The 57671-nt window shown below is 54.6% G+C and carries 49 protein-coding genes and 1 riboswitch (1 of these 50 running past the window's edge); of the genes, 21 read left to right on the top strand and 28 right to left on the bottom strand.

Annotated features, from left to right (window positions below; all coding sequences use genetic code 11):
- Nucleotides 1-2264, bottom strand: partial view of an AarF/UbiB family protein gene (locus tag ACMTNU_RS09650; protein ID WP_413935032.1) — the 5' portion only. The gene continues 70 nt to the left of window position 1, outside the view; 2264 of the gene's 2334 nt are visible here — the first part of the coding sequence; it begins with the start codon at nt 2262-2264; its stop codon lies beyond the left edge, outside the window.
- Between the two features lie 253 nt (nt 2265-2517).
- On the opposite strand from ACMTNU_RS09650, the gene ACMTNU_RS09645 reads away from it, so the two are divergent.
- The 3 genes from ACMTNU_RS09645 to ACMTNU_RS09635 all read left to right on the top strand — a co-directional run bounded on the left by ACMTNU_RS09645 (nt 2518) and on the right by ACMTNU_RS09635 (nt 5254).
- Nucleotides 2518-3159 (top strand): Crp/Fnr family transcriptional regulator, encoded by a 642-nt coding sequence (locus tag ACMTNU_RS09645; RefSeq protein WP_413935031.1) that lies wholly within the window; start codon nt 2518-2520, stop codon nt 3157-3159.
- A gap of 401 nt (nt 3160-3560) precedes the next feature.
- On the top strand, nt 3561-3953 hold the full coding sequence (locus tag ACMTNU_RS09640; RefSeq protein WP_413935030.1) for a hypothetical protein: 393 nt from the start codon (nt 3561-3563) through the stop codon (nt 3951-3953).
- Nucleotides 3954-4174: 221 nt separating this feature from the next.
- Complete coding sequence (locus ACMTNU_RS09635) at nt 4175-5254, top strand: type IV pilus twitching motility protein PilT (protein WP_413935029.1); 1080 nt, start codon at nt 4175-4177, stop codon at nt 5252-5254.
- 183 nt (nt 5255-5437) lie between these two features.
- On the opposite strand, the gene ACMTNU_RS09630 is transcribed toward ACMTNU_RS09635, so the two are convergent.
- The 5 genes from ACMTNU_RS09630 to ACMTNU_RS09610 form a co-directional block, all read right to left on the bottom strand.
- On the bottom strand, nt 5438-6136 hold the full coding sequence (locus ACMTNU_RS09630; protein ID WP_413935028.1) for a hypothetical protein: 699 nt from the start codon (nt 6134-6136) through the stop codon (nt 5438-5440).
- Between the two features lie 92 nt (nt 6137-6228).
- Nucleotides 6229-6582, bottom strand: coding sequence for a hypothetical protein (locus ACMTNU_RS09625; protein WP_413935027.1), 354 nt, complete (start codon nt 6580-6582; stop codon nt 6229-6231).
- 7 nt (nt 6583-6589) lie between these two features.
- Entirely contained in the window at nt 6590-7249 is a 660-nt protein-coding gene (locus ACMTNU_RS09620) for a class I SAM-dependent methyltransferase (RefSeq protein WP_413935026.1), read from the bottom strand.
- 100 nt (nt 7250-7349) lie between these two features.
- On the bottom strand, nt 7350-7832 hold the full coding sequence (locus tag ACMTNU_RS09615) for an MOSC domain-containing protein (protein ID WP_413935025.1): 483 nt from the start codon (nt 7830-7832) through the stop codon (nt 7350-7352).
- 2 nt (nt 7833-7834) lie between these two features.
- Nucleotides 7835-8716, bottom strand: coding sequence for a 50S ribosomal protein L11 methyltransferase (locus ACMTNU_RS09610; protein ID WP_413935024.1), 882 nt, complete (start codon nt 8714-8716; stop codon nt 7835-7837).
- A 110-nt stretch (nt 8717-8826) separates the two neighbouring features.
- Here ACMTNU_RS09610 and ACMTNU_RS09605 point away from each other — a divergent pair, with 110 nt between their 5' ends.
- The 6 genes from ACMTNU_RS09605 to ACMTNU_RS09580 all read left to right on the top strand — a co-directional run bounded on the left by ACMTNU_RS09605 (nt 8827) and on the right by ACMTNU_RS09580 (nt 18854).
- Nucleotides 8827-10674, top strand: a complete 1848-nt coding sequence (locus tag ACMTNU_RS09605; RefSeq protein ID WP_413935023.1) for a MutS family DNA mismatch repair protein — start codon at nt 8827-8829, stop codon at nt 10672-10674.
- A gap of 9 nt (nt 10675-10683) precedes the next feature.
- Entirely contained in the window at nt 10684-14127 is a 3444-nt protein-coding gene (locus tag ACMTNU_RS09600) for an acyl-[ACP]--phospholipid O-acyltransferase (RefSeq protein ID WP_413935022.1), read from the top strand.
- Between the two features lie 63 nt (nt 14128-14190).
- A complete protein-coding gene (locus ACMTNU_RS09595; protein ID WP_413935111.1) occupies nt 14191-15204 on the top strand; it encodes an amidohydrolase family protein in 1014 nt (337 codons plus the stop codon).
- The gene (locus ACMTNU_RS09590) at nt 15204-15701 is read left to right on the top strand and encodes an RNA polymerase sigma factor (protein WP_413935021.1); all 498 of its coding nucleotides are present in this window, start codon (nt 15204-15206) and stop codon (nt 15699-15701) included. Before ACMTNU_RS09595 ends, ACMTNU_RS09590 begins: the two co-directional genes overlap by 1 nt.
- Nucleotides 15702-15755: 54 nt before the next feature.
- Complete coding sequence (locus tag ACMTNU_RS09585) at nt 15756-17162, top strand: hypothetical protein (protein ID WP_413935020.1); 1407 nt, start codon at nt 15756-15758, stop codon at nt 17160-17162.
- Nucleotides 17163-17597: 435 nt separating this feature from the next.
- A complete protein-coding gene (locus tag ACMTNU_RS09580; protein ID WP_413935019.1) occupies nt 17598-18854 on the top strand; it encodes a dicarboxylate/amino acid:cation symporter in 1257 nt (418 codons plus the stop codon).
- Between the two features lie 52 nt (nt 18855-18906).
- Here the strand turns inward: ACMTNU_RS09580 and ACMTNU_RS09575 are convergent, their stop codons facing one another.
- From ACMTNU_RS09575 to ACMTNU_RS09540, 8 genes are all read right to left on the bottom strand, one after another.
- The gene (locus tag ACMTNU_RS09575; protein WP_413935018.1) at nt 18907-20421 is read right to left on the bottom strand and encodes a hypothetical protein; all 1515 of its coding nucleotides are present in this window, start codon (nt 20419-20421) and stop codon (nt 18907-18909) included.
- A gap of 77 nt (nt 20422-20498) precedes the next feature.
- Nucleotides 20499-22025, bottom strand: coding sequence for a substrate-binding periplasmic protein (locus ACMTNU_RS09570; RefSeq protein WP_413935017.1), 1527 nt, complete (start codon nt 22023-22025; stop codon nt 20499-20501).
- Complete coding sequence (locus tag ACMTNU_RS09565) at nt 22016-23539, bottom strand: lipase family alpha/beta hydrolase (RefSeq protein WP_413935016.1); 1524 nt, start codon at nt 23537-23539, stop codon at nt 22016-22018. Before ACMTNU_RS09565 ends, ACMTNU_RS09570 begins: the two co-directional genes overlap by 10 nt.
- Nucleotides 23540-23813: 274 nt before the next feature.
- Entirely contained in the window at nt 23814-27182 is a 3369-nt protein-coding gene (locus ACMTNU_RS09560; protein WP_413935015.1) for an alkaline phosphatase family protein, read from the bottom strand.
- Between the two features lie 659 nt (nt 27183-27841).
- Nucleotides 27842-28567, bottom strand: a complete 726-nt coding sequence (locus ACMTNU_RS09555; RefSeq protein ID WP_413935014.1) for a PEP-CTERM sorting domain-containing protein — start codon at nt 28565-28567, stop codon at nt 27842-27844.
- Nucleotides 28568-28821: 254 nt separating this feature from the next.
- Entirely contained in the window at nt 28822-29532 is a 711-nt protein-coding gene (locus ACMTNU_RS09550) for a hypothetical protein (protein WP_413935013.1), read from the bottom strand.
- 56 nt (nt 29533-29588) lie between these two features.
- Entirely contained in the window at nt 29589-29822 is a 234-nt protein-coding gene (locus ACMTNU_RS09545) for a hypothetical protein (protein WP_413935012.1), read from the bottom strand.
- 223 nt (nt 29823-30045) lie between these two features.
- Nucleotides 30046-33084, bottom strand: coding sequence for a hypothetical protein (locus ACMTNU_RS09540; protein ID WP_413935011.1), 3039 nt, complete (start codon nt 33082-33084; stop codon nt 30046-30048).
- A gap of 363 nt (nt 33085-33447) precedes the next feature.
- On the opposite strand from ACMTNU_RS09540, the gene ACMTNU_RS09535 reads away from it, so the two are divergent.
- Both ACMTNU_RS09535 and ACMTNU_RS09530 read left to right on the top strand, forming a co-directional pair.
- Nucleotides 33448-33624 carry a hypothetical protein gene (locus tag ACMTNU_RS09535; protein ID WP_413935010.1) on the top strand — a complete coding sequence of 59 codons (177 nt, stop codon included), beginning with the start codon at nt 33448-33450 and terminating at the stop codon, nt 33622-33624.
- Complete coding sequence (locus tag ACMTNU_RS09530) at nt 33614-33931, top strand: type II toxin-antitoxin system PemK/MazF family toxin (RefSeq protein ID WP_413935009.1); 318 nt, start codon at nt 33614-33616, stop codon at nt 33929-33931. The genes ACMTNU_RS09535 and ACMTNU_RS09530 overlap by 11 nt, the downstream gene beginning before the upstream one ends.
- Before the next feature lie 267 nt (nt 33932-34198).
- Here the strand turns inward: ACMTNU_RS09530 and ACMTNU_RS09525 are convergent, their stop codons facing one another.
- Nucleotides 34199-34879, bottom strand: coding sequence for a hypothetical protein (locus ACMTNU_RS09525; protein WP_413935008.1), 681 nt, complete (start codon nt 34877-34879; stop codon nt 34199-34201).
- Between the two features lie 258 nt (nt 34880-35137).
- Between ACMTNU_RS09525 and ACMTNU_RS09520 the strand changes: the two genes are divergently transcribed.
- Both ACMTNU_RS09520 and ACMTNU_RS09515 read left to right on the top strand, forming a co-directional pair.
- Nucleotides 35138-36013, top strand: coding sequence for an undecaprenyl-diphosphate phosphatase (locus ACMTNU_RS09520; RefSeq protein WP_413935007.1), 876 nt, complete (start codon nt 35138-35140; stop codon nt 36011-36013).
- Nucleotides 36014-36025: 12 nt separating this feature from the next.
- The gene (locus ACMTNU_RS09515; RefSeq protein WP_413935006.1) at nt 36026-36286 is read left to right on the top strand and encodes a DUF2024 family protein; all 261 of its coding nucleotides are present in this window, start codon (nt 36026-36028) and stop codon (nt 36284-36286) included.
- 81 nt (nt 36287-36367) lie between these two features.
- Here the strand turns inward: ACMTNU_RS09515 and lspA are convergent, their stop codons facing one another.
- The 3 genes from lspA to nadA all read right to left on the bottom strand — a co-directional run bounded on the left by lspA (nt 36368) and on the right by nadA (nt 41063).
- The gene (gene lspA / locus ACMTNU_RS09510) at nt 36368-36880 is read right to left on the bottom strand and encodes a signal peptidase II (protein WP_413935005.1); all 513 of its coding nucleotides are present in this window, start codon (nt 36878-36880) and stop codon (nt 36368-36370) included.
- Nucleotides 36881-36888: 8 nt separating this feature from the next.
- Nucleotides 36889-39696 carry an isoleucine--tRNA ligase gene (gene ileS / locus ACMTNU_RS09505; protein ID WP_413935004.1) on the bottom strand — a complete coding sequence of 936 codons (2808 nt, stop codon included), beginning with the start codon at nt 39694-39696 and terminating at the stop codon, nt 36889-36891.
- A 263-nt stretch (nt 39697-39959) separates the two neighbouring features.
- A complete protein-coding gene (gene nadA, locus ACMTNU_RS09500; RefSeq protein ID WP_413935003.1) occupies nt 39960-41063 on the bottom strand; it encodes a quinolinate synthase NadA in 1104 nt (367 codons plus the stop codon).
- A 164-nt stretch (nt 41064-41227) separates the two neighbouring features.
- A riboswitch (TPP riboswitch) is annotated at nt 41228-41331 on the top strand.
- 92 nt (nt 41332-41423) lie between these two features.
- Here nadA and thiC point away from each other — a divergent pair.
- The 7 genes from thiC to ACMTNU_RS09465 all read left to right on the top strand — a co-directional run bounded on the left by thiC (nt 41424) and on the right by ACMTNU_RS09465 (nt 48802).
- Nucleotides 41424-43310 (top strand): phosphomethylpyrimidine synthase ThiC, encoded by a 1887-nt coding sequence (thiC, locus tag ACMTNU_RS09495; protein ID WP_413935002.1) that lies wholly within the window; start codon nt 41424-41426, stop codon nt 43308-43310.
- A 37-nt stretch (nt 43311-43347) separates the two neighbouring features.
- Nucleotides 43348-44148 carry a sulfide-dependent adenosine diphosphate thiazole synthase gene (locus tag ACMTNU_RS09490; RefSeq protein WP_413935001.1) on the top strand — a complete coding sequence of 267 codons (801 nt, stop codon included), beginning with the start codon at nt 43348-43350 and terminating at the stop codon, nt 44146-44148.
- A 51-nt stretch (nt 44149-44199) separates the two neighbouring features.
- Nucleotides 44200-44715 (top strand): tetratricopeptide repeat protein, encoded by a 516-nt coding sequence (locus tag ACMTNU_RS09485; protein WP_086425473.1) that lies wholly within the window; start codon nt 44200-44202, stop codon nt 44713-44715.
- A gap of 93 nt (nt 44716-44808) precedes the next feature.
- Complete coding sequence (locus ACMTNU_RS09480; protein WP_413935000.1) at nt 44809-45252, top strand: histidine kinase; 444 nt, start codon at nt 44809-44811, stop codon at nt 45250-45252.
- 37 nt (nt 45253-45289) lie between these two features.
- A complete protein-coding gene (locus tag ACMTNU_RS09475; protein ID WP_413934999.1) occupies nt 45290-46381 on the top strand; it encodes an aminomethyltransferase family protein in 1092 nt (363 codons plus the stop codon).
- Nucleotides 46382-46411: 30 nt separating this feature from the next.
- The gene (locus ACMTNU_RS09470) at nt 46412-46831 is read left to right on the top strand and encodes a group II truncated hemoglobin (protein ID WP_413934998.1); all 420 of its coding nucleotides are present in this window, start codon (nt 46412-46414) and stop codon (nt 46829-46831) included.
- A 912-nt stretch (nt 46832-47743) separates the two neighbouring features.
- The gene (locus tag ACMTNU_RS09465; RefSeq protein WP_413934997.1) at nt 47744-48802 is read left to right on the top strand and encodes a hypothetical protein; all 1059 of its coding nucleotides are present in this window, start codon (nt 47744-47746) and stop codon (nt 48800-48802) included.
- 42 nt (nt 48803-48844) lie between these two features.
- Here the strand turns inward: ACMTNU_RS09465 and ACMTNU_RS09460 are convergent, their stop codons facing one another.
- The 9 genes from ACMTNU_RS09460 to ACMTNU_RS09420 all read right to left on the bottom strand — a co-directional run bounded on the left by ACMTNU_RS09460 (nt 48845) and on the right by ACMTNU_RS09420 (nt 56694).
- Complete coding sequence (locus tag ACMTNU_RS09460; protein ID WP_413934996.1) at nt 48845-50671, bottom strand: ABC transporter ATP-binding protein; 1827 nt, start codon at nt 50669-50671, stop codon at nt 48845-48847.
- A gap of 13 nt (nt 50672-50684) precedes the next feature.
- A complete protein-coding gene (locus tag ACMTNU_RS09455; protein WP_413934995.1) occupies nt 50685-51128 on the bottom strand; it encodes a lasso peptide biosynthesis B2 protein in 444 nt (147 codons plus the stop codon).
- A gap of 11 nt (nt 51129-51139) precedes the next feature.
- Nucleotides 51140-52372, bottom strand: coding sequence for a nucleotidyltransferase family protein (locus tag ACMTNU_RS09450; protein ID WP_413934994.1), 1233 nt, complete (start codon nt 52370-52372; stop codon nt 51140-51142).
- A complete protein-coding gene (locus tag ACMTNU_RS09445; RefSeq protein ID WP_413934993.1) occupies nt 52372-53409 on the bottom strand; it encodes a hypothetical protein in 1038 nt (345 codons plus the stop codon). Before ACMTNU_RS09445 ends, ACMTNU_RS09450 begins: the two co-directional genes overlap by 1 nt.
- 97 nt (nt 53410-53506) lie before the next feature.
- The gene (locus ACMTNU_RS09440) at nt 53507-53674 is read right to left on the bottom strand and encodes a putative RiPP precursor (protein WP_413934992.1); all 168 of its coding nucleotides are present in this window, start codon (nt 53672-53674) and stop codon (nt 53507-53509) included.
- Nucleotides 53675-53728: 54 nt separating this feature from the next.
- Nucleotides 53729-53881 (bottom strand): hypothetical protein, encoded by a 153-nt coding sequence (locus ACMTNU_RS09435; protein ID WP_413934991.1) that lies wholly within the window; start codon nt 53879-53881, stop codon nt 53729-53731.
- Between the two features lie 6 nt (nt 53882-53887).
- Entirely contained in the window at nt 53888-54229 is a 342-nt protein-coding gene (locus ACMTNU_RS09430) for a PqqD family protein (protein WP_413934990.1), read from the bottom strand.
- Between the two features lie 392 nt (nt 54230-54621).
- Nucleotides 54622-55104, bottom strand: a complete 483-nt coding sequence (locus ACMTNU_RS09425; protein ID WP_413934989.1) for a hypothetical protein — start codon at nt 55102-55104, stop codon at nt 54622-54624.
- 111 nt (nt 55105-55215) lie between these two features.
- Nucleotides 55216-56694: an alkaline phosphatase D family protein gene (locus ACMTNU_RS09420; protein ID WP_413934988.1), complete on the bottom strand. Its 1479-nt coding sequence runs from the start codon at nt 56692-56694 to the stop codon at nt 55216-55218.
- A gap of 109 nt (nt 56695-56803) precedes the next feature.
- Here ACMTNU_RS09420 and ACMTNU_RS09415 point away from each other — a divergent pair, with 109 nt between their 5' ends.
- A complete protein-coding gene (locus ACMTNU_RS09415; RefSeq protein WP_413934987.1) occupies nt 56804-57040 on the top strand; it encodes a hypothetical protein in 237 nt (78 codons plus the stop codon).
- A gap of 419 nt (nt 57041-57459) precedes the next feature.
- Here the strand turns inward: ACMTNU_RS09415 and ACMTNU_RS09410 are convergent.
- The coding region (locus tag ACMTNU_RS09410) for a nuclear transport factor 2 family protein (protein ID WP_413934986.1) at nt 57460-57671 on the bottom strand (212 nt) is incomplete at its 5' end.

Here is a 57671-nt window from a genome sequence, read left to right as displayed (position 1 = left end):
GAGACCCAGTCAGCAGCAGTTGTTGACGTCGCCGTGAGTCCGCTGGCGAGAATACTCGCAGCAGCGGTCAACCCTACGGCAAGACGCCGGCCTGTACGGCGAACCGTATCCTCCAATGAATTCGCCTTAAAATTGACAACCAGCTTTTGGCCGGGGCGTGCGCCAATGAGGTGTTCAATCGCTTCAACGACCCGTTCAGCTCGTACTTTCAACTTCTGCGACTGATACACCAACGCTCGAGGATCCAGGGTGGCACCCAAACGTTTCAGCATCGACCGCATCAAAAACTTGCCCGCCACATCATACGGATCGAGTTTGGGATCCAACTGCGCGGTCGCGAGCTGGACCTGCGCAAGCGCCTTGGCCGCAAGGGTCAGTGACGCCGGCAGTGGAACCCCGTGTCGAACCCCGATCGCACTCATTTCCTGCAAGAGCGGTCCGATCTGCATGTCGGCCAGAGCCGCTGTACGGTATTTGGAAATCATCTCGCCGATATCACTCTGAAACTGAGGGACATCCAGATCACTCCGGTCGAGGGATCCAGCCATCATGAGGATCACGTCACTCAGGAACACCGTATCTTCTTTCCACAAGGCCATCAGCAACAATAAAAGATGCTCGCGCACGTTGGCGTCCACCGCCCCGACCATCCCAAAATCCAAGAGGTAGATACAGTCCTTCCACCACATGAGATTGCCGGGGTGTGGATCGGCATGGAAGAAACCCTCGACGATGATTTGCTTGTAGAAACTTTCCAAGAGCTGACGAGCGGCCTCGACGCGTTCAGGACCGTCCGGCGCCTGGGCAATCTTGACGCCTTGGATTTCTTCCATCACCAGCAATCGGCCGGTCGACAACTCCCGATACACGGATGGAACCGCCAATTGATCATAGTCCGCGAGCACCATCTGCATCCGGCCGATGTTCTCGATTTCCTGACGGAAGTCGAGTTCGCGCTGAAGCGACGTAGAGAGGTGCTTGAACACGGCCTCCATATTCACCACTTGGTTGAGCGCGGGACGCTTGCCGACCTTCTCGGCAAAGACCTCCAGGAGAGCCAGATCCTGTTCAATTTCCGCTCGTGCCGTAGGCCGCTGAATCTTGACGACCACCCGATCTCCGGTTTCGAGCGTCGCCCGATGCACTTGGGCGATGGTCCCTGCAGCGAGCGGTTTGGGGTCAATCGACTCGAACACATCCTCCCACGGCACCCGCAATTCCTGTTCGGCCACTCGAACGACTTCGCCCTCGGACATCGGAGGAACGTGGCTCTGCAACATCGCGAGTTCCTCAATGTATTCCGCCGGAAGCAGATCCGGACGAGTCGACAACACCTGCCCCAATTTTGAGAAGGTCGGACCGAGCTCCTCCAGCGCCGTACGAAGACGCTTGGCTTGCTGACGACGTGTCGCAATATCCGATGGAGCCGGTTTGCTCAATAGTTCTTGTACGCCATGCTTGGCCATTACGGTAGCGATTCTGACCGCCCGTGCTCCCATGTGAGGCTCGGAGACGGGAAAGTCGGTCTGCGAAGACAGGACCGGCGAGGCTGATGCTTGGTACCCATCAGCCAATAACTGCGTATTCACGATAATCACGGTGCAGCGCGAATTGTGACTGATACGGTTCGGGACATTGCCGAGCAAGAACTCCTTTCTCCCGGCCATACCTGAATTCCCCACCACCAAGACATCGATGGCTTCTTCCTCAGCGGCACGAACGATGGCCAACGCCGGGTCATCATCCATCACGACGAGCGCATGTCCTCGCTCTCCGACAAGCTGCCGTACGAAATCTGCCAGTTCATGCTTCGCGGCCGCCGCTTGCGTATGCTCTGCCGTACTGAATTCTGCGGTGGATGGATGCTGCGGCAGGACGACCTGAACCACGAACAGATCTGCGCCATAGCGCTCGGCGAATTGAGCCGCCCAGAGCACAGCTTGCTCCGCTGTCTTAGAGCGGTCGGTGCCGACCATGACACGCCGTATGGTGCTGCTCTGAGGCTGATCGCTCATAAGATAACCCTTATAGATAACGCCTATATAGAACCCGAGAATGAGAATTTCCCGTGGAGTATGACTAGAACCTTTCTCAAAATCAAACAGCGAATTGCTGTGCATCGGAGGTCCTGGAAGGTGATAGATCCACACGATATTCTCAACCAATACCGACCTCTCCTGTTCCTGCTGGTAGTGAATGTACCAATAGGGGAACCGACAGGGATCGGATTTCTTTTTCCCATCACCGGCGCTATCATAAGCCATACTGAATCAGTCATGCTCGCGCAACCGCTTCCTGCATCTCTTTGCAAGCGAACGTGGTTCCTTGATTGATACCGAATGTTCCTCGCATACGTGATCGAATCAACTCTGATTGAACACCATGCAGACCTACTGCGAGATTTCTTAAACGACGTCAATCGATGTCGCGATGCTATACGCCCATCAGTTGGCGTCACCATAATAGCGATGTACCAATACCCATTTGCATCGGCCATCATTAGAAAGAGCACGATCCGTGCACGTTGATTTCGTTACCATCATTGGCCTATTGGGAGGCTTTTTTTATCTTGCGAGTCATTCGCAGAAAGACATGATTTCCCTCCGTGTACTGTCCGTGGCCAGCAACGTCCTCTTCATCCCCTACAGCATGTTGCATGCGCACTTTGAGATCCCTGAATTGCTCGGCACACCGGAATTTCTTCTCAATGTCATCCTGCTTCCGATCAACGCCAAACGACTGCTAGAAATCATCCGGTTGACCAAGCAAATCGAACAGGCCACCGTGGAATCGCCCATTTCGGAATGGCTGTTGCCGCATATGCATCTTGAGAAACACCAAGCCGGGGACGTGCTCTTCAGGAAGGGGGACAAGGCCCACGAAATTGTCTACGTGGCCGCCGGACGACTCAAGCTACAGGAGGTCAACCACTCCATCGAGGCCGGCGAGCTGATCGGGGAGATCGGACTCTTCTCAGGTGAGAAGGTGCGCACCATGACCGTGGTCTGTGAGACAGACTGCGAGCTCTACAAAATGACCGATGAGATGATGTATCACCTGTATTACCAGAATCCAAAGCTCGGCTTCTTTTTCATGCGACTGATCGTCGAGCGGCTGCTGCGCGACGTGCGGCGTTACAGAAGTGAATCTGCAACTTAGCCCGCATTATTCATGAACACTTCTACTGCAATCATCGATGGATGTCCAAGGTTTGAGGGATGAGGCGCATGCCTCTCACCTCCAACCTCAGGTTTCCAACCATGACCGTTTCACGGTGCAGATTTGAGGTGCCGGCTTCCGTATAACTTGTAACATTGAGCATGAAACCCGTGATCCGATGGCCCCTTGTACCAATTTGGTTCACTCCCACGGTGGCAATTCGTACAAGCTGGTGACCCTGGCCGCACCCATTATCGTCACTATCTGACACAAACAAGCCATAACGCAGGGCTTTGACCCGGCCTGCTCAGTTCATCTCTTTGCACGCCGCTAGCATACGGGTTGCATAACCCCATGGCTTCTATACTAATTCGCAGTCATCTGGAAGGGAATGCTTCAACATGATTGACGTTCCAAAAACAGCAGCGCTCAGCCTCTTATTGGTACTGGCCGTGCTAATCCCGTGGCAAGCCACGGAAGCAGCCCACAGCGTGCGTGGTCGGCACAGTCTGATCCATCGTCCACAGATTCAACCAGCCCCTGCTGCACCCGCTCCTCAACTCCAGTCCTCTTCTCCTGTGCAATCGACATCTTCGCAGTCCGTTCGGCAAAAAGTCGTGAAGAGACCGGTGGCACCTGCCTCACCCGTTGCAGAGGTCTCCCCAGTAGATCCAACCAATTCAGCACAGAGTGATTTTCCACCACCCCCTCAATCCTACAACCAAGATAACGCCCCACCTGAAGCAGAGATGCTACCTCCGCCGGAACCGCAAGAGTCACCCGACACCCAATAGACGTAGATCGTGCTTCTCGTGAAGCGTGAAACGTGAAGCGCATTTCGTTTCCGGACCCGGACGCTTCACGCTTCACGAACGACGCTTCACGAATTTTTGCCGCGTCGCTTACGCACGCATGAATACTGCGAACTGGGAGCCTGTCCAAGATCCGAGTTTCATTTGTCGATACATCAAGAATCCGTATACTACAACGGAAAGGACAGAGGAGGCTGAGCACGATGCCCAAGATAGATGAACTTTTCCGCATGATGATCGAGCATGGGGCCTCGGACCTGCACCTGATTGCGGGACAAGCCCCTGCCTTTCGCATCCACGGTGAACTTGAGCGTCTTCCCGGAAACGCAATCCTCGATAACCAAGGCCTCCATGAACTTCTCTATGAGATCACTCCGGGGCCGAAGAAGGAAGTCTTTGAATCGACGGGTGACGTGGATTTTGGCTATGAGATTCCCGGAGTCGCTCGCTTCCGCTCCAACTTTTTCAACCACAAGCACGGTATCGGGGCGGTGTTTCGGAAGATTCCGACGACCATCGTCTCTGCCGAAGACCTCGCGCTGCCGCCTGTCTTGACGCGCGCGGCCATGTTACGCAAGGGGTTGGTACTCGTGACCGGCCCGACCGGCAGCGGAAAGTCCACGACGCTCGCAGCCATGGTTGATTATGCAAATCGCCACCGAAAAGACCATATTCTCACTGTCGAGGACCCGATCGAATTCGTTCACCAGAGCAAGAACTGCATCGTCAACCACCGTGAAGTTGGCCTACATACCGTCACCTTCGGCTCTGCGTTGCGGGGAGCTCTGCGGGAGGATCCAGATATCATTCTCGTCGGGGAAATGCGGGATCTCGAGACGATCGCCTTGGCCGTCGAGGCAGCTGCAACCGGACACTTAGTGTTTGGCACGCTCCATACTGAGAATGCCGCCAAGACCGTGGACCGCATCATCGAAGTTTTCCCGGCTTCGGAACAGCCACAGATTCGGAATACCCTTTCTACGGCCCTACGCGTCATCGTCGCGCAGAATCTCTTCAAACGGGTCGATCAAAAGGGTCGCTGTGCGGCCCTGGAGATTTTGGTGTGCACCCCGGCCGTCGGTAATCTCATCCGGGACGCGAAAACCTTTCAGATCGCGTCACAGATGCAGACCGGCAAAAACATCGGCATGCAGACGCTGGATGATGCCATTCAGGATCTCCTCACCAAGAAATGGATCGCCCCCGAAGAAGCCTATGACAAGGCGATCGACAAGAATCGTTTTGCAAAATTCCTCAAGACCCCACCGGATGCGCTGCAGTAACCCTACGGCGTCGCAGCCAAGAGTTTCACAAGAAAGTTTCACGTTTCGGGTTTCGGGTTTCGGGTTTCAGGATTGCAGATTTCGACTTCTGCATAACTTGAAACGTCAAACCTGAAGCTTGAAACACTCACCGTGAAGCGTACTTCGTTTCCGGCCCCGGACGTTTCACGAATTTGTGGCACTTTACCCTTCAGGGTGCTGAATCTCTTGGAGTGCGAACTGTTTCGGGAGGAGAACCGGTAAGATTATCCCGATGGGATCACCGCGCTTAATGGTCGTCGGTTTATGCAGCTGTAACAAAAAGTTCGCCGTGAAGGCTTCATAGTCGGACAACCAGGGATACTGATTTGGCGTGCGTTTATACTCCTGCGTTTTAATCCCTTCCCAAATAGAAAATGTTCGGTCTGGGTAATGATAGAAATGGTTGGGCAGATCCTTCATCATCAAGCCGACATGCTTGGGGTAGTAGAGCCGAACTCCGCAACAGAGCTTGGGATAACCGCTGTTCAAAATCAAATCGACATACATCCCGGTGAAGCTCTTATACCCCAGCAGTCTCTCTTCTGGCAGAATCGGCGGCGACTGCCACTGCACTCCTGACGCCGTACGCCGCAGTCTCACATCGACCGGGCAGCGGATCAGCCAGCCATAGTTGCCGACCGTCCTGACCGGTCCGCAGTCATCCGGCAACACTTTATATCCACTCGCGGCAAGTGCCCGCTGCTCCTCCAACGTCAGGTTGCTCAACATGGGCCGATGCGGATGGAAGTCCAACTTCAGCCGCTCCGGTGGAAACGCGGTGGAATATTCCCGTTCCCAATAAATAACGATCTTCTCGGATACATCATCCGAGGCTGGCGATTCTAGTGGTACTTCTTCCATGGACCGTGACAATAATTGATGATGGTGAGCTGGCACAAGAGGCTAGAAATGAACAAAAACGAGGTGTCTGAACTTCGTAGAATGCACACAACTCACCGGGACGTGACCGTAAAGGTATCACCCGCGAGGATGATTCCCTCGATCCCATCAGCCAGTTTCACCTTGAAACCGTCATGATCCTGGCCATGATAGACCCCTATCGCCTTAGCCGTCTCCCCTGCCTTGAGCGTCGCAATGACCTTCCCTGGCTGAACGTGTATGCTCGGATCAGGAGCAGAAGAAACTTGTGTAATGGCATACACTTCAGTTGGTTGTTCGATCACCAGAATGTTCTCTTTCTCACCGCAAGCAACTGAAATAACCGCAGTCAAGAAGACCAAAACTGCTAACGCACAGTCATTCAGCAATCTTCTTATGACACTATTTCGACCAATATTTTTCCACATACATTCCTCAATAAATAATCCCTCCCACCACCCAGTGCCGGTCATCCGGCACATCAATCAATAGTCTGGTGAGGTTCATGCGAGCGAGCTGCGATCCGATTTCATCTTCCGTGAAAGCCGCCAGCAGGGAATTGTAGAAATCACGGCGTAAGATGTCCGGCTCGTTGGCGGCGTATTGATCGACAATGGCCTTGGCTGCTTCAGGTGAGTCCGGACGAAGCAGGTCCATGACTAACACCGGCGCTCCTGGCCTCACGAGCTGGCGAATCTTCTGCCAGAACTGTAATGGGTTCGGCAGATGATGCAACAGGCTGTTCGAGATCACGGCATCGGCGATTCTTGCTCCAGCAACCTCCTCATACCGCTCACAGCGCAGCATAATGCGATCGGATAAGCCCGCTTCCTTTACCGCCTGCTCCCCCAGCCGAATCATCGGAGCAGAAGCATCGATGCCGATGACCTGGCAGGCCTGGTAGAACTTGGCGAACCGGATGCAAATATCGCCGGGACCACAGCCAAGATCCAGTACCGTCCCTTGAGAAAACTCCGGAAAGTATTCTTTAAACCGTTCAATGAACCCTTGATTCTCTGCCTCGAAATCTGCCCGCGCGTAGGCCTCAGCCTGCTTGGGATCATCCATCAGTTCTGGTTCAGGTATGCGATCCACTCCACACCTCCGAAAGCATATGGCCTACGGCGAATGGCTTATGACATAAGCAGCAGGCATGCGAAGTTTGCTTTTACCGCCGCATGCTCTAGGCCATCGGCTATTCGCTCGTTATTTCTACGACGTCTCCCGGCCTCACAATTCCACCCCGCAGCACCTTCGCATAGACCCGACTCCAACCAGGGTTGAGCTTCTGAGAAATGCGCGAGAAGTCCTCGTCACGGAACCACCGCCCATTGTGGCTGCAGGGCGTGGTATAGCTCGTCACCTCAAGCTGGACCTCCGGGCCAATGGTTAACCGGACGCCGGGCCGCACCTGGTCCCAATCCAAGCCGGACAGGGTCAGGTTTTCCCCAGAGGATCCGGGATCAACGGGATGGCCTTCATCCTGAAGTCGCTCAATCAGTTCGAGCGAATACAGACAGACCGCACGATCCGGTCCCCCGTGAAACTTGAGATTGCGCTGCCGATCGCCGTCCAGCCCCTGTTCGCTTACCTTGGCTTCCAAGACTGGAAGTTTCGGCACCCCTCCGTCGGAAATGTTGATCTGATGTACATGTGGATATGGTGGTCCGGTCGACATCGTCAGACCTCTCCATTACAGGATTCAGGTTTCAAGAACTGCATCACCACCCACCCCTCATCATCCCGCCGGTCAGCACAGACTAGACCCAAGGGAGAAAACCGCTCGACGATCTCAGATTCTTGCTCAACAAGAATGCCGGAAACTAGAAGCCTCGCCCCTCCACACGCAACGGATGCCAAGTCCTCCGCAAGGCTTAAGACAGTTTGCCGATCAAGATTCGCCAGCACCAGATCGATAGGCCTCTGGTTCTCCTGTGGCAGATCAGCCAGCGTGCCCGTCACGATGTCGATCCTATCCGTCAGCTGATTCAGCTCGACATACTCCTTCGCACAGTCTGCGGCAATGGGATCGATTTCGACACCAACTGCCGAGGTCGCACCGAGCTTGACGGCGGCCATGGCCAAAATGGCACTTCCCGTTCCGACATCCAGAATCTGTTCTCCTCCTCGAATATCCTCTTGCAACCACTCCAGCAGCATGCGTGTCGTCGCATGGTGCCCTGTGCCGAAGGCCTGCTTGGGATCCAAGATGATTTCGAGGTCACGAGGACCGAGCTCAGCTGGCTCCCAACTCGGACGGATGACCACTCGACCGATGCGAAGGGGTTTGACAGAACGAGCCCAGGCTTCATTCCAGTCTTGAGCCGGCACACGCGTCACGGACAGCAATTGCTCCTGACATGCTTCCGTCACATCGGCAAGGGCCGTACGGAGCGCTGAAAGCCGAGCCTCAGTCCACTGGGCTTCCGCCCAATAGAGATGGACCTTCCCCCCATCATCATCCTCCCAGGCTCCCTGTACCGTTGCATCATCAAGACGACTGAGCAGTTCGCCTGTATCAAGAACACCATGAATGCACACATCTACCCAATCATTCGGCATGGTCAACAATGGATCGTGTTTCGTCTCTATGGTTTATCCGAGTTGTCACGCTTCACGCACACCGCTTCGCAATTTGACGTCCCTCACCCGTTCCAGTAAGGTCGCTTGTTATGGCACGCTCACGCACCACCCAGATTGAGACGATCATCAGCCGTACAGACCGGCTTATTGCTCAGGGCTCTAAGACCAGCGCCCTATTCACCCGGTGGCGGTTGGCTATCTTTCTCGCCGGCCTGATCTGTACCGTTACCCTCTATAAGCTCAACTGGTACCAGAGCGGCAACCTGTCTCTCGCTCTTTTCCTGGCTATCTTTATCGCCGTTGCGGCCTATCATAACAAGGTGGAGGCCCAGATTCATCGGCTCCGCCAGTGGAAGCAGATTAAACGGACACACCTTGCCCGCATGGCGTTGGATTGGGGAAACATCCCGACAAGACCAACCGACGAGCGGAGCTCTCACCCCTACGCGGCAGATCTCGACCTCGTTGGTCCCCATTCTCTGACCCATCTGCTCGACACGACCATCTCTGACCAGGGCCGAGAACGGGTGCGCAACTGGCTCCTCAACCAGCCACCTTCTCCCGAACAGTGGCGCAGCAGGCAAGCGCTCGTCAGGGAACTGACGTCTCGTCCCTTATTGCGTGACCGGCTCACACTTGATGCCAAGCTCACAGGTGACCAAGAGATCAACGGCAAACGGTTGGCTGCGGTCATCGAGCACCGGCTCGGACTCCCCCATCTGAATACCATCCTTGTCGTCCAGGGGCTCCTTGCCTCGACAACGATCGGCCTAGGCCTCGCCACGCTGTTCGGACTCCTCCCTGGCTATTGGATGTTTTCGTTCGCCGCCTATGTGTTGATCTACTTTATGACCGATCAGGGGGAAGAGCTGTTGGAACATGCGGTCGGCCTGCATCACGAAACCGAGCGTCTGGCCACGGTCCTTGGCTTAATCGAACGATATGCGGCGCACCGAGAGACAACTCTGGCGTCAACCTGGGCCGCTCTGATCGGCCACGTCAGTCCTATACAGCAGCTCAAAGAGGCCGCCCGTACCCTGCATGCCGTCAGCATTAAAGCCCACCCCCTCGTCCATCTGACGATTAATGCTATTGGCCCGTGGGACCTCTGGTTTCTGCGCCGGCTCATTCAGGTACAAGAACGGATTCAACAAGCACTCCCGCAGTGGCTCGACGCCCTGGCGGAAGTCGAGGCCGCGTCAGCGCTCGCGACCTTTGCCTATCTCCATCCTGACTACATTTGGCCGACTCCGCTCACAACCACGGATGGGCAACAGCAGATTCCTCCGACCCTCCGCGCGAGCCGACTCGCACACCCCTTGCTGCCTCCAGGGACACGCATCGCTAACGATGTCGAGATGGCTGAACTGGGCTCGATCTACCTGATTACTGGCTCGAATATGTCCGGCAAGAGCACATTCTTACGAACGATCGGCATCAACCTCTGCCTGGCGCAAGCCGGTGCTCCTGTCTGTGCGCAATCATTCAACTGGACCTGGAGCCGACTCGCCTGTTGCATCCGTGTTGACGATTCGCTCGATGCTGGGCTCTCGTTCTTCTACGCTGAAGTAAAACGACTCAAAACGATCCTCGACGCCACCAAGGATCGGACCGTGCCTCCCGTGCTTTTTCTGATCGACGAGATCTTTAAAGGCACCAACAACCGGGAACGGCTCATCGGCAGCCAAGCCTATATCACCGCCCTCTCCAAGGGGCACGGATTTGGCCTCGTCAGCACACATGACTTGGAGTTAGCGGACCTGGAGCAGGTCATCCCACGATTACGAAACGCCCACTTCCAAGAAACCGTGGCAAACGGAACCCTCACGTTCGACTACCAGCTGAGGCCAGGCCCCTGCCCGACGACCAATGCCTTAAGAATCATGGAACTGGAAGGGTTGCCTATTTCCCCCACCCCTCACAATCAGGCACAATAGTCGGCACGAATGACCACTGCGGCCGGTCCTGACCAACAACCTGTTTCCCGTACCCTTCGTGGCCTCCTGATTGCACAGTTCTGCGGGGCTTTCAACGACAATGCCTGGAAACTCATGGTGGCCTTGCTGGCCATCAGGCAGGCGACCGCAGGGATGGCTCCAGGGCCTGAGCTGGAAACCGTCGCTCAAACCCAAACTGCCACCGCGTTTGTCATCTTCACGCTGCCACTGGTGCTCCTCTCGCTGGTCGGCGGTACCTTCGCCGATCGTATCAGCAAGCGAACGGTCATCATCAGCATCAAAGTTGTCGAAGTTCTCCTGATGGCAGCCGGCACCATGGCACTCTGGATCAACCCTGCCGGTGGCATGCTTCCGCTGATCGTCCTCTGTGGGATGGGCATCCACAGTGCACTTTTCAGCCCATCGAAATATGGGATTCTTCCGGAATTAGTCCCACATGAGCGACTCGCTGCCGGCAACGGCCTCCTTGAGTTATGGACCTTTGCCGCAATCTTGACGGGAACGGCCGCCGGAGGCTTCTTGTTACAGATGGCAGGATCTCACAGCTGGCTGGCTCCGCTCGTGCTGACAGGATTGTCGGTCGTCGGTCTCATCACGGCATTCTCCATCCCACCCGTGTTACCGGCCCGAACCGATGGCGGGATCGGCGCCACGGTTCGTGGTGCGTGGGCGGCCATTCGCACCGAACGCATGTTGCAGATGGCCATCCCGATGGAAATATTTTTCTGGACGATCGCCAGTCTGTTTATGCAAAACGTGATCGTCTACGCCAAGGCCGTGCTCCGGCTCTCCGACGCCATGTCCGGGCTCCCACTCACACTCTTGTCGGTCGGCATTGGGATCGGCGCCATCCTGGTGGGAAAGATTTCACGCAGCCGCGTGGAGTACGGACTCATCCCGTTAGGCGCCATCGGCGTCTTCACGGCATTGCTCCTTCTCGGACTTCTGGCACCCCCACTCTCGGGAACATTTCTTCTCTTAGGCGCACTCGGCATCGCCAGCGCATTCATCTTTGTGTCATTGAATGCCATCCTCCAATGGAAATCGCCGCCCGATCGGCGCGGAGCCGTGATCTCGATGTCCAACACCTGTGTCTTCACAGGCATCCTCCTCGGCTCATTGTCCGGCGGATGGCTGGCCACTGCCGGTCTCTCAACCACCAGTATCTTCCTCGCGACGGCCGGGATGACCTTGGCGGGCATGCTCTATGCCCTGTGGCTGTTACCCGATACGTTGCTTCGGCTCATCCTTGTCCTACTCACGCATACCCTCTATCGCCTCCGCGTCATCGGGGAAACACACCTGCCGCCATCAGGAGGCGCTCTGTTGGTCCCCAATCATGTCTCGTTTGTGGATGGTCTGCTCCTGATCGCCAGCCTTGATCGCCCCGTGCGGTTTGTGGTCGACGCCCAGTATGCCGAGCAGCCACTCTTCAAACCCTTCATGAAAGCGCTCGGCGTCATTCCTATTTCGTCACATGGCGGATTGCGCGTCATTCTCAAAGCACTCCGGGAAGCAGGTACGGCCCTCGACCACGGTGATCTCGTCTGCATTTTTCCGGAAGGCCAGATCACCAGAACCGGGACACTCCTGCCGTTCCGGCGTGGGTTTGAACGGATCGTTAAGGGGCGAACGGTTCCGATCATTCCCATTCACCTGGATCGTATCTGGGGCAGCATCTTCAGCTTCAATCGTGGACGCTTTCTGTGGAAACTGCCTGAACAACTCCCTTACCCCGTCACAGTCTCATTCGGAGCTCCTCTCCCGTCCACGACGTCGGCCCATGAACTGCGTGGAACGATCCGCCAGCTGGGTGAGGCAGCGTGGCAGCTGAGAAAGCCCCATCGCCGTCCACTCCATCGAGAATTTATTCGCTCGATGCGGCGTGCGCCATTCAGCCTGGCCATGGCCGACCAGAATCGCCCCCATGTCTCATCATTGCAAGCCTTGATCGGATCGATCGTCCTGGCCAGAACGCTACGCCCCTATTGGGACGGACAGGAGCGGGTTGGGGTGCTGCTGCCACCCACGGTCGCCGGGGCATTGGTCAACGTCGCCGCTCCCCTCTGCGGGAAAACCATCGTGAACCTGAATTACACGGTCGGCAAATCCGGATTGGAAGCTGCGGTACAGCTCGCGGGGCTTCGCACCATCGTAACGAGCCGCCTGTTCGTGGAGAAAGCCAAGCTTGAGCTGCCGGAGGGCCCCTCAATCCTCTGGCTGGAGGACCTCGCGAAAACGATCAGCAAGGGCCATAAACTTCAGGCCGCCTTGCAGGCACTCTTTGCGCCCTGCCGGATCATCGAACGGGTCTGTGGACAGACCACACCGCTGACGCCCGATAGCCTTGCCACCATCATCTTCAGCAGCGGCAGCACCGGTGAACCCAAAGGCGTCATGCTCTCTCATTTCAGCGTCGACTCCAACTGCCAGGGCGCGACACAGATGCTCCATCTCTACCAGGATGAACGAGTTCTCGGCATCTTGCCCTTCTTCCATTCGTTCGGATACATGGTGTTCTGGTTCGTGATGTCCAACAACGCCCCGATGATCTTTCATCCGTCGCCGCTTGATGTGGCCGCCATCGGTGAACTGATCAGAACATATCGCGTCACGTTCCTCGTCACCACGCCGACGTTCTTACAGCTCTATTCCCGCCGCTGTACCCCGGAGCAATTCAGCTCGGTCAGGGTGATCCTCACCGGTGCGGAAAAGCTTCACGCCCGCCTCGCCCAGGCGGTGGAAGATACGTTCGGAGTCGGACCGATCGAAGGCTATGGCGTTACGGAATGCGCACCCGTCATTGCCGTTAATTGCCCGGACTTCCGGGCCGCCGGATATTATCAACCAGCCTCACGCCGCGGGACGGTCGGGCAGCCTCTACCAGGAGTCTCCGTACAGATTGTGGATCCCGATAGTTACACCCCCTTGCCTTCAGGCACACCGGGCATGTTGCTGGTGAAAGGGCCAAATGTCATGAACGGGTATCTGGGTCGAGAAGACTTAACCGCTCAAGTGATGCGGGACGGATGGTACATCACCGGGGATATTGCGGCGTTGGATGACGATGGATTCCTGACCATCACCGACCGATTATCTCGCTTCTCCAAAATCGGCGGTGAAATGGTTCCCCACGGCAAGGTTGAGGAGGCCCTGCAGCAAGCATCCGGTGCTGAGGTGCAAGTGTTTGCCGTCACCGGTCTGCCCGACGAGAAAAAAGGAGAGCGCTTGGCCGTCCTGCATACAGTGGACGACGCCACCATTCCTGATATCCTCTCAAAACTGTCCGCCATGGGTCTCCCGAATCTCTTCATCCCGTCTAGGCATCACTTCGTGAAGGTTGACGCACTACCGGTCCTTGGAACCGGAAAATTGGATCTGCGCGGCGTGAAGCGAATCGCAGCGGAACGACTCTCTTCACGTGAAGCGTGAAACGTGAAGCGGATCTCGCAGGGGAAGAGGGCGGCTACCAGGGTGCCCACCAACCGATGACTCATTTCGAACCACGCTTCACGAACCACGGCCCAGAAATCCCTGATCGACTGCCATGTCCACTTAGCCGCCCTGCCGGACGGCGACAATGGATGCTTCATCTCACCGAAGTTGCTTCGTAGCCCGCTGTTTCGATTTCTTTTATGGAAACATGAGCTCTCGCCTTCCCATCCACGTGAGACCAATCAGCAATACCTCGACCATCTTCTGACAGAGTTACGCGCGTCACGGTACGTACAGAAAGTCGTGCTCCTCGGAATGGATGGCTTCTATGATCAGACCGGTCTCCTCAATCGCCAGCACACAGACTTTCTTGTCAGTAACGACTATGTCTTCAAAGCCGTTCGAGACTATCCTGATGTCTTTTTAGCCGGCCCATCTATCAATCCGCAACGCGAGGATGCGATCGACGAAGTGCACCGCTGTGCAGACGCCGGAGCTGTGCTCATCAAAGTCTTACCGAACGCGCAACACTTCAATCCAGCGGATGAGCGATATAAGGCGTTCTATCGCGCATTGGCTCAACGAAGACTGCCATTCTTGAGCCATGTTGGGTATGAATTTAGCTTGATCGGCAAAGCCCAATCCCTGGGAGACCCCGATCGACTCCGCCTGGCGCTGGACGAAGGGGTGACCGTCATTGCTGCCCACGCCTGTAGCTATGGGCTGATGCTGTATGAAAAGTTTCTTCCAACTTTTCGTGAACTGTGCGAGCGTTATCCGAACTTCTATGCCGACATTTCGGCCCTGACTCAACCCCATCGACTGAAGATGTTGCTGCACCTCAGACATCATCCAGAAGTGCAATCTCGCCTGCTCTTTGGAACGGACTATCCACTATCGGTGTTCCACATGGCGGCTTGGGGGCGTGTAGGCTTTGGGAAGTTGTGGGATATGATCCGCACAAAGAACCGCTTTGACCGGCAAGTTGAAGTCTGCGCAGGGCTCAATCTCCACTTCCGATCGATCGGCGACCTGTTATCGAATTCGACAACCACTTCACTTACTGACCATTGATGGACCGTGACCAGATATTGATCACCCTTCGCGAAAGGATTCTCGCGTTTGCAACATCACGTCTATCAAGGGATCAGGCTGAAGACCTCACGCAGGACGTCTTAGCTGTTCTGCATGCCAAGTACCCACAGGTGACTGAATTGGTCGAGCTCGTCCCCCTGGCCTTTCAGGTGTTGCGGTTCAAGATGCTGGATGCCCATCGCAAGGCCTTGCGACGTGGTGAGTATAATCAGGAATCAGTCGAGGAGATGCCGCTGACCGACACCGGAGACGATCCCATGGTTCAACTCGATCAGAAACAGCGAGTTGACCGGCTCCTCACGACTATCACGCAACTGGGCGAACGCTGCCGGGAATTGTTCACATGGAAATTGGAAGGAAAGAGCTTTCCAGAGATCCAGCAATTGATGGGGCAAACCTCGATCAATACGATTTATACCTGGGACCTACGCTGCCGAAAGCAACTCCTTGGCCTCATGGGAGGCTCATGGGAATGACCGTCTCACACGTGCGTTTTACTTTTTACGTTTCACCTTTTACACGTCGTTACCATGCCTGACCACGATCTCGAAAAACTTCTCGGTGGATTTGCGGCTGATATGCTGACAGCTGAGGAGAAGCAACAGCTCTACAGAGCAGCCCTAGGAAATCAGGACCTATTCAACGCACTCGCTGATGAGCAGGCACTGAAGGAACTCCTCGCTGATCCCATTGTGCGCCGCAGACTCTTGCAGGCCTTGCACACGACTCAGGCAGAAAGCGCCATCGGCGCCGCATCCTGGTTCGATTGGTTCCGTCATCCAGCTGGACTCGCCTGGGTCGGTGGACTCGCCGGTGCAGTCCTTGCCGTCGTGCTCGGAACACGCATCTACCAAGAGAGTCTTCGTCAAGAAGCCCAATCCATCGCCAAGGAAGAGGCACGACCTCCTCTCCCTTCATCACCCGTTCCCGCCCCAACCCAACCTGCCACTCCCCTGACGACCGCCCCCTCAACGACGTCAGAACAGAAGTCCCGCTCGTCTCTTCCACCGAGAAAAGAGGCGTCCACGGGTAAGACATCCTCTCAAGCTCCTCGCCCGCACACAACACCAGATGAGCAACGCACTCATCGTTTAGAACGTGATGCTCCAGTACTGCATGAAGAGATTGATACGATAAAAAAGCAAGTCGAGCCATTGCCTGAAACATTGCCCACATCAACTGACAAATCCGCTCCGCAATTGACCGCTCCCCCCTCACTGCCATCCTACTCAGCTGCTACAGCTTCGCACAGCCAGTCTAGAGCCGATAGCCCAACGCCCTCCCAAGAACGTGCTTCTCTAAGTGCTCGTTCTCTTTTCTATGGGACAGGACCACAGGGGCAAGATAAGTCGGTGGCAGGGGATACTCGACGACGCGAGAAGGCTGCGAGCGAATCGACTCAGTCGCTGGGTCAGTCAGAACTCACCCCCCAATCATTGGCGATGGCCAAGAGCAATCGCGGCTCCCCACTTCAACCACTGGGTATTCGTTATAGTCTCACCCCCAGAGAACAGGCCCAACACCCCCAGGATGGTGCCACGGATACAGCCACACCCAAAGCGCCAGTGGAACTTACGGTTGAGTCCAATCAAGACGGCTTCCTACAAGTATGGAACCAGGATGGCTCCTCAAATCCCCAACTCCTTTTCCCCATCGCAGAGACGGACCGACCCCGATCCAAGCTCACGGCCCACACCCCCCTGACCATTTCGGTCCCACCGACACCCGACATGCTCGTCATTCGCTTCTCTCGTACAGACATAGTCCCTTCGGCAACCTTCGATAAAACGCTCCTCAATGATTCCCCTCGACCTCAATTACGAGAATCAGTGCTAACCGACGAAATTTCCAACGGCCTCCCACCAATCCACTATGTCGTCAACCAAGACCCCTCCCTATCAGAGATCATTGTGCATATTGCTCCCTCACAACCATGAGTAGGATTGCGCAACCCAAGGGGGTAGTGGGCCACAAAGAGAACGGGCCGTTCTCCGAAAGGAGAACGGCCCATGGCATTGCCATAGGTTTGACAGACCCTCATCAGATTGAATACAAGACTATCCGACCCTCTACATCATTGCGGGAGATAGAGACGCACAAGGTCACGATGACTGCCCAATCCCTGTGGCCTGACTGGCAAGCGGCGAAGAATCGCCCGTGCCTGCCACATACGTAACCATTCCTGCGACACAGGCAAACGAACCAATCCGCTTTGCGAACAGAGGCATCGAGGATAAAATATCAGCTTTCACCATACAGGATCCGACCACTGAATTCGTCCAAGGTCCAAAGCCGTCCTATCACTATCTCCGCTAGTCCATCAGGTTGTTTCTGGCTCGGTGAAGACGGCAAGCACATCTGGGTGGCCGCTTATGACTGATAACACTTCAGAGAAGCCCACGACTGTTACGCCAAATACCGCTCTAATTGCACAGTGGCAGAGTATTCCACTCTATCTGCGGATCGTGATGGCCTTGGTCCTTGGCGTCGTGGTTGGGATAGTGCTGGGACCCGAGGCGGCTGTTCTTTCAGTTCCAGGGAAGCTGGTGTTGCGACTGCTTGGGGCGCTTGCACCGCCGTTGATCCTCGCTGCCATTATCCACACATTCATGACGACACACCTTGGTGGTCCACTCGCCGCACGGCTCCCCAGGCTGCTGTTACTCAATACACTGGTGGCGATCACGGTTGGACTCACCGTCGCCAACGTGTTTGAGCCAGGGCGTGGCGCGGGGCTCACCCCGCCATCTCCGCATGAGGAAGCGACGAAGGCCGCCAATCCACTCGCCATCTTTCTTGAGAATGTGCCCAAGAGTCTGCTCGGGCCGCTCGGTGACGATGGGAAGGTGATCGGCGTCATCTTTATCGCTGTGGCGTTTGGTATGGCGCTCCGCAAGGAGCGGGAGCGACCTATCATGACGGTGGGGCACCTCGTCGAGGTATTCCTGGACGCGCTGATCAAGATTCTGCACTGGATCATCGCGGTCGTCCCGCTCGCTGTCTTCGGCATCGTCGCCAGCATTATCGGTTCGCAGGGGGTTGCACAGTTCAAAGCTCTGGGGATCTTTGTCCTCTGCGTGCTGTTAGCGTTAGTGATCCAGGCTGCCTATTACCTCATCCGTATTCGCTTTGGGTCTTGGGTGTCTCCAGTGCAACTCTTGCGAGGAGGGCGTGATGCACTGGTGATGGCCTTTTCGACGGCCAGTTCAACGGCAACAATGCCCGTGACCTACGCAGCCTTAAGAGATCGTGTGGGATTGCGTGAACAGTCAGCCGGCATGGGGGCGCTGGTTGGAGCAAATTTCAACAACGATGGCACGGCGCTGTATGAAGCCATGGCCGCCTTGTTCATTGCCCAAATGATCGGGATGGATCTGAGTCTTCAACAGCAAATGATGGTGGTGCTGACGAGTATGATTGCGTCAGTCGGTGCCGCCGGCATTCCCGAAGCGGGTCTTGTCACCATGACCATGGTCTTTAGTGCGGTTGGGTTGCCTGTGGAGTACATCCCAGTCCTGCTCACCGTGGATTGGTTCCTTGATCGCTGCCGCACCGCGATCAACGTCATGGGTGACATGAACGTCAGTTGCCTCTTAGATGGGAAGCAGAAGCAAGAATCTATTCCATAACTATGGTTTGGTCACTGATGTTGATGTTTCCTGTGAGAGAGACATGCATGAATCAAGAGTCGACTCTGGATGACACCACCTCTTTTTGAGAGCTTCGAGATCCAAGGGTCTGACAATCTCGATTCTTTTCCATTTTCCGGAGTGCTAGGCAGATAGCATCGTGGAGTGTCGTATCGGTCATCGCAAACGCATCACCCCGTATTTCATGTTTGATTGTGCCCATCTGCTTTCGCACACGTTCCAGCAATTCATGCTTCTCGGCCGGATATAACGCATTGCGGATATCAGGATTAATGATCGTTTCCCACGCTTTGTTACTCATCACAACCCATTGAATTTCATTTTTAACAAGCTTGTCCATTGCATCATAGTTATTTTGGCACGATTGAAGATCATATTCCCCCACCCTTTCCTCTCTCAGCTCCCTCAATACGTGCTCATATACCGTACCTTGGACGGCACAGATTTTGTCCTTTGGCTCTACCTTCTTATTGACCCTCTCACCCTTGGCATGTGTGAGAAGCACTGGCTTTGCTTTAGCGTACTCCAAGAATTGGATTCCCATCTTTTCCCGATAGTCTGCTTTTGAAATATTCCCAAACGCGATATCAAGCTCGCCAGCCTTCAGATCGCGCAATAACCTGTGATCAATGTCCGAATAGCGTGTCACAACTGTCTTGAGATTGGGCATCCCGTTGCTACGCATGGCCTCAATAACGCCGCAAAGCACCTTGCGGTCCTCATCCGACAAACCATCAGAAGGCTTTGCACAAGATTCGTTGGGCGCTGAGTCTTTGCTTTCGAACTTCTCTTGATTAACGTTGTAAGCACCAATTCTAATTTTCCTAGTTGCCCAGATGCGCTGATACGCACTTGGATAGATTGTAAACATGGAATATGGCCCCCAACTACCTTCGGCACGCAGGAGACCAGATGCATCACTCTCACCTTCTATTACTCGCCAGAGAAACGTACCTCCATCACCCAACGTGTCCGAAAGTGATATCGGGTACCATGCGGCCTCCCCTGTAACCCGAGCCACTATGGTTTTATCTTTACTTAGGGGATCTGCAGCATTTTTTATCTCAATGATCGAATGCTTGGAGGAGTATTGGTGAACACCATCGCCACTGGTGTTACTCTGCCATTCTATTGCCGCCTCCCCCGCAACGGCGTGTCTTTTGCCGTCTAAAATAATGTTAGCTTTCTGTATGTTCAGGATTGAATCCTTTTGAGAGGACAGGTTCTGACCATTTTCTGTTGTGCCATACTTCCATTCCATTTTGGCATACGGTCCGATTAATGACTGATGATTGCCAGGCGCCCTCACCTGGGGATTGGCTTCCAAGTGCGAAAGTACAGCGGCAAGACGTTGTCTCTTTTGTTCAAGCTTGGCCTCATAGTGTCCACTCTGAGTACTTAGTCGCTCCCTAAGAGTCTCAACTTTCTCGTATCTCGTCTTCCCAAGAAGCAATCCACCTACAGAAACAATAAAAAGTAGGCTTAGCACTGCGATGAACTCGTGGTTTTTGCGCAGCCACACTGTAAAATCTTTAATAGCTCTCATGTCAGGTCGCGGGTCATAAGATAACACCAAGTCAAGAAGGTAAATGCAGCCAGACTTCAACTTTCGATTAACCCCATTTAGGAATTGACGCATGGTAGTTCAGTGCTTGGGAAGAATTTCTTGACGAGTCTAAGATAAAGTGAAAAATCGAAAAGATCTTCCCTTTCTTCCCTGTAGATCGTTTTAATTTCCTGCTGGACATCATTATAAGGAAGCCCCTCTCCCTTAACATGTTTGTCCAGCTCCGTGCACATTAAGGAGTTCACTGTAGCGACAGCATACATAGGCGAATAGCCTAATTCGCTAGCATAGAAATCCCTTAAATCGCTGTATAGAGTGCCTCCGGGCATATATTGCTTTTGCTCATTTGTCTCGGGGGCTATTAGGTCTTTGGCCCGTTCGTCTGCGGTGAAAATGAAGTTCACATTGCCCTTTTGGAGATCCTTCACAAGATCCTGCAACAGCAATTCGCTTACTATCTTAAACCGTTTTGACTTCGCTAGGTATCTAAGCGCCCGTTCATTGACGCTACCTGATATGACCCCTACGGTATCTCCATCCCCCGGAGGCCCCGTCCTACCCGATTTAGAAATAAAGATAGACAACGCATCGGTGTACCCTCTCGTGAAGAATACCCCGCGCTGTTCTCGATACTTGGTGCGAGTTATTTGCCCAATGGCATAGTCAACCTCTCCCCTGGCTACTCCCTCGATAAGGGTTTCATATGTAGGATATTGGAGATAGCGTTTCTGTTGATTTTTCTGTTCCTCTTTGTGCGTCAAGAACTCCTTGAAATAGTTATCCTGGATTGAATTAACAAGGCTCTCTTCAGTCTTGGCCAGATTATTATCTACTCTACCCCCGTCTATCGCCAGTTCCAAAACACTTCCCTCCACCACCCCTACTAGGACTTCATTCATAACTTTGACACGGCTCAGAATTGACTCAAACACTGTAAAGATGAAATATGGGCTCCATTCTTCAAATATCGTTATGTTCCCCTTGCTATCAGTATCCGCCCGGGCAACGCGCCACGCATATGTCCCTGAATGTTCAATCGGCACTTTGACACTATCCACTCCGGGCTGTGTCAAGTAAAACGTCTTACTATCCAGTTTCCTCTTGTCCGGAGTGTCCGCGTCTAGCTTATGTGGACTACACCGCGATTGCTCCCTAAAATTTTCTGTTGTCCGTTTAGAACGATCTACCTCTTGAATCTCTGCAATGCAGACAACTTGAACTAGATATTTGTGGCGGTGCTTCCTATCCCGATCCACCCACTCCAGTTCTTGGTCCATCTCCTTCTTGCCCCCATTGGAGGGCCTGAACAGCAGTGATATCTCGTTCTTTGGAAAGATAGGGAGAGGGCTTCTCACACGCTCTGGAATCCGTGCCTCTATGTTGTTCTGCATCTCGGTCAGGTCGTCCTCATATGCAGTGCGACTTTCTGATAGCTGCTTCAGCAAGTCACCTGCGTCAAAATGGTAGGTTGCGACGAAGACCGCAGAAATCGCAGTTACCAAGCTGGAGAGCGTCAAAAGCGGACCAACCCCGACTCGCTCAAGCAGGGGTTTCTGATCGGGTTGTGTCTGCGCTATTCCCATGCGCGAGTCCTTACAATTATGCCGTGACAGCAGAAGTAATCCTGTGAATCCTCTGGAAACGGGAAGTGAAATGTTCCTGACCCATTGGTGATGTGCGTCTCTTGCGCGGTCGGTGCAGCATCCTCATCGCTCTGCTCTCCCCACCGATACCTAATGCCGTTTAAGTCAAGGTTGATAGGGACCCCGATATGGAGTCGATCGTTTAAGATGGCTTCTCCCTCGAATCGCGAGGCGCGAACCATATCCTTGTGCGTATAGTGAGGAACGACTTTGACTTGGATAGCGGCCCTCAGATAGTCATCGACATGGTTCGTCGAGGGCTTGGGTTTTCTTAGAAACCCTGTAAAGAGATGCGTTTCCTTTCCGGACTCCTCCTGAATATACTTCCCGCTTGGCGCACGACGCATAGGAACAATGAGAGAGCTATTGTCGATGTCCCGCCGAGTGTTGAGGTAGGTCGGTAATCCCCGAATCGCAACATCCACGTTGATTTCCAGAAACTCAATGGCTTCGCCTTGATTGAGATTGGGCAAGTCTCGTTCAATTGTCATGGGTGCCAAGCTCACCTCAAACCGAATATCGCCAAACAAGAAGCGGACGAGGTTTTGATAGCCTTCTTCACTATTCACGAGTCCAAAAGGACCAGAGTGCGCTCGATGCACATACGCACGAGCAGAGTTTTGGATGTAGGCGCTTTCAATCGCAACGAGGCCGTCACTCGCTGGCCCTACGGCATGTTTTGAGACCCAGATCACATAGTCTTTGTAGTTGGTTCCCACAAGACAAAAGATCCGGTCCTCGCTGATGTCCTTCCGGGCTGCTCTGAATTTGTGCAGCTCCTGATTCTTTTTGAGCGATAAAAATCGGCGCATGGTATCTGTCCCGAAGGTATCGGAACCCTGAAATCCGATGAGGTCTCGAATATCCTCGGCCCACCCGAGACCATGTCGGAACACAATCCCTTTGTGAGGAGTTCCGTAGGTGAATACGGTATTCACTGGTGTGGGAGGAGTGGATTTCAAGCTCCTCCTGCTGAATAGCGACTGATTTTGCAAATAGCAGCGAGCAACCAGCCCGCCCATGCTGTGCGCCACAAGGTTGACCTTGAACTCCTTCGGCGACCCACACGCAAGGCGAATCTTGTGCAGAAAAGCTGCAAGCTTTTCTGCATAGTCTTCGACTTCAGGGCGCTTGTTAGTACCTAGAAGGTGAGACTCGGGATCATAGAAACGGAATATCCAAAGCGTTTCACGCCACTTGCCGGCTGGTACGGAATCCGGCAGCGGTTCGTTTGTCGAGGAGACATAGCGGTTGAACGTACTCACATACCTTTCTTCTTCGATCAGCCGGACGAGTGGGCTCTCAAAAATATGCATGTTGGGGCGAGAATCGGATCCCAACTTATATTGCGTAGATCCCAGCTCAAAGCCGTAGAAGGGCGAGTTAAACGTCGACTCGACTTCCCCCTGGGTCATTGCGTAACCGCGGATATATACGATGGGATACTTCTCCACTGCATTACTCCATAGATAAATGCGCCCGAAGGCTCCGGGAACGACTGCATCCCCAACGCCTTGTTCAACAGCCTCCTAAGGCCTCCTTGGATCCTTGTTACTACTTTGCTGTAGTCTGCCCACAGGGCTAATCAACTCTGGCTTGCTAAGCGATTCCCACCCACGCACGGCCTACACGGACGTAGAACGTTGTCTTCTCGTCTTCCCCATTAACTCGTTGAGGAGTGGATCCGTTGGACGCCGTCATAAATGCAACGTTTAACGTCCTCATTGACTACCGCCGAATCGCGTACCGATCGCGCAACGTTCGCATGATTTGCTTGAAATCGTCGCCGCCCAGCGCTGGAGCAACGCGCCTCTCGAAAGCGGCTCTTGGTACCGGTGCAGGTGGTACAGGAATGCTCGGGATGTCCTGACGAGGAGTGGTGCGGAGCACCATCGATAGATCATTTGCTGCAGCGACACGTTCCCCCAGATCCGGAGGGTTGGCACTCATAAACCGACGGGCAATCGTCTTGGCGATTGACGTATGATCGAACACCACGTCACTCGCTTTCCCTTGATCGACCCACGGCGAGATCACAAAGCTCGGCACCCGCAACCCATAGTGATCGATGCCTGAGACCGGCTTGGCCTTCTCCCGGTAGCGTGAATCCAACGGATTCACATGATCATAGAACCCACCATGCTCGTCATACGTGATAATGAGCAGCGTCTTCTGCCATTTCGGCCCCCGCATGACGGCATTCACTATGCGACCGATCAGGTTCTGACCGGCGGTAATATCTGCAGGCGCTCCGTCGTCGTTATCTTGTCCATCTGGTTCATCGATAAAGTTAGGGTCGATGAACGACACAGCTGGCAGGGTTCCTGCCTGCGCACAGGCGAAAAAGCCCTTCACGGGATCATCTGCATCCACGATAAAATGATCGTCAGTGGTGTACTGAGAAAACAAGCGTAGGAAGCAGTAGCGGTGTTCATAGTACCGCCAGTCCACTCCACCTTCCGTAAGATGGTCGAGAATCGTGCGCGTAGCCACCGGCTTGAAGTCGTCACCTGTGAAATTATCAAATTCAAAGTTCCCAAAGGAATCTCGGTTTAGCCGACCAGTCAAGGTATAGAACCGGTTGCAGAATGTCGGTCCCGGATGGGCGGAAAACCAGCGATGGCAAATGAGAAACTCGCGAGCTAATGCATCGTACACTGGCACATTCGCCGCGTTGTGATATCCCATAATTCTTCCCGGATCCACAGTCGCGTTTGGATGATGTTCGGCCAGTAAGTCGGCGAATGAGGCGACGAAGCCATCGCATGTGCCTCCAGCGATCTGGTTCACGACGCCCTTGTGACTGTGGTCAGGACTTTCGAGGAAGGTCGTGTCAGGTAGTAAGAGTGACCGATAGTCTTGCCCCTTGTAGCGATTTGTCTCACCGCCGCGTAATCCATCGACGTCGGATCGACCCCCATGTTTGCTGAGATACCCGAGCATGTGATCGAAGGAGCGATTCTCCATCATCAACACGACAATGTGATCGATATTGGCCAGCGGCCCTGGCTCCATTGGTGGCTGAGTAACTTCTGGGAACGGTTCGAGTTGCCCGGCCGGAATGATGTAGTCGATGGTGAGTGATTGGGCATCGCTCGCCGTGCCGACGACCGTAAAATCTCCACCAACAAGCCAGCGCGTGACCATTTTATTCAGCCGATCACGGTTTTCTGATGACTGCAACGCATCCCATATTTTATCGCGGAAGTTCGCTTCAAGCTCGCCCGCAGTCATCCCGTCGGGAAGTACGCTATCAACATCGGCATTAGGTATAATGAATCGACTGATCAATGTTTTTTCAAGCGCTATTTGTGCTGCCTGTTCGATTGCCTGTTGGTTCACTACTGGCCTAGCATTTGGACCCCCAAATACTTGTTTAATTACTTCCCCTCTAAAGGGTGCTTCAAGGTGTACGTCAATGAACCCCGGTCTACTGTGCAATATCGTCACGGTGGCTGAATCCACGGCCTGGTTGATGTCTCCTATGAACCCGACGAGGTCAATAAGGCCTTGTTGGCTACCGAATTCAAATTTTATCTGGATGTTAAGTCCCTTAATATCAACGTCAAAAGGCACACCAAGAATTTTGTGCCTTAATTCGATGGGACTATCGGCTTCAAAACGAATGCCAAGCCTCACTCCCATTGGTGGCCCAGGATCAAGAGTGAGCGTCAATTTGTCGCTGTTTAACATATGGAAATCATTATCCGCATCCGCAAGCTCCTGTCGATACCGCGGGTGCTCGTGATCGTATCGCTGCGGATGGTCGATGGGGACCGTCGCGTCTTCCTGGGCCACGGTGAGCACCGTCTGTCCAAATGTCTCGCCGGGATTATCCAGGCGTAGTTGAAACATGGGACGAGCACGCTCATTGAAGAAGAGGTCAAACTTACGCTGTAAAACATTCCATGGCAGTACTTTCCTTCTGCTAGCAGGAGGGGGGACAACATCGTCGCGCACGAATTGCGCAGCTTGAAAGGTTCCATCTCCATTGCTCAAGGCGGCCCATACCCCGTCGGTGCCAAAGCCGATGATGTCCGCCTTGCCATTGCCGGTCAGGTCCACGACGAAGCGCGGATGCTGATCCACCCGCCAGCCCTGGTTGACCCCAAACCCTTCGAAGAACTTTGGCTCCCCGAAAGTCCCGTCGCCATTGCTCACTGCGGTCCAGACCCCATTGTCTCCGAACCCCACGATGTCGGCCTTGCCATCGCCGGTCAGGTCGACCACGAACCGCGGATGCTGATCCACCCGCCACCCCTGGTTGACGTGGAACCCCTCCAGCACCAGTTTCGGTGTTTGAAAGGTCCCATCGCCATTGCCAAGTGCCGTCCAGACCCCGTCGTTGCCAAACCCCACGATGTCCGCCTTGCCATCGCCGGTTAGATCCACGACGAATCGCGGATGCTGATCCACCCACCAGCCCTGGTTGACGTGGAACCCCTCCAACACCAGCTTTGGGGCTTGAAAGGTCCCATCGCCGTTGCTCAAGGCAGTCCAGACTCCATCGTTGCCAAACCCCACGATGTCCGCCTTGCCATCGCCGGTTAGATCCACGACGAAGCGTGGATGCTGATCCACCCGCCACCCCCGGTTGCCCCCGAACCCCTCCAGCACTAGTTTCGGTGCTTGAAAGGTCCCATCGCCATTGCCAAGTGCCGTCCAGACCCCGTCGTTGCCAAACCCCACGATGTCCGCCTTGCCATCGCCGGTTAGATCCACGACGAATCGCGGATGCTGATCGACGCGCCAGCCTTTGTTGACGATGAACTCCGTAAGCACGGACTTATCCTGGGCAAAGCTCCCGTCACCATTGCTTAACGCAATCCCCACGTCATTATCCCCGAAGCCGATAATGTCGGCCTTGCCATCACCGGTCAGGTCCACCACAAACCTCAGGTGCTGTTCCGGGTGCCATCCCTGGGAATTGAAACTTGTCAGGACCATGCGCGGCTGACTGAACGTACTCCCGCCCTTATTCACCGCAACCCATACCCCATTGCGGCCAAAGCCCACGATGTCCGCCCGGCCATCGCCGGTCAGATCCGCGACGAAACGGAGCTCCTCGGGACCCCACTCCTGACCTGTCCAACTCATCTTCAGCTCCTTCTAGCAAGAGTCACGTGCATGTGCATAAGTTACGGATGTACGGCACCCTCCATTACCCCACCGCGATTGGTCTTAACCACCTCCACCGCATGACTAGCACTGTTCGGAACAGTAGACCACTCGCCAGCAAAGCAAGGCACGTGCCGAACAAAAAGAGTGTGTGCCTGTTCACTTTGTAGTCCATTCTGGCCATGCGTAGTTCTACATGGCCCTGCATCTTACAGGGGCACCTGTATCTAATTCTACTTGTACGTATCTGTTCAGATACACGATGATCCGCCCAGCAGATACCCGACACATCAGCCGCGTCCTAACACTCGACATCGCCGCTCAACTGTGCGCCGCAGGCAAATCAACCAATCCACTCTGTCAACCAATAGATCGAGGATCGAACCCGTTTTCCGTCTGAACGATAGAAGATCCGACCCTGAACACAACCACGAGTTTGTGAACAATCTCTGGGACGAATCGTATTCATAGCGCCACGCCTGCTAAGCACAATTCTCCGTGGCTGCCGGAGTTGGCCGGGAACAATGCACTACATGGCATGCATGAGGCAAGGCCAGCCCTCAGAGGGCGGAGGATACACACAGCAAGTCTGGGCCATATCGGGCCAGCCGATGCTAAGCAATTAGCCAGTCGAGGTGTTAGACAACATCCCCACCGCAATTGTGAGCCGGAGACCAGCGCCGGAGGATTCTAAGACCGGCGAGTCCAATCAGACCGAACCCAAATAATAACAACGTATCAGGCTCCGGCACGGAGGCCACCGTGAGAGAGGTGAGCTCACCAGTAAAACCACCTGCTTGAAAAGTCATGTTAAAGGTTCGCCGGGCTGGAGCGATGCTCCCGAGGGAAGGTGGCACCAGAGGAAGGGCATCACTTGTGAACAAATCTTGTCCGAAGATATTGAGTTGAAAGCCTTGCGGCGCTAGGTTGTTGATTGAAGGTCCGAGTACCGTTGGGTTAAGAAAAGTATTCGCGAGGAGAAGGACGCTATACTGATCATCCGTTGTTCCTGTCGCAATGGGCACTCCAGGTTGTACATGGATTACCTGGATCCCCGACGAGCTGTTCGTATAGTGTCGGCCAAGCACATCGAGTGAAAAGGCGCCGAGGGCATAACGTGCAATGAGGGGAGAACCCGCGAGGAGGTCCGGCGCTGTGGACTCAAATGTGTAGCTTCCCGAGATCGGAGTATTGGGAAGAATTGGGGGATTCAATATGGGGTTCACAGACGCTGCGACCGTACCGGTGAATTGGAAGGTCACCGGAATAGCCTGTGCCAGACTGCTGATTCCCAGGCTCATGAATATGATCGATGCCACCCCCATAGATTTCATCCAATAAACATGTGCATTTTGACTCTGCATGACGTCTCCTTTCTTGCATCTCACACTGAAACAATGTCATTTCTCAAATAAATAACCAGCTTAGCTACTTGCCCAAGAAAGCTCTTGCACAGAGGACTGCCGACGCTCAACCTCGCACCACCGGCCAATGAACCCATCCGCTTTGACAACCGATACATTGAGACTCCAATCGGCTTTAACTCTGAACAAGATAAGTTCCAGCCCTGAGCTCTTCCAAAGTCACACCTCCTGGTCGTTCCGCGTTTCAGCTTTCCTCACTTGGTCGGTTTTAACGAGACAAAGATGACTTCCTCATAGGTGTGGCCGTTGACAGTGAAACTGGCTGGATCGGAACAGGGACCTGTGAGGATGAACTGACAGACGGTGAGAGGTTTCCCATCCGACGTGATTTCGCCGCTCGCCTTGGTGCAGAGACGGTCATGGAAGACCGGATCCTGCGCTTCGACCTTCGTTCGCGCCCCGGAACACACGTAGCCTACCGGATGAGGGCTGAAGAGGTTGCCGAAGAACCCTCCCTCAGCAAGCGAATAGGCCCTGGTTTCTTCGTTCGTCTGTGCAAGAAACGGCGTGGCTCCAGATTTCGCATGCATCGAGACCTGCACATGTTTGCCGGCATAATTGGTCAGCGCCAACATACAGGCTGAGACCCACCGTTCTTGCAGAGGAGTCAAGGGCGCCTTCAGCCATTCCGGCGCCAGCCCGAGGTGTCCGGGAAACGTGAAGCGCTCATGGCCCTGGACGGAGAAGAGCACCACCGAATCTGGCAAGGCACAATTGACGAGATATTTCAGTTGATGCCGTGCGGTCTCCGTTGCCGCAAGCATCGGATCAGCTAGTTCGACTTCTTGACGCGGCTGGGAGGTAGCAGCCTGGGATGGCAGGGGCGGCTCACGCATCGGTGGTTCTGCCGCTACAAGGCCTGAAAACAGGCCGGTGAAGATGGGGATGATCAGGACCGTCCACATAGGGTGAAGAATGGGAGGGGCGGATGCGTTCCGCCCCTCGAGAGCCAGACGATCTGTTATTTGCTTAACGCCTTCTGGCTAATACGGGAGAGGTCCAGTCCAGTTGCCCGTAGGCCGTTCACGGCGATTCGTTCATTCACAGGCATAGGGGCCAGGCCATTATGAGCAATCCGTTCATTCACCGGCATAGGCGCCAAGCCGTTATGCGCAATCCGTGCGTCGGCAGGCAATGCCGCGAAGAACACCGTGGCACAACCAGCGATCACCACTGCCGTTAGCATCTTTGTCATCTTCCTACCTCTCATGTGTGTGATGTTTTTGATGTGAGCGCCTTCGCTCTTCTCCATCCGTATATTCCATCACGGGACCGATCACGGATTGATCACAGATTCGTAACCACCGGCTATACTGAAGAAATACTTAGGAAGACTGGGCCGAAGAGCGATCGACCACTTATGGAGCTTATGCGGCGCGTGAGATGACGGTCGGCACCAGGTCGAGAGCTTCTGAAGGCTAGCGCTCGGTGACAAGAGAGTCAGACACCGAGTGCCCAATTCCCAATCGGCTTGCGGTTCGCGCGAGTCGGTCGCGAGTGGGATGCAGCCAGGGGAGATGATCGGGCGTAGGAAGAAATTCACCGGTATAGAGAGATCGCGCCTGTTTCACGAGGTGCTCGCTCTGCTCCTGTTTCCCCTGTTCCATGAGGAGCAACGATTCTTTCGCCAGCTGCTCGAACGAGAGCGCATCGACCCAACACAGCGTCTGGTTCAACGAAAGGCGATTTTCCTGTAGCGTCACAGCCTCCTTGTGTTTCAGGAGGACACGCAGTCGATTCAGCTCCGTTGTGAGCGCCTGATAGGCCTGGTCGCCATCGGATTCCGGCCACAAGCGATCGCAGAGCGTCTCAGCCGGCACCTGCTGCCCCCCATGGGCGATGATCGCTTGCAACAACCCCAATGTCTTGCGTGGGACCTTGCGCGTAAACTGAAGCGGCCGGTCATTCACGAGTATCTCGAATTTCCCCAACGTGTACACTTTGATCGCCCAGGGCCAGGCCGTGGAGTACCACGCGATCCCGACCGGCTTGATCTGTAAATTCCTGATGAGTAGACGGACAAAGGCCGGTTCAATTTGCTCCTCCAGCGCCCGCACCAAGAGTCGAGCGGTCTCATCCGGTCGTCCCCACGGAAGATAATGCTGCCCCGTCTCGGCAGCCAATGCGAGTCCTTCGCGTAAGGCCGGGAGCCCATCCGATTCCTGCCCCGCATCAAGATGGAGACGTGCCTTTGCCAGGAGCCACAAGCAACGTCCCAACAGATAGTTACTTGAGACCTGCACCTGTGCTTCCAGGCTGGCTAACAATCGATGTGCTTCGTCGTCGTTCCCCAGCGCATGGTAGGTCATAGCCCATCCAACCCGTATCTCCGCTTCACCGAGGGGACATTGAACGCCACTATTCAATGTGTCAGCTTGCTTGCACTCACGCAAGGCGGACCGGAAGTCCTCGACCAGATAGGCCTGCCACGCTGTGAGAAAGTGTAGATAGCCTTGTTGAAATGGAGCAAGGTGGTCGTAGTGCGGGCGCACCATGGCGAGATATCGTAAAACATCCTGTGGCCGGTTCAGCATAAGACGTGGGTAGGCAGCTACTCCCGCCACCCAACCAATCAGGAAGTAGATCCCCTGTCCATGACACAGTTCAATGATGGGATCGGCCGAAGCCAGGGCCCGCTCCATATCACCTCTGTGCCAAAGAGTGTGGCCTTCCGCATGATCGCGCATGAGCCGAGCCAGTGGAGGGAGATTCTCTCCAAGTCGGTTGCGTATCCTGGTGGAAAAGTAGTTCTTGGCGTGATGGTTTGTCCCTCCACATAAGTCGATGACTGTCCCAGGGACATACGCTGCGGCCAATACGACTGGATCATCGATGGAAGGGAGCAGCCGGTCCAGTTCCTCTCGCACAAGCGGAACCAAGGGGGAACCGAAGTGCGGCCATGCGAAGACCGCCAGAAGGGCAGAGATAAATTCGAACCGAACGGGAGCGGGTAGGTCGGCGGGCATATTCTTCAGCCACCTCTCACCAATTTCCATCCATGAATCGACTCGGCCAAACCGGTCCCAAGAATAGATAATGGCCTTGACAACTCCGACCCAGGCCAAGACCTGCCCCACCAACTCGCCGCGGGTTTCAAACTGGCGATAGGCCTGCTCGTGTTGTGCATGGATCTGTTCAAGCATGGCCGCATTGGCCGGTGGAGTGGAACAGGCCGACCAATACAAGAGCCACGGATCGCTTGCGCATCGCTCCGGTGGGAGCGTCTGGAGCCACTGCTGGATGACTGCAAAGCGGCCTTGACGCAAGAAGCTCGGCGCATGGGAGATGATGGCGTGGGCCACAGCCTCGTGGTCTTGCGCATCTATAGACAGGTCGACTGCAGCTTCGACCTGACCAGCCGTAGAGAGGAGATGGGCGGTCTTGGTGCGCAGGGTGAGCAGGCCCTCCGTCGACCAGTCCTGTTGGAGCCGATGCTGGAGAAACTCCTGAAGCAAGGGGTGATAGGTATAGGACACCGGAGTTCCATCATGCCGCTCGACAAAGTAGCGCCGCCGATAGAGTGTCTCCAAGTAGGATTCAGCGTCACGATGCCCCGACAATTCCGTGGCCATGACTCCCGTGACGACTGGGCAGTAGGCCGTCGAGAGCAGCACGTCTTGCGTACGTACATCCATGCGCGCAAAGACTTCGGCCCCAAGATAGTTGAATAGCGCCTGGCGAGATGGTTCCTGGCTCGCCACTGTGGCGCTGGATCCAGTGGCCTCTTCCAAGAGCAAGACCAACCCGGCCATCCACCCATCGAGGGTGGCCGCAGCTTTGGTCAGTGCCCTCTCGGCAGAGGCGTCGCGTCGGCGAGACCGGTACAAGGCGATGAGCGCGCAGCTTTCCGCCGAGGTGAGGCGCAATATGCCGCTATCCATCATCGTCATGCGACGCGACGCCAATAGGGAAGCCCATGCCGGTGGCGGCTCTTCACGGCTGATGATCAGCACGGGACGTTCCATAGCCAGGTGGCTGAGCCCCAGCGCCACCATCTCATGGACAGGACTGCCGGCTGGAATCGTCTGGTAATTATCCAACACCAGCGCGATGGATCTCGGCAATTGCGCGTCAAGCGCCTCGAAGACGTTGCGCGTGAACACCGACACACCCTGCAAATATTCCGGCGTCAGATGGGGCAGCAGTGGACTCTTCCGCGGCGCAAGCGGACGCGCGGCGAGGCTGAGATAGTGAAAAAACGTCGCCAGATCGCCATCTCGCTCGTCCACCGTATACCAGAGGGGTCGGAGGCGACGTGCGTGCAGATAACTCGCCACCAGCGTCGTCTTGCCTGCGCCCGGTGGTGCAGCGATCCAGATGATGGGTCTGGTGCGGGCGCGATCCAGTTCGCGAAACAACCGTGCACGAGGCACGATCTTCGGCAACCTGGGCGGCGTGAGTTTGCTCGGGAGCGGCCGATTCCGATCCGGGATCGACTGTTCCATCTTCTTCGACATGGTCTTGTTCCCCCTGAACTGCGTGGCGGATCCTGCCATAGCGAGACGCACCACCGCAAGCATGACTTAGAGAAATAGCTGTAAGTTTCTACAGGTAAAAGAGTTACGTCGTCGGCGAAGATAGTAGGAAGGGAACAGAAGCGAAAGAGTCACACGACTTTTCGTAGGTTCGCAATAACCTAGCCACTCGGCCCACAGAAATTCCGTAGATAATTGATATTGCGTGCATCGGTGATCCGGGTCATGGGATTCAGGCTGTCATACTAGTACCGCATCGTCCTTCCTTCTGGATCAGTGACTGTGGCCAGATTCCCCTTCTGCCGTTCTCTTGCGCCACCATCGCAAAGGTGGTACCGTACCGCCATGACACAACTCGCCGAACAGCTCGACAAGAAACTCGCGACATGGAACCCTGAGGTTGCCGCGCAAGTGGAGCAATTGGTAAGCGACGTGATCGCCATGGCCGACGCCAACGCACTTGACCTGCTTCCGTCCCGTCCCGTCGTCCAGAAAGTTCTCGACCTCCTCGATGAAAGCTAAGCCAGGGGAAATCTGGCTTGCCGATCTCGGGTTGGCTGCCAAGCGTCGCCCTGTCCTCATCGTCTCGCGCCATGATCCGGAGGCTCCTCGTGCGCTGCTGGCCTATGTCCCGCTCACTACGCAACATCGAGGCAGTCGCTATGAAATCCCCCTAGGACATCTCCCGTTTCTCGATCAGCCTTCAGTGATTAATGTTCAAGGTGTCGGCGCTCTCGTCGAACCACACCTCGAACGGAAGCTTGGCCAACTTCCCACAGATCTCTTTGCGCAGGTCAAAGCAGCACTTCGGTTCCTATTCGACTTATAAGTCACAGTAGTCCTGCCAAGAATACGCGTCTGCGTCCTGCGCATGTCGGCTCTGGTTCAAGCAAGACCACTTTTTTCCGGCACGATGACCCTTGCGGATCAAAACGAACAGGGCACGACGGGTTATGCCTGAGAACGGAAACGACTTACTCAGGTCGGTCGCGCAAACTGGTGAGGCCTATCGGGATGGTGGGCCACATAAAGAAACGGGCCGTTCTCCTTTCAGAGAACGGCCCGTGGTATACCGAGAAACTGCCGCTGGTCTATTCTACGGCGTGACTGAGATACGATCCTTAATCAGGTCGAAAGTCTCTTTCGGAACCACATTCTTCGCCACCAGTTCACCTTTCACCCGATAGGGGCGATTCCCCACGATGCGTTCCGCCTCATCCTGTTTCAGACCGAGAAAGAGCACCATGTCGTTCGCCGACACTTTATTGATATTCATCGCCGCCGATGCTGCAGCCTGAGTTGCCTGAGCCGTTCCGGACGAAAGCTGATTCGGAGTCACCGTGGCAGCCGCTGCGCCGCTATGAGAACGATCTTTCAGCTCTTTTTGATACCGGGCTACCAGCGACTTCAACGTATCGTTATTGCGCTTCACATCCTGATATTCTTGTTTCACATTCCGGTTCTGCGCCGAGAGCGCTTTCACCTTCTCTTCAAGGTCTTTCGTGCGCCCTTCGATCGCCCCTCGCTCCGCATCGCGCCCATGCTCAACGCGTTGGAGTTCATCGCGAACCGCCTGCGCCTCATTGCCGAACTTCACGTTCAGCTCTTTGAGTGTTCGGACCTGTTGTTCCATGGCGCTCTTCTGTTGCCGAGCCTTCTCCAGCTCCATCTTGGCATTATCTGCTTCGGTTAACGCCGCTTGGTACTTTTTATTGGATACGCATCCCGTGGCCAATACTGCCCCGACCAGCACTACCACTATCCACTCACGTCTCATGCGATCCTCCCTCCATCAAATCCGATAACTTGTCTTTGTATTGAACCCGTACCATGCATTGTGTGTATGCCAACATCCAGACGTTGTCAATATATTTACTGTTGTCCGAATGCCTCCTACCCTTCGTCGCACCACAAGCTTCATCCTCCATCAGATGCTTGACGGATCACCACGGCTCTGTGATGATCCGTCACATCATATCAAAGCCCGCCGGGGAGAGTATCCCCTCTATGTCATTTAATCCTAGGTGGTGTACGCATGAACGAATGGGGCCCGGTTCTCGCCGTGATTCTTGGAGTCGTCGAAGGACTGACCGAATTCTTACCCGTCTCTTCCACCGGTCATCTGATCCTGGTCGGCCATGCATTGGGATTCACCGGCGATGTGGCTGCCAATGCTGAAATCTCCATCCAATTGGGCGCCATCCTCGCGGTCATCGTCTTCGAACGGGAAAAGATCAGTCGACTCTTGTCCGGTGCTTGGCACGAACGTCAGACGCTCTGGTCCTCTCTCGGCAACTCATCCGCCACGACATGGGCGAGTCGTCTCACGGCTTCCATGCAGACTCATCCCAACTTGTGGTTTATCCTCGGGCTAGGAATCGCCTTCCTGCCTGCCGCCATTCTCGGCCTGTTGGCTCATGGGTGGATCAAATCTTATCTCTTCACTCCCTTGACGGTGGCGTCCACATCGATTGTGGGTGGAGTCATTATTCTCCTCGTGGAGGCACGCACACGCACCGCTTCTGCCACGAACCTCGATCAGGTCTCACCACGGCATGCCTTCTGGGTTGGACTGGCACAATGTGCCTCCCTGATTCCCGGCATGTCCCGCTCCGGTTCCACGATCATCGGGGGACTGCTTGCGGGACTGGATCGAAAAGTGGCGACGGAATATTCATTTTTCCTCGCACTCCCGACGATTATCGCCGCCACGCTGTATGAAACGTGGAAAGCCCGCGGAGCGTTCAACGATCAAGACTTTCTGGCACTGGGTCTTGGGATGGTAATCTCCTTCCTGGTCGCCTGGGCGGTCATCGCCGTGTTCCTGACCTATGTCCAACGGCATACCTTGCGCGTCTTTGCCTACTATCGTATTATTCTCGGCATTGTAGTCATGTTGGTCGTCCGCTGAAAGGAGTTGGGCATGTCTTCGGATACGATTCACGTTTACGACACCTGGGTTCACGGCAAGAGCGGCCGCATTCACTTCGATGTCATGACGACGGATGAGGTCACCGCACTCAAACTCGCAAAGGAATACCTGGTCAGCATCGGGGAGCCCGATGCGACGATCACGACCAAGGAATGCCAGTTCTGTCACAGCGAACCGCTGTTTATGTTCTCACCGGAACAGCAAAAACAGGCAAAAGAAAAAGGCGGGTTTATTGTCCGGATGCCGGCCTAATTGCGAGTGCTGAGTTTTGAGGGTTGAGTATGGAGTTCACCTCCGTACTCAGCACTCAGAACTGAGGACTCTCCAGCACCGTCAAGAGGCCGACGACGTCTCCGACGCCTCAGGGGGCTCGATACGTTTTTCGAACGCAAAGTGGATGATGAGGGCGATCACCCCGACGGTGATTGCCGAATCCGCGACGTTGAACGCTGGCCAGTGATAGCTCTCAACGTAGACATCCAGAAAATCAATCACCTCGCCGAAGCGAAGCCGATCGATCAAGTTCCCAATCGCCCCGCCAAGAATCGCGGCAACACTGACCCGCCCCATCCAATCCTCTTCCGGCATCCGTAACAGGATGGTCCCCAGCAGGCCAAGCGCAAAAATCGATGTCAGGCCAAAGAAGACCATGCGAAACGCGTTACTACTGCCGGCTAAGAGACCAAAGGCTGCGCCAGGGTTCCGGATATAGGTCAGACTGAACAGATTGGGAATGACGGGAATCGACTCATGGAGCCGCATCGTCTGCATAATCTGCTGCTTGGTCAGCTGATCGAGCAGGATAATGCCCCCGGTTACCGAGGCCAGCACCATATTCCGGAGCATTGACAGGCTCAACGAACTGCCTCCACACAGCGATCACAGAGGGTCGGATGGGTGGTATCACTTCCGACAGCCTCCCGATAATTCCAGCAACGCTCGCATTTTGCGGCATCAGATCGTTCAACCGTCACGCGAATGTCCTCCATCTTTCCTTCGGCTCTCTTCACCGTCACTCGTGACACAATGAAGAGTGCGCTGAGCTCCTCGGCATAAGAGATCAGAAATTGGTAGGCATCAGGTCCGGCCTCGATGTGCACATGCGCCTCGAGCGAGGAGCCGATCACCTTCTCCCGACGACGGGCCTCCAGCTCTCCCTGAACCAGTGATCGATACGCCAGCAGTTGTTCCCATCGTGCCGCCAACTTCTCGTCTCGCCAGACTGCAAGATTCTCAGGGAAAAGGGTGAGATGGACGCTCGTCCATTCCTTACGCGCCACGCCCGGTAACATGCGCCATATCTCCTCAGCCGTAAAACTCAAGATCGGTGCCAGGAGTTTAGCCAACGCGACCGTGATGTCGAACAAGACGGTTTGGGACCCGCGCCGTACGGGAGAGTCGGCACGGAATGTATAGAGCCTATCCTTCAGGATGTCCAGATAGACGGCACTGAGATCGACGGAGCAAAAATTGTTCACGGCATGGAAGATGGCATGAAATTCAAAGTCGTCATACGCCCGGCGAACTTTGCCGACCAGCTCTCCGAGGCGCATCAAAGCCCAACGGTCCAATTCAGGCAACTGCTCGTATGGGACACGGTGCACATCTGGATTGAAATCGTACAGATTGCTCAGCAGGAATCGGGACGTATTGCGGATCTTCCGATAGGCCTCGATGAGATGATTCAAAATCTCTTGTGAGATACGAAGGTCTTCGCGATAATCCTGTGCCGATACCCAGAGGCGCAGGATTTCCGCACCAGACTGTTTGATGACGTCTTGTGGCGCCACCACATTCCCCGCCGACTTGGACATTTTCTTGCCCTGTCCATCCACCACAAAGCCATGGGTCAAAACGGCTTTGTAGGGCGCTCGATGATCCGTAGTCACTCCAGCAAGCAGGGCACTATGAAACCAGCCACGATGCTGATCTGACCCTTCGAGGTACAAATCGGTTGGCCACCATTTCTTTGGCTTCGCCACAGCCGCGTAGCTCACCCCAGACTCAAACCAGACATCGAGAATGTCCCGTTCTTTCTCGAACGTCGCCCCTCCACACTTCGGGCAGATAGTTCCAGCGGGCAATAGCTCAGAGGCGGACCGCTCAAACCACACATCCGCCCCCTTCGATTCCATCAGGCTCGCAATATGCTCGATCACAACCGGATCGGCCAGGACATGCCGACAGCCTTCGCAGGTAAACCCCGGAATCGGGACACCCCATACACGCTGGCGCGAGAGACACCAGTCCGGCCGGTTCTCGATCATGCCGAAAATTCGATCGCGGCCATAGCTCGGAATCCACCGAACCTGTTCGATCTCTGCCAAAGCCGCTTTCCGCAAGTCATTGATCTCCATGGACACGAACCACTGTTCGGTGGCACGGAAGATCACGGGATTCTTACAGCGCCAGCAATGGGGATAGGAATGGCTCAATGAACCATAACCGAGCAGTCGTCCGTTCGCGTGAAGATAGTCCACGATCTTTGGATTGGCTTTGAACACATGCTGCCCGGAGAATTCCTTCACGATGTCGGTGAATCGCCCGCCGTTATCCACAGGCGCCACAATTTCGAGTTTTTCACCCGGTGACGCCTTGGCATTGTGATCGAGCACGAGAATGTAGTCTTCCATTCCATGGCCGGGCGCGATATGCACACAGCCGGTCCCTTGATCAAGCGTGACGAAATCCCCAAGCAGGATCGGCGACAAGCCAGTAGAAATGGGGCGTTGTGTTTCCAACCCCTCAAAACCCTCACCACCTTTTTTGACTCCGACGACACGATAGTCTGTGATCCCACAGCCTTTGGCAACAGTTCCAAGCAGTTTCTCCGCCACAATCAGCAGCTCATCGCCGACCTGCACAAAGGCATACTCGAAATCACGGTGCAGACAGACAGCTTGATTGGCCGGCAAGGTCCACGGAGTCGTCGTCCAGATGACTACGGAAACCAGTTTGATGCCCTCTGGAAAGGCAACCCCAGGAAAAGTCTTCCCCAAAACCTCCGGGGAGGTCACGACGGGAAATTTGACATAGACCGATGGCGACACATGGTCGTCATACTCAACTTCTGCTTCAGCCAGCGCTGTTTGATCTTGGGTGCACCAGAGAACGGGTTTGAGCCCCTTGTACACGCCTCCCTGCTCGACGAATTTTCCGAACTCCCGGATAATCGTCGCTTCATACCCCGGCGTCATCGTGAGATACGGCTGATCCCACTCGCCCAGAACACCGAGCCGCTTGAACTCCTCGCGCTGAAGATCGACGTACTTTTGAGCATAAGCGCGACAGAGCTTGCGAATGTCGGACACGCTCAAGTCCTTCTTCTTCTCCCCCAACTCCTTCATGACTTGATGCTCGATCGGGAGACCGTGGCAGTCCCAGCCCGGTATATACGGGGACTGGAACCCACTCATCGTTTTCGACTTCACGATGATATCCTTCAGCACCTTGTTCAAGGCATGTCCGATGTGGATACGGCCGTTGGCGTAGGGAGGGCCGTCATGCAGGACATACCGAGGCCGTCCCTGCCCCATCGCTTGGATCTGATCATAGAGCTTCTGTTGCTCCCACCAGGCCAGCATCTCCGGCTCCCGCTGCGGCAAATTGGCCTTCATCGGGAAGTCGGTTTTCGGAAGATTGAGCGTTGCTTTGTAATCCATAGACAATACAATCCGAATACTTACATCATAATCATGCAGAATCGAGGGGACTATACAGGAATGGCTGGCGAGGTACTAGTCCTTACCCTGCTTGCGGACTCGTCAAACACGTCTTCCGGCAAAGCCGCAGCGATTGAGAATGTGAGGCGTAAACCTTTTTCACCCGCCCACCCATTGCCTGTATGAACAGGCGTTTACCCAGGCGGTACGTTGCGCTTTCGAACGACGAGCGAGCGTACGAGAAAGCGTTTTTCACGATCCCGTTAGCTGACGGCCATCATGCGATCGAGTGCGACTTTTGCCCAATGCTTGTCGTCGTCCGGCACGACGATCTGATTCACCACGTGGCCTTCGGCCAGATTTTCCATGGTCCAGCAGAGGTGAGCTGCATCGATGCGAAACATGGTGGCACATTGGCAGACGGTGGAGGACAGGAAAAACACTTTCTTATCGGTGAGTTCATGTTTCAAGCGATTGACGAGATTCAATTCAGTGCCGACGGCCCAGGTCGTCCCGGCCGGTGCAGCCGTGACGGTGCGGATGATGAATTCGGTCGATCCGATCAGATCCGCTTTGTTCACTACATCTTCATGACATTCCGGATGCACGATGACGTTCCCGTCCGGATACTGTTTGCGGAAATGATCCACATGGACCGGTTGAAACATCTGGTGAACGCTGCAGTGACCTTTCCAGAGGATCAACTTCGCCCGTTTGATAGCTTCCTTCGTATTTCCACCATTAGGCTGATAGGGGTCCCACACGATCATCTGCTCGCGGGGAATCCCCATTTTGTTGGCCGTATTGCGGCCCAAATGCTCATCCGGAAAGAATAAGATTTTTTCTCGTCTGGCCCAACACCACTCGATCACGGCTTTGGCGTTGGAAGAGGTGCAGGTAATGCCCCCATGCTCGCCGCAAAACGCCTTGAGGACCGCCGCCGAATTCACATACACCGCCGGCATCACGGTCTCATCGGCGGGAACCACACGGTTCAGCGCTTCCCAACATTGATCCACTTGCTCGATCGCAGCCATATCAGCCATGGAACAACCCGCAGCCATATCGGGCAGGATCACCGTCTGCTGGGAGCGGCTGAGGATATCCGCTGTCTCGGCCATAAAGTGCACACCGCAAAACACGATATAGGGCCGTTCAGAACGTTCAGCCGCGAGCTTGGCCAGCAACAGCGAGTCTCCACGAAAGTCGGCATGTTGAATGACTTCATCACGCTGGTAGTTATGGCCGAGGATCATCACGCGCTCGCCAAGCACCTGCTTCGCGAATACTGTCCGGCGAAACAATTCCGCTGCCGGCAATGCCTGATACTCGGTAATGGATCTTGGTAGTGTCGCTATTGCAGTCACAATACGTCCTCCCACGTCAGGAGGTTGATTCTACGATAGCCCCTTCCCACAATCAACGAATCCCACCTTGTGGAAAAGTCCCATCCCCTCGCCCCAAAAGGAGAAACTCCGACATGGGCCTAATAGCCGATTGACTTCGGTGATTTGGAGTAATACGATCAACCATTCATAGCTAGGGGAGCCACGTGGCTGAGAGTCCGAATAAGTCGGACGACCCTCACAACCTGACCTGGGTAATACCAGCGTAGGGAAGCCGACAGCCGCGGTCGTTGTGAGCACTCAGCCGTACCTCCCCCACGGAGTACGGCTTTTTTATTGAGGTACCCCCTCAACGCTCCTCATCTCAGAAAGGATGCGACCATGAGCGAATATACCGGCAACGGACAGAAGCCCACGACATTGACAACCGCGCCGTTCCCAGCCTCACGCAAGGTCTATGTGGCAGGTACCCATCCCGGCGTGCATGTGCCCATGCGAGAAATCAGCCTGAGCCCGACCAAATCCATGAATGGCGGCGTGCCGACACCGAACCAACCAGTCACCGTCTACGATACGTCAGGTCCCTATACCGACCCGTCTGTGACGATCGACGTCCGAGCAGGACTCGCGCCGCTCCGCCGCTCCTGGATCATAGGCCGTCAGGATGTGGAAGAACTCGCCGACATCTCGTCCCACTACGGCCGCCAACGCGCCGCCGACTCCAAACTAGACGGCCTTCGGTTTCAACATATCCGCAAGCCGCTCCGTGCCAAGACCGGCCAGAACGTCACCCAGATCCACTACGCGCGCAAAGGGATCGTGACTCCAGAGATGGAATTTATTGCCCTCCGTGAAAACCAGTCGCGTGAGGTGGCTCGTGAACGCGCTGAGCGCAACGGCAAGGGCGGCGGCGTGGCTCAGCACTCCGGTCAATCCTGGGGCGCCCGCATTCCCGACGTCATCACGCCCGAGTTCGTCCGCGACGAAGTGGCCCGTGGCCGCGCGATTATTCCCTCGAACGTGAATCATCCGGAAAGTGAGCCGATGATCATTGGCCGGAACTTTCTCGTCAAGATCAACTCGAACATTGGCAATTCCGCGGTCGCCTCGTCCATTGAAGAAGAAGTCGAGAAAATGATCTGGTCGATACGCTGGGGCGCTGATACCGTCATGGACCTCTCGACAGGGAAAAACATTCATGAAACGCGTGAATGGATCATTCGGAACGCGCCGGTTCCGATCGGCACGGTGCCGATCTATCAGGCGCTCGAGAAGGTGAACGGCAAGGCGGAAGACCTCACCTGGGAGATTTTCCGCGACACACTCATCGAACAAGCTGAGCAGGGTGTCGATTATTTCACGATTCACGCCGGTGTACGCCTCGCCTATGTGCCCATGACCGCCAAGCGGATGACCGGCATCGTGTCACGCGGCGGCTCAATCCACGCCAAGTGGTGCCTGGCGCATCATCAAGAGAACTTCGCCTATACCCACTTCGAAGAGATCTGCGAGATCATGAAGGCCTACGACGTGTCATTCAGCCTGGGCGACGGGCTTCGGCCGGGCTCCATCGCCGATGCCAACGACGAAGGCCAGTTCGCCGAGTTGGAAACGCTGGGCGAACTGACTAAGATCGCCTGGAAGCATGACGTGCAGGTCATGATCGAAGGGCCCGGCCACGTACCGATGCATATGATCCAGGTGAACATGGAAAAACAGCTCAAGGAATGCCAGGAGGCGCCCTTCTATACGCTCGGGCCTCTGACGACCGACATCGCGCCAGGCTATGACCACATTACATCCGGCATCGGTGCGGCCATGATCGGCTGGTACGGCTGCGCGATGCTCTGTTACGTGACGCCGAAAGAGCACCTCGGCCTCCCCGATCGTGAAGATGTGAAGACGGGTGTGGTCACCTACAAAATCGCCGCTCATGCCGCCGACCTGGCCAAAGGCCACCCTGGCGCACAGATCCGGGACAACGCGCTGTCGAAGGCCAGATTTGAGTTCCGCTGGGAAGATCAGTTCAATCTCTCGTTGGACCCGGAGACCGCACAGCAGTTCCACGACGAAACGCTTCCCGACAATGCCGCCAAGGTTTCACATTTTTGCTCGATGTGCGGACCCCACTTCTGTTCCATGAAGATCACGCAAGACGTCCGTGATTACGCCGCACAGCTCAAGGTGGACGAGCAGCAAGCCATTCAAATCGGCATGAAAGAAAAATCAGAAGAGTTCAAAAAGGCTGGAGCAGAAATCTACCGCTGAATCGGTTAAGAATTGAGTATTGGGAAACACTTCAATCATGAACAAGCCAAAGCCCGCACCATTGCGCGAGAAAGATATTACCCGGCAGATTGCCCGGGAATACTATAAAGAGTTCGATCAACTGATCGAAAGCGATGTCATTATCGTGGGCGCCGGCCCATCCGGGCTGATTTGCGCACACGATCTGGCGGCGAAGGGATTTCGCACCCTTCTCATCGAACAAAGCCTGGCACTTGGAGGGGGATTCTGGTCCGGTGGATATCTCATGAACAAGGCCACGATTTGTGAGCCTGCGAATGAGATTCTCGAAGAGATCGGTGTTCCTTGCAAGAAGATCAACGAGTGCGCGGGTATGTACATGGTCGACCCACCCCATGCCACCGGGGCGCTGATCTCCGCGGCATACAAGGCCGGCGCCAAGATCATGAACTTGACGCGGGTCCTCGACCTGATTCTGCGAAACGAAGGGGTATTGGAAGGCGTCGTGGTGAACAACACCACAGCTGAAATGGCTGGTCATGATACCATCCATGTCGATCCCATCGCGCTCGAAAGCAAGATTGTGGTGGATGCCACCGGCCATGATGCCATTGTGGTTGAGCTTCTCCATAAGAGAAACCTGTATCAGAAAATTCCGGGAAACGGAGCCATGTGGGTTTCCCGCTCTGAAGAAGAAATCATGGATCGCACCGGAGAGGTCTATCCGAATTGCTTTGTCATTGGATTAGCCGTTGCAGCCGTTTATGGCACACCGCGAATGGGGCCGGCATTCGGCTCGATGTTGTTGTCTGGCCGGTATGGCGCAGAGTTGATTGCAAAAAAGCTGAAGAACGAATAGGCTACAGCCGTCAGCTCTCAACTAGAAGCTGACGACCTTCAGCTCACTCTTATGAACATCCAAGATTTTCTCGTCCAAGGTGAAGGGCACGAAGAAGACAAACGCCAGGCGTGGGAGCTGTTTCAACAAGCATTTGCACGGCAGATGAAAGGCGAACTCGAAGAAGCGGTCAACCTGTACAAGCAATCGATCGCGACCCATCCGACCGCCGAGGCCTACACCTTCTTAGGCTGGACCTATAGCTTCATGGGACGACTCGATGATGCCATTGAGGAATGTCACAAAGCCATCGAGCAGGATCCCGACTTCGGCAATCCCTACAACGATATCGGTGCGTACCTGATTGAGAAGGGAGAATTCGACGAGGCGATTTCCTGGTTTCAGAAAGCGATGCAGGCCAAGCGCTACGAAAGCCCTGCCTATCCCCATCTCAATCTCGGTCGCGTCTACGAGCGAAAAGGGAGCTGGACGGAAGCGATTGATTCGTATAAGGCAGCGCTCACCTTGGATCCCAACTATGCACTCGCCAAGAAAGCCCTTGGACGGTTGGTGAGTTCGTTGAACTGATTATATGGTCTATCTGCTCGACCGTGTCTCTCTAGGCCATCTAGTCCTCGGCCTCTCAGGAAGGTTCCAGGAATCCAAAATCGAACCGCACGCATGAACACAACGGGACACCACGCAGACAAAACAGACCGCATAGACAAGAAGACCATTCTTGTCGCTGTGACTGATCTCTTCTTCTACATCAAGGTCCGAGACGCGTTACGTCAACCGGACTATCAGCTTGAAAAAGCTCGCGCGCAACAGGATATTCTGGAAAAATCTCTTGCGGTGAGACCCGGTGCCATCATCTTCAACATGAACGACGTAGCCCTCAATGCCTTTCAGGCATTGGAACAGCTAAAAGCGGACCCACGACTGAAAGATATTCCGACCCTGGCCTTTGCCAACCACGAAGAGGTCGAAACCTGGAATCATGCGAGAGCGCTCGGTGTGACAAAGATCGTCTCCCGTAATGAATTTTCCGGTCGGACCAGAGAGCTCGTAGAAGAAGTCATGAAGAACCATGTCGTCGCGTCGGAAAGTTGTGAAAGTCTGTGACTGTTGATTTGACGACTTGTAGACTTTCAAGCTGACTATGAAACACTCACGCCTTCACCAACAACACATTCAACTGGGTGCGATGTTTGAGGAGATTACAGGCTGGGAGATGCCTGTGCACTATGGGGACATGGCTGCAGAACATCGTGCCGTCCGCGAAACAGTAGGGATAGCCGACCTCTCCCATCGCGGCAAGCTCCGGATCACAGGTGAGGATCGCGTGAAGTGGCTGCAAAGCATCATCAGCAACGATATCCTTCCCCTCCAACCTGGGCAAGGGCGCTATTCCAGTTTCTTGACCCATAAAGGCAAGATGCTCACATACTTCCGCCTGTACATACAAAGCGACGCCGTTATGGTGGAAGACGTCGGTGAGATCGGTGAAGCCACATTCCAAGCCTTCCGAAAATTCCTGCTCTACGGGACCAAGGCCAGGATGGAGAACTGCGCCGAGACTTGGGGACTCTTGCTGGTCAGCGGACCCAAAGCCGCTCAGGTCATTCAATCCGCATTCGGCGTGGACGTCACAGACTTGAAGCCGGTCGATTTTGTCACGGCACAAATCGGGGGGCAACCTGCGCTGATGGTACGCACCGAAGAAACGGGCGACGTTGATATTGAGGTTCTCCTTCCAGCCGAAAGCCTCCTCACGGCTTGGACGAGTGCGTTGCAAGCTGGTGCCAGATTTGGAATCAGAGCCATCGGAACCCAGGCTCGAGAGGCCTTACGCATGGAAGCTGGGCTCCCGAAAGCTGGGCTAGATTTGAACGAGGAAATCGTTCCGCCTGAGGCCAACCTTGAAGGAAAAGCGTTCAGCCTCAACAAAGGGTGCTATCCGGGACAAGAGGTTGTCGCGCGCATGGATACCTATGGCAATGTGCGCCGTAAACTCGTAGGACTTGTCTTGGCTGATCCCGTCATTCCTCCCCATGGAGCGAAGCTCTTCAGCGGCGATCGCGAAGTCGGCTGGATTAGCAGCGCTGTCCGTTCTCCTCAGTTCAACAAGACCATCGCCTTTGGATTTCCGCTGCGAGACTTCAGTACCGCAGGGACAGAACTCGCCGTGGAATGTAGCGGAAGCAGGCACCAGGCAACCATTCATGCTCTTCCCTTTTACACCAGACCGTAACGGCATCCCCCTCAACACTCCTGAACACCTATGTCCATTGATGAACAGGAAGCCGGGGCCCAGCTCACCCCGTACCAAGCAGCTGGTGAGCTGGTCGGAATCACTCGCCTGGTCGATGAGTTTTACGCCAATATGGATCGCTTGCCGGAGGCCAAAGTCATCCGAGACATGCACCCACCTGATCTCGCAGAATCACGAAAGAAACTGACATACTTTCTCTGTGGCTGGCTGGGCGGTCCAAGACTTTTCCACCAACACTATGGACCGATCAGCATTCCAGGCGCGCATAAGCGGTTCCCGATCGGATACGAGGAACGCGATGCCTGGCTCCTCTGTATGCAGCGAGCCCTTGCCGTCCAGCCATACAGTAATGAATTAAAGGACTACCTCTTGGCGGCACTCAGCATCCCGGCTGAACGGGTCCGGCAAGTGAACGCGGGCGAGATCTAGGCCTCGGCGCTACCCTGCCTTTATTCGCTTACATAAGCTGGGCAATTCCTCATTAGCCTTACTCCACGCACATCTGGATACAGCCTGCATCCTTCCGGATACAGGGGCACAGTGATATGAGACTTCCGGAAGACACCACTCTCCTTCAAAATCAAGGCGATCAGAATAGGAGTCCCCCTGGCACTCTCCTTGCTGTCGTAATAAACCAAAGCCAAACCAGAATTCGCAAGACGTGTGCATCCGTCAGTCAGCTATACAAAGACTCACGATGAAGCCCAAAACGGGTCAGACCTACGAGAGAGGAATAGGCAGAAGAGAACCTGTGCAGTAAGGTGAGTTCGGATTCGTGATAGATACCATGACTTCTCTCTTCAACAATTCAAACGATCATCACCTCCAAACGGAACCGATCTCTATCGGCTGCGAGGCATGGATCGATGTAGGCCGGTTTTGTGCCGCTGAAAAGCCCGCACACCATGCCACAAAAACACCCACCGGTACGTCTCTGACGAGGTCATTCACCGACATCCGCAGAAAATTTCAGAAAAGTTCCAACGGAGACATCGACTAGTCTCAACCATACCTCTCCCTGCTTTTCTACACCGTCGTTCACAACCTCCTCTTGACGAATCAACAGTGGGATCGTTCGTATGCTCTGAAACGAACCTATCCCAGCTTAGACATTCCATGTGCGACGGCCACGTCAGCAGTATTGAGGGCGTACCGCAAACGACCTGCCATGCTCCTGAACTCAGGCTGCTGGATCCATCGTCGATACTGTGACTACGGCTTTGGTTCTACATCGTTGAACGAAGCGGACCTTTCCCACCACGTAGGCGATTGCGGTGACGGCACAGGCGAGGAGATAGCAAGCTTGATATGCTAAACTGTTCGCTGCAACAGGGAGGTTGTATGGAAACACAAAGGCTTCGCTTACATCTCTGTTTGGTAATACTCACACTCCTGCTCTCGCCTGCTATGACCCTTGCGATGTCAGGCATGGATATGCCACACGGAGGACATGGGAAATCGACGTACGCCCTATCGCAAAATATAGGCGAGCCGATCAATTCATCAGAAGCAGAGATCGAGATCACCTATAGTGCCGACGGAAAGACCGCCATCTTTGCCTCTGGACGTAAGGGCAGCATCCCCTCACCAGGCGTTCCTTACAATTTCGACGTCTGGATGGCCCACAAGGTGAATGGTACATGGCAAGAACCGATTCATCTGGGACCGGGCATTGATCCCACGGTGGGGCCGAACATCAATACAGCCGCATGGGAACTGGAGCCAAGCCTCTCCGATGACGGCAACGTCATTTATTTCACCAGATACGAGCCTGGCAATCTCTCGACCGGTGACCTTTACGTGACCCAGAAGATCAACGGCGTGTGGCAACCGGCGAGAAACTGGAACGAAGTCCCGGAACTCCCCCATATCAATACGCCGACCGGCGAGGAACACTGTCCGATCATTGCTTCCGACAGCCTGATCTACTTCAACTATCAGCAGCCGGGCGTCACACAAGACAGCGACGTCTGGAAAGTCGAGAAGAAAAATGGGGTCTGGCAGAAACCGGAGAGTCTTGGACCGCGTATCAATTCACCCTACCGTGACCATATGCACTGGACTGGCCTGTCGAAAGATGGCAAGAGTCTTATTCTCACGAGTACGCGTCCGGACATGGGCTCGCGAGGGGGACATGACATGTGGATTTCCTACCAGAACCCTAAAGGGGAATGGCAAGAACCGCTGAACCTTGGCGACACCATCAATACAGCCGGCGAAGATATGTGCTGGACCTTTACGCCGGACGGCAAGACCTTTACGGGCGGTTCGGGCCCTCGTGATTCGTATAATCACGACATTATGTGGGTAAAGAAAGAGGATGTTCCGTTACTGAAGAATTTTGACCCGATCGGGCCACCTCCGAATCTGCTCACCAACAACTCCGGCACTGTCAAATAACAGTGCCTCGAGAAATATGGTATCTACGGTACAGTATCGCTGTCACTGGTAGTGCTGGGCTTGAGTCAGAAAGAGGTTATTGTAGAGGCCTTGCTGTGCCATCAAGTCGTCGTGTGTCCCTTGTTCCACAATTTGTCCCTGGTCCACGACGAAGATTCGGTCCGCCATCTTGACCGTGGACAACCGATGGCTGATTAAGATTGCCGTCCGTCCCTGAGCAAGTTCATGAAACCGTTCGAACAGTTCTGCTTCTGCCTTGGCATCCATCGCGCTGGTGGGCTCATCGAGAATAAGAATTTGTGAATCTCGCAGTATTGACCTGGCAAGAGCGACTTTCTGCCATTCACCGATGCTCAGTTCATGCCCACCATCAAAGAGTTTGCCAAGTAACGACTCATAACCGTTCGGTAATCGTTCGATGACCTCGTGGATTCCTGCCTGTTTCGCTGCCTGAACAATGGTGAATGGGTCAACACCGGGAGCCCTCACACCCAACGCGATATTGTCTTTGACAGACAACTGAAACTTCACGAAGTCTTGGAATACTCCACTGACCGCGCCTCGTACATCAGCAATCGGGTAGTCACGGAGATCCGTCCCGTCGATTGTGATACGTCCATCCGTCGGGTCGTACAAACGGCACAAGAGCTTCACCAATGTAGTCTTTCCCGCACCGTTTGCTCCAACGAATGCGACATGCTCCCCAGGTTTGATCGAAAAACTGAAGTCTCGAATCGCCACGCGTTCCTCATGCGGATATTGGAACGACACGTGTTCAAAGACCAATCCCTCGGTAATTGGGCGAGGAAATGTCTTCTGGTTCGTGGATATCGGCAGACGGGACTGGACTCCCAGGAACTCGTTCAGCGTAGTGAGGAACAGATTATTTTCGTACAGATTCGCCACACTCTGCCCCACAGCCTCCAGAAATCCAGAAGCGCGCTGCACAGCCTGGAAACACATGACAAGGTCCCCCACACTAAAATGTCCCTGGAGCGTTCGCATCGCCACAAAACTGTAGACCCCAAATATGGCAACTACCCCAATCAGCTGAGCGATGGACGCCGAGAGTGCCCATCGCCGCTCCAGTACGATCCGCTCTCGACACAATACCGAGCGCGCATCCAGGAACCACTGTCGAAGTCGAGCGCCCAGATCGAATAGCCGGACTTCTTTCGCAGCACCGGCTTGTGTCAGCAGCATGTGAACATACCACGCCTTCCGCTCAAGCGGCGTCCGCTCACGCTCCCACACAAATAACCGATTTGATTGCTGCAGACGGACGATCAAGTACGGCACTGCTGCCACGATCAGGATTGGGATGACACCCCAATGCAACCACCAGAGGACGGCGCCCATTGCGATCAATGAAATGGCGTTTTGACCTAATTGAAGCACGGCATTGAGAATAGCCGTGGGGCGATAGGGAGCTTCCTGCTGGGCACGGTGGAGCGTGTCGTGATATTGGGCATTCTCATAATACTCAAGGTCGACTTCAACCGATTTGGCCTGAAGGAGTGCATACATATGGTCCGTGACGATCTGGCCCTGAGTTCTCGAAAGCAGGCCGCCCAGAGCATTCAGTATGACAGTAACTGCCGCCACACCCGCTATGCCTCCAAGAATCAGGAGTATGCCTGTCAGCGAAGGATCCTCCGTCGGAGTCTTAAGCGCTTCGGTTACAGTATCAATCAACAACTTCGTCAGGTAGAGGACTACGAGTGGAAGGAGTCCCTGGACTAGACGTACACCGATACTAGCGACAGCGAGACTCGGACTACTCTCCCACACAAGTGAAAGTGCCCAGCGAACCGTCGTGAGAAACGAACCTATGCGTTGCTTACTGATATTCATGGACAGTTGGGCCATAAACTCTCTGGCATCAGCCGGCAGAAATTTCTGCCGTACTCCTGACCTGATCGGAAGGGTAAGAGAATGTCACAGTGAAGCGCTGCCAATGTGGACCAGGCTCATAAAATGCCTCCGAGTCCAGCGTGAGCCAGGCATGACCATCGAGGCCTGTGACCTCTCTTCGTACTCCACAATGGAATACCACCGGATAGCCAAGTTGTCGAGCACATCGATACAACGACAAGGACCGGGGAAAGCAGTTTCCTCTTTCGTTATACGGAAACAGCTTGAGCCAGTAATCTACATACCCCACCAACGCCTTCATCACAGCGTCGTCAGGTTTGCAGGCCACGGAGCGAGGGTTCAAACGCTTGAGAACCTGCGGCAAGCTGCTCAATCGAAGCAAAATCCGAACCGAGAGCACCACATATCCAGCACGGAACAGCCGCCAATATTTGGTCACGCGAGCGATCACGATACTGACACCTAAATACCGTGTGTGACCCAGCGATGGATGGCATGACGAATCGTCGGTGAGAGAAGACGCGTCAGCGCTCGATGAGCCGGCACAATCAGGCGAGCCATCCTGGACAAGGAAGTTCTCCAGCGAAACCACGCAGGAGGCGTCAGCGCCAGTTGGCTATGCGCTCTGCACAACAACACACCGAGCCACCACCGCTCATGCCAGGAATCTTTCAGCGCAAAATAGAGCGCACCTGCCTGTTCTTCGCTGATTCCCTCGTGGTAATTTTTCAGAAGACTGGCCGGCATCCGATGGGATAGCGCCTGTACCTCCGTCTCATGCTTCAGGTTGGTCAACACTCCTTCAGGAAGAGGCGCATCCAATAATCGGTGAGCAAGCGACAATCCCATATACAGCATGCGCTGACAACGCCAGTTCGAGGCACACGAAACAATCTGATCCCAGTCCAGGTTCGGCTGGGAACGAAGCAATTCAGCGACATCGCATACCCATTTCAGCAACTCCCACGCATGTTTGGAACCATGCACACACAGCACGATCAATAACATCTCCGAGGACAATCCAGGAACCGGCTTGTCCTTCAACATCACAGGCCGTCGAGATCGCCAGAACTCCGGCCGATCGAGCCAAAAGGCAAAGTGCTGATGTGCCATCACCCATTGAAGGTCGACTCGGGAGAGTGGACGTTTCTTGACGAAGACGTGATAGGGCCCTTCGTGAGTATGACTTTCACGGCTCTCGCCATTCGTGGTTTTTCTCTCATAACCTTGCGAGAGGATGATTGTCCGTGCTTCAGAAAGAGCTTGTTTAGGAATAAGCAGGTCGAGATCGGTGAAATCACGAAGTGCCAGATCCCCATAGGCTAAGACCGCCAGCGTTGCTCCCTTGATAGGAATGACGGGAACTCCTCGCACCTCAAATGCTTCACATAAGTCAACAAGGTCCTTGGCGAGCGACTGGTTGAGCAACGACCCGACTTGAGCCTTCTGGCGCAACGTAGCCAATACGTGGGCGGGTACAAGATCCGGCATAACGGTCGACAGGCTTTTGTACAACAACGGAACCACGCCATGATACTCGGCCATATCAAGGACCATCGACCAATTAATCGACTCCTGCACTCTCTTTCGAATACGTTGCTTCAGCTCATCGGTTATATCCGTCCGGGCACACCAGACGAGCAATTCTGCTTCCGGTAGCAGAGGCAACTGTCTAGTACCAACCCCTTGCAGCATCACTTGCTTCCCTCCAGAAGGGGCGTAATTAAATTCGGAAGATCGAGAATATCCCGACCAAAATGGAGACGGTAGCACTCCACCTGTTGGACTAGTTTCACTAAGACTTGAAACTCACGTCTGGCGACTTCAGAGTTGTAGACCAACAGCGCTTGAGGGAGGAGCATTTCCAATGCCCGGCTCTTCGGAAGTAGCTCCACATGACTATAGAGAGCATCGACAACCTGGGGGAATAACACGATGGCTGGACGACAACATTCGCCTATCCCAGTGGTATAGAGCTCCTCTGCATGAAAAGCCCGCTTCGGAAATCGAGGTCGTAGCACATGAGCAGGCGCAGTCCGCAGTTCGGGAAAGAAGGCAATGGTTTCTTCGGTGACATTGATCTTGATGGGAAAGGGAAGAAGATCAACATGGGTTCCAGCATCGCGCATCAATGGATGATCATCCGAAAGATATCGATAGCCTGACCGGAGCAATGAGATAAACGACGTCGTCTTCCCGCGTCCGCTGTTGCCTGGAATTAAGACCCCTTTCCCGTTCCTCTCCAGCGCCGTCGCATGAATCGTATAGAGGCCCTGACGCCGCAAGAGCTCAATCAACGCAAGGTGGAACAAATACTCGATCAGACTTTCGTGCATCGTATGAGGATTGATCAGATATCCATCAGCTCTCTGCTGTGAGCCGTCGATCACCAGTACTCCAACCTCGGAGAAATCCGCAATTAAGCGCCCGCCGTCATCAAACACCTGATACGGCAGATTGGTTTCTCGTCGATCACCCACTGCTGCTCCCGTTCCTGCCGCAAGTCGGCAAGCCGACGATGTCATAGTTACGGGAATATCTGCTCGATCCTTGACGGCATGAAAGCACAAGGTGAGCGAACCGGACTCATCGATAAGATCTCGGCGAAAGTGCCTGAGCAGTTCGTTCACTGGGTCGACGAGAGCAGTGGATGTCGTAAGATACCGTACCGGCGTACCATAGAGCGCAAAGTGAGACTCCGTGATAGTCTGACCGGCAACAGAACTTCTCATCGTTTTCCTCATAGCTTCTGTTGTCACTTAGTATTCGGCAGCAACTTTCAGGGCAGACTAGCTGGTTCTCACGAACCAGCCAGTCCTCTCTCTAAACCTAGTGTCGGCCAAAGCGACCAAAACCGCCGAAGCCTCCCCATCCCTGTCCAAACCCATACCCATTGCCACGGCCCTTGTCTTCACAATAGCCTGACTTCCCTGCGGTGATATCCCGCAGGAGTTCATGCTTCACGACTGTAGGCCGGATGTACGTTTCCTTCTTCATGCTGCCTCACCTCCTCACCAGGTTGAATAGCCCATCCTGATCTAGCCGATTCAGTTACCGGGTTACGTCCTGGCAGCCAGAATTTCCAGGCACACCATCGTATCCGCCGTTACCATAACCGCAATTGCCGTTTGAACTCCCAGCGGTGATATCGCGCAACAACTCATGCTTCACGAAGGCCGGCTGTACATATGATTCTTTCTTCATGCTGTTTCACCTCCTTTCTGGTTGAAGTAGCCCTTCTTGGATCAGGTCATTGACCAGGGTGACGAGATCGTCGAGGGCCCGCTCGGGAGCGACATCAAACCGGTCAGAGAGGACCGCATGAATGTCGCTGATTGTATGATGACCAGTGCAGAGTTCCCAGATCACGCTGCCTAGCCGATTCAATGTGTAATACCGGCCGGTGCTCAGATCCAACAACACCGTCTCCCCATCCATAGTTGTGCCTTGCACATCGGGGGTTTGGTGAAGAATAGTTTGGCGCGTCAGGAGAGGATCGACGAGGTCAGCTGCCCTACTTTGAGAGGAGCGTGCGTCAGTGGCACCAGCCATAGGTAGTCCCTCCATAAGCTACACCTCACGCTGTTTGGAACCAGAATCAATTAATATTGTAGGGATATAACATGATGGAACAGTCTCCAAAACTATGCTTCTGAGGGAAGGAGACAGAAGAAAGTATGGGGCCGAACCCTTCAGGCTACGACGCTTCACACCTTTTCCAGACAGATAACTTGTCCAGTAATCAACTAGTTATGTGGAGATTCCAGAAAAAGCGAGTGGGGAACGAGAGGAGGTTCCTAGGTCAGAGCTTCTCGAGATCATATTCCAGATGTCTGAATGCTGCACCTGAACCGGTATAGAAAAAGCTGACTGAATGGTACGGAACGCTGTGGCGTGGAGGCGCGCCTCTGGTCGCACCCTCACGCCACAACTGGATGAATAGATTACCGCTCCGGATTTCTCGCCATCGCGACGGCGGCGGCAAATTTCAGCAGGCTGGCCCGCTCTTCGTCGTCCAACGCCAATAACAAATGCGCTTCCTCACCATGCATCAGGCGAAGGCTTAAGAACGGTTCTTCTCGGCGTTTTTCCCGGTTGTCCCACATTGCGTCGATCAACTGAACCTTATCCAATTGACCGACCGACACTACATCGTATCGGAAGTAGGAGTCTCCGATCACGACGTCAAACACCACATGGCCTGCGGTCAGCAGTACCAGATTGAATCGCCCTTGGTCTTCATATCCTTCAGGCAGAAATTTATTGACGTGGCAAAGCGCGATCTTACGATCGCCCAACATGTGACGAAATTTGTCTTTTAACTCCGGATAATCGATCTGTAAGGCCTTCTCATCCGGCCCTGTCGCTGCCACGGCCGCCGCTTCCGCTCTCGAAAAAATCTCATCGGCGGATATCAATGCTGACATGATATTCCTTTCTATCTCGTTGAAGAAAACATCCCCACGGTCCCTGAAGTCCGTACCGTACCCGCCACCAAGCCTGGATTGCAAGGGGCAGCGACTGGATCTCACCTTATTCTACTGAGCCGCAATGCGGTGAGACACTCGTTCCTTACCCGTCTCATCCACCACACTCACATGGAAATCATACTTCGTGGCCCTCGCAAGCCCAAAGTTATGGTACCCGGTCTCATAGAACAATTCCGTGGGATGAAGCACCATTTGAGTGGGAACGAATCTCCCCGGCGGTGCAGAGAGGGGACCTGCAATGTATTCGTGAAAATCGACGGCCCCGTCTTGGTTGGGATCATAGGCGTTGGCTTGCACCCAATGCACGTCGCCCGAGAGAAAGACCACATTCTTAATCTTGCGACTGAGGATGGTGTCGACAATCACCTGTCGCTCTCGCTCAAATCCGGTCCCATCCTGCCCACCGGCCCACCCATCGTTACCTGGAGCCGAACTATCACCGCCCTTTGGAATCGAGAGGGGAACCGGGGTCGCGATGACTTTCCATGTCGCGGTTGAAGCTTGAAGTCCGTCGAGCAGCCATGCCAGTTGCGCGGCACCGAGCATGGTCTTGGACGCACCATCCGGATCCACGTTGCGACTCCGATACTGCCGAACATCCAAGATAAACAGTTCAAGATCGGCACCGTACCGAACGGTCCGATAGAGGCGATGCGGATCTTCACGGGGAGACGCAATCGGCCAATATTCACGCAGTGCCTGCCGGCCGGCAGGCATCTGCTCGTCGTATGGACCGGCAAAATTATTTCGAACCTCGTGATCGTCCCATACTACATAGACCGGCGTCTCCACCAGGAACCGCCGCAATGCGTCAGCACCCCGTTGGTAGCGATGGCGCAATCGATAGGCGTCCAATGTCGTCGCCTTGAAGTCCGCACCAGGTTCGTTCGGAGGCGAGGGACAGACATGATCACCATAAATGGTATCGCCAAGGAACAGAAAGAAGTCGGGGTGGTATCGATGGACCACGTCAAAGATCGGATAACCATCCACTCCTCGGCGACATCGTCCTCCGCTCCCAAGATCTCCACTCCAGGCAAAACTCACCGTCTCGGAGGATGTCACGTCCGGCAGTGTGACGAATTCACCCGTCGCCGCCGCCTTCCCAGGGAGCTGCGATCGCAATGATTCTTCAGGGCCGACCACAACATGATACCGATAGCGAGTCGAGGGAGTCAGGCCTACAAGAGGGATAGTCAACGTATAATCCGTCTCTGCGCCTGTCTTAAGGAGTGCCGTCCTCGATATCGAGGCCACGACCGTCGCCGATGTTGAAACCTGCTTCCACACCGACAATGGCGCCCACTCCACTCGCACCACGGCAGCCTCATCGGTACGCAACCAGAGTAACGCCCCTTGTGAGGTCACATCGCCGATCACAACACCCTGGGGTAGAAGTCCTGAGCCCGACACGGGGGGCGCCTCTGATGATTCCTGAGAACCAATACTCTGACCAGACCATGCAGGACAGCCGCCCAAAACAGAACAGACCGCAAAGAGTCCGACGAGCAGAAACAAGAGACGCATCAGAACACCCTTCTGTTAAGTATTTGAGAAGATCTTGCCACAGACCCGGCATTGGGCTTGAAATTCAGCAGGACTGACCGGCATACTGACCAAACTTGAAGAGGCTTAGATGCACGATACTCATTGTTGCGTGACAAACTGCCTTGCAAATCCCTATGCGCCGGCCGGCACGCAATCCGTCTGCAAAGACCATTTCCTCAGTTTTCTGACGTGGCGACGGCGTCGTGGGCCACAGATGTTCTCAACCTATGCCGGTATGTCGATGGTGGAACGGGACAGCATCACCGCCGAATGGATGAAAACTATACGGATCGACGAAGTCCCGACTCCTGCACCAAAATTGTAGCTGCCATCATCCCATAGAGTAGAGTACATTCCCCTGCCAGCCAGACGCTTCGGTACGCATTTTCGCAATAATATCGGCCATCGCTGTTGCGCATTCCACACAAATCATCCCATCAACGGAACTACGGCATTGCGTTTCTCTTTCCTAGCCCACCCCGTGGACATCGAGAGGTCCACTTTCCCAATGACCGCGCGTTGGACAAGCATTCTTCATCCCCTTCTCTCTCATAAGGCGGGGCGTTATGTGGTTTTCTTCTACGCGCATTGAGCGAGCACCGCCCATCGCTCCCTCATTTTCCTAACCCAGGGCTAGTGCGTGGGATGCCTCCACCTACACGCATGCAGCGAGCACACCATCCTCCAGTGAAAATCTAACCCGACTTGTGTGCGGGCTGTGCGAGCATGGAGACATCCCACGCGCTAGCCCATCACCGGCGACCCATGGTGGTGAATCATCAACCACTCATCACCGATGAGTTCGTACAGGTTGGTGGCAAGAATTTTGGCCTGTTGTGGCTCCTCTGCTTGCTGGGTCACAAGATTTTCTACACAGATGACCCAGGCCATGTCGCCTGCCACCTGAACCATGATATCGCTCAGCTCGAACTTCATCGAGAACGTGTTGTTAAAGA

Origin of the sequence: Nitrospira sp. BLG_1, from assembly GCF_047338595.1 — a bacterium.
Lineage (GTDB): Bacteria > Nitrospirota > Nitrospiria > Nitrospirales > Nitrospiraceae > Nitrospira_D.
Note: the sequence above shows the minus strand (reverse complement) of the source record. Positions and strands in the feature narration are given on the sequence as shown.

What these genes read in the sequence shown, in the direction of transcription:
- ACMTNU_RS09435 (WP_413934991.1), bottom strand. Translation starts at nt 53,881, where the DNA reads ATGAAGAAAGAATCATATGTACAGCCGGCCTTCGTGAAGCATGAGTTG.
- ACMTNU_RS09440 (WP_413934992.1), bottom strand. Translation starts at nt 53,674, where the DNA reads ATGAAGAAGGAAACGTACATCCGGCCTACAGTCGTGAAGCATGAACTC.
- ACMTNU_RS09425 (WP_413934989.1), bottom strand. Translation starts at nt 55,104, where the DNA reads ATGTCAGCATTGATATCCGCCGATGAGATTTTTTCGAGAGCGGAAGCG.
- ACMTNU_RS09530 (WP_413935009.1), top strand. Translation starts at nt 33,614, where the DNA reads ATGAAAGCTAAGCCAGGGGAAATCTGGCTTGCCGATCTCGGGTTGGCT.
- ACMTNU_RS09590 (WP_413935021.1), top strand. Translation starts at nt 15,204, where the DNA reads ATGGACCGTGACCAGATATTGATCACCCTTCGCGAAAGGATTCTCGCG.
- ACMTNU_RS09420 (WP_413934988.1), bottom strand. Translation starts at nt 56,694, where the DNA reads ATGCGTCTCTTGTTTCTGCTCGTCGGACTCTTTGCGGTCTGTTCTGTT.
- ACMTNU_RS09515 (WP_413935006.1), top strand. Translation starts at nt 36,026, where the DNA reads ATGTCTTCGGATACGATTCACGTTTACGACACCTGGGTTCACGGCAAG.
- ACMTNU_RS09630 (WP_413935028.1), bottom strand. Translation starts at nt 6,136, where the DNA reads ATGGAAGAAGTACCACTAGAATCGCCAGCCTCGGATGATGTATCCGAG.
- ileS (WP_413935004.1), bottom strand. Translation starts at nt 39,696, where the DNA reads ATGGATTACAAAGCAACGCTCAATCTTCCGAAAACCGACTTCCCGATG.
- ACMTNU_RS09445 (WP_413934993.1), bottom strand. Translation starts at nt 53,409, where the DNA reads ATGAGAAGTTCTGTTGCCGGTCAGACTATCACGGAGTCTCACTTTGCG.
- ACMTNU_RS09550 (WP_413935013.1), bottom strand. Translation starts at nt 29,532, where the DNA reads ATGTGGACGGTCCTGATCATCCCCATCTTCACCGGCCTGTTTTCAGGC.
- ACMTNU_RS09520 (WP_413935007.1), top strand. Translation starts at nt 35,138, where the DNA reads ATGAACGAATGGGGCCCGGTTCTCGCCGTGATTCTTGGAGTCGTCGAA.
- ACMTNU_RS09465 (WP_413934997.1), top strand. Translation starts at nt 47,744, where the DNA reads ATGGAAACACAAAGGCTTCGCTTACATCTCTGTTTGGTAATACTCACA.
- ACMTNU_RS09640 (WP_413935030.1), top strand. Translation starts at nt 3,561, where the DNA reads ATGATTGACGTTCCAAAAACAGCAGCGCTCAGCCTCTTATTGGTACTG.
- ACMTNU_RS09605 (WP_413935023.1), top strand. Translation starts at nt 8,827, where the DNA reads ATGGCACGCTCACGCACCACCCAGATTGAGACGATCATCAGCCGTACA.
- lspA (WP_413935005.1), bottom strand. Translation starts at nt 36,880, where the DNA reads ATGCTCCGGAATATGGTGCTGGCCTCGGTAACCGGGGGCATTATCCTG.
- ACMTNU_RS09415 (WP_413934987.1), top strand. Translation starts at nt 56,804, where the DNA reads ATGCACGATACTCATTGTTGCGTGACAAACTGCCTTGCAAATCCCTAT.
- ACMTNU_RS09570 (WP_413935017.1), bottom strand. Translation starts at nt 22,025, where the DNA reads ATGGGAATAGCGCAGACACAACCCGATCAGAAACCCCTGCTTGAGCGA.
- ACMTNU_RS09470 (WP_413934998.1), top strand. Translation starts at nt 46,412, where the DNA reads ATGTCCATTGATGAACAGGAAGCCGGGGCCCAGCTCACCCCGTACCAA.
- ACMTNU_RS09580 (WP_413935019.1), top strand. Translation starts at nt 17,598, where the DNA reads ATGACTGATAACACTTCAGAGAAGCCCACGACTGTTACGCCAAATACC.
- ACMTNU_RS09525 (WP_413935008.1), bottom strand. Translation starts at nt 34,879, where the DNA reads ATGAGACGTGAGTGGATAGTGGTAGTGCTGGTCGGGGCAGTATTGGCC.
- ACMTNU_RS09555 (WP_413935014.1), bottom strand. Translation starts at nt 28,567, where the DNA reads ATGCAGAGTCAAAATGCACATGTTTATTGGATGAAATCTATGGGGGTG.
- ACMTNU_RS09585 (WP_413935020.1), top strand. Translation starts at nt 15,756, where the DNA reads ATGCCTGACCACGATCTCGAAAAACTTCTCGGTGGATTTGCGGCTGAT.
- ACMTNU_RS09480 (WP_413935000.1), top strand. Translation starts at nt 44,809, where the DNA reads ATGAACACAACGGGACACCACGCAGACAAAACAGACCGCATAGACAAG.
- ACMTNU_RS09610 (WP_413935024.1), bottom strand. Translation starts at nt 8,716, where the DNA reads ATGCCGAATGATTGGGTAGATGTGTGCATTCATGGTGTTCTTGATACA.
- ACMTNU_RS09625 (WP_413935027.1), bottom strand. Translation starts at nt 6,582, where the DNA reads ATGTGGAAAAATATTGGTCGAAATAGTGTCATAAGAAGATTGCTGAAT.
- ACMTNU_RS09600 (WP_413935022.1), top strand. Translation starts at nt 10,684, where the DNA reads ATGACCACTGCGGCCGGTCCTGACCAACAACCTGTTTCCCGTACCCTT.
- ACMTNU_RS09485 (WP_086425473.1), top strand. Translation starts at nt 44,200, where the DNA reads ATGAACATCCAAGATTTTCTCGTCCAAGGTGAAGGGCACGAAGAAGAC.
- ACMTNU_RS09560 (WP_413935015.1), bottom strand. Translation starts at nt 27,182, where the DNA reads ATGAGTTGGACAGGTCAGGAGTGGGGTCCCGAGGAGCTCCGTTTCGTC.
- ACMTNU_RS09545 (WP_413935012.1), bottom strand. Translation starts at nt 29,822, where the DNA reads ATGACAAAGATGCTAACGGCAGTGGTGATCGCTGGTTGTGCCACGGTG.
- ACMTNU_RS09430 (WP_413934990.1), bottom strand. Translation starts at nt 54,229, where the DNA reads ATGGCTGGTGCCACTGACGCACGCTCCTCTCAAAGTAGGGCAGCTGAC.
- thiC (WP_413935002.1), top strand. Translation starts at nt 41,424, where the DNA reads ATGAGCGAATATACCGGCAACGGACAGAAGCCCACGACATTGACAACC.
- ACMTNU_RS09615 (WP_413935025.1), bottom strand. Translation starts at nt 7,832, where the DNA reads ATGTCGACCGGACCACCATATCCACATGTACATCAGATCAACATTTCC.
- ACMTNU_RS09535 (WP_413935010.1), top strand. Translation starts at nt 33,448, where the DNA reads ATGACACAACTCGCCGAACAGCTCGACAAGAAACTCGCGACATGGAAC.
- ACMTNU_RS09460 (WP_413934996.1), bottom strand. Translation starts at nt 50,671, where the DNA reads ATGGCCCAACTGTCCATGAATATCAGTAAGCAACGCATAGGTTCGTTT.
- ACMTNU_RS09450 (WP_413934994.1), bottom strand. Translation starts at nt 52,372, where the DNA reads ATGCTGCAAGGGGTTGGTACTAGACAGTTGCCTCTGCTACCGGAAGCA.
- ACMTNU_RS09635 (WP_413935029.1), top strand. Translation starts at nt 4,175, where the DNA reads ATGCCCAAGATAGATGAACTTTTCCGCATGATGATCGAGCATGGGGCC.
- ACMTNU_RS09540 (WP_413935011.1), bottom strand. Translation starts at nt 33,084, where the DNA reads ATGTCGAAGAAGATGGAACAGTCGATCCCGGATCGGAATCGGCCGCTC.
- ACMTNU_RS09490 (WP_413935001.1), top strand. Translation starts at nt 43,348, where the DNA reads ATGAACAAGCCAAAGCCCGCACCATTGCGCGAGAAAGATATTACCCGG.
- ACMTNU_RS09475 (WP_413934999.1), top strand. Translation starts at nt 45,290, where the DNA reads ATGAAACACTCACGCCTTCACCAACAACACATTCAACTGGGTGCGATG.
- ACMTNU_RS09575 (WP_413935018.1), bottom strand. Translation starts at nt 20,421, where the DNA reads ATGAGAGCTATTAAAGATTTTACAGTGTGGCTGCGCAAAAACCACGAG.